The following is a 55,234-nucleotide window of genomic DNA, read 5'->3' on the forward strand; positions in this document are numbered from 1 at the left end:
CTCACTACTACCAGCTGATCTGAGCTGGTGCCGACCTGACCAACTGCGAAGCCAAGCCGCAGTTCTCGTTTCATCTGTCGCATCGCAGATCGCCGCTGATGGACTGCGGCAACTTCAGCGAGAGCCGACACGACGAGTCGACTCAGCCGCCCACGCCATCGAGTCCGTCCAGAAATGCAGAGTTACTGCGAACAGATCGACAGAGCACCGTTCGCAGTAACCATTCACCTGCCTGTTCGAGCAGGTCACGAGCTGCACGATCAACCTGAAATGGACATGAGGTCGCTGGCGGCGCGGAGCATGCTCGGGCGCGACGGGAACGCCAAGGTGTGGGCGTCGGGTCGCAACGCAGCAGGGCGGGACAGTCCGAGGAGGTCGGCGCGGGCGCGACGGCGGAGGGCGGTGTCAGTCTGCCGTCCAGACTGATCGGTGCCGTGCCGCTGCGGAACCAGGCGGGACTCTTTTGGTGCCGCGGTGCCGTCCATGGGCACGAGTTCGGTTCGGGCTCGCCGGGCGGCACGGCGGCGGGCGGCGGCGAGCCGTTTGGCCTCTTCCTTGGCGGCGGCACGAAACTCGGCGACCTGGTGATTTCGACAGGTGGTTTGGGTCGCGGTTGGGTGGAAAGTTTGGGACGCGTTCGGCCTTGGGAACTTGAAGGATTTATCTGTCATAGGCTTTGCGCCATGAGTTTTCAGGTCGGGCAGACGATCCTTCATCGGGACATCCATCACGATGGCCGCATCACATCAGCGGTGGCGGTTCGGGTCGTCGCCGACGACGCCCGCGGACTGCTGACCTGGACCGCGGAAGGATCGCAGGTCATGTGGCGGACCACTCTGCATGGCGAACGCGTCCGCAAGTTCAGTGTTGATGAACTGGCCGTGGTGCCGACGATGCTCTCCCCAGGACAGTGGGCCGGAACCAACGTGCTGAGGCTCACCCCGCCCGGCGCCTCGCATTCGATCTGGTGGTTCTTCGACGCCGATGGGGTCTTCTGCGGCTGGTATGTGAACCTGGAGACGCCCTCGCAGAGATGGTCGGGCGGCTTTGACATGACCGACCTGGTGCTCGACATCTGGGTGGAACCGGATCGATCCTGGAAATGGAAGGATGAGGACGAGTTCGCCGAGCGGACGGGGCATCCCGACTACTGGTCGGTGGAGGAAGCAGTCCCGGTCAGGGCCGAGGGCGAACGCGTGATCGCGTTGATCGAGGCCGGGGCGTATCCCTTCGACGGAACCTTGACCGACTTCAAGCCGGACTCGGAGTGGGAAGCGACGGTGCTACCTCCGCTTTGGGATCACCATGTCTCGGACCTCCCTCCCGCGATCGTCGTCTGACGAGCTGTTGTAACTTGCGGGGGTTCGCGAAGCCGGATGCGTTTCGATCGCGGAGGTCGGTGGTCGGGGTGGTTAGGATCGTGTCTGGTCGGGTCGCGTCGCGTTCGGCGAGGGTGGTCATGAGCCGGTAGGACTCCTGGCCGGTCTCGATGACATGGCCTTTGAAGGTGAGCCGGTCGACGATGGCGCCGCAGAGCCGCTCATCGGTGAAGGTCTTGGACCACTCTGAGAACGGCGCGTTGGAGGCCACCGCGATCGAGCGGCGCTCCTCGCGCTCGGTGAAGATCTGGAACAGCAGCTTCGCCCCGGTCTTGTCCAAGTTGAGATACCCGAACTCGTCCAGACACAGCAGGTCGTAGCGGCCGTATTTGTGGATGGTCTTGGTCAAGCGCTTCTCGTGCGCGGCCTCGATCAGCTCGTTAACCAGGGCCGCGGTGGTGGTGTAGCGGACCTTCAGGCCTGCTTCGGCGATGGCGGTACCGATGCCGATGAGCAGATGGGACTTGCCGGTCCCGGAGCCGCCGATGAGGCAGAGCGGCTGGCCTGATTGGACCCAGGACGGGTCGGCGAGCGAGTTGACCTGCTCGGGGGCGACGTTGTGGTTGGCGCCGTAGTCGAAGTCCTCGATGCGTTTGGGGCGGTGGAAGTTCGCGCCGCGGATCAGGCGTTCCTTGCGCCGCTCGTCGCGGTGCTCGCACTCATTTTTCAGCAGCTCGAGCAGGAAACCGCGATAGTTGGAGCGTTCGCGCAGGGCGTGCTCGGTGATCTCTGCGTAGTGGTCGCGGATACTGGGCAGGCGCAGGGCGATGCAGGCATCGATGATGGCCTCGTCGACCGGGTCAAGGCCACTGTCTGCGGCGGTGCGGGGATTGGGCACTCGGGTGGTGCCGGTGATCTGGGTCAAGGGGGTCTTGACCGTGCCCGGCTCGAACTCCTCGACCGGCGCCTGGCGAAGCAGCAGCGCCTCAACCGCGAATCGCTCGCCGACCGACTCCAGACTGCCGTGAACATGCCGGGAGTCCTCGGCCGCGTCGATGACGGCGAGGCGCTCGTTGAGCTCGGCGAGCGAGTCGACCATCGGCGGCGGGACCAGGTGATTGCGCCGGAACCGGCCGCCTTCGTGCTCGACCCCGCCCTTCTCATGCGCACCCTTCGCGCCAGGCTGGCAGTAGAACGCGTCGAAACCCATATGTGAGCGGAAGCCCAGCCATCGCTGGGTTTCCTTGCGGGACCGCCCCAGCAGCACCTTCGTCACCGCCGGCGAGAGGTTGTCGTAACGGACATGCCGGGTCGGAAGCCCACCGAGCACCCCGAAGGCCTCGATGTGGCCCTCGGTGAACGCCTCCTGGCCGCAGGACGCGTAGATGCTTCTCCGCACTACGATTTTGCCCTGGTTGATGGGTCAATCGACATGGCCCGATCAGGCCCCGCTCGGCATGCTGACGATGGCCGATGTGGAGACGCTGAGCTTCAGCGAGGTCCTCGTCAAGGGTGCCCGACTAAGATCGGCTAATGGAGTTTCCCCGCTCACGCCGGTACATCGATTCGGGAAGGTTCGACTCTGGATTGGTTGGCTCGCATGGCTTATGATGGCATTTGCTGCCGTGGTCCTTATTATGTGTATTCGGGCGTTGGTCATCAAGCCGTCAATCTCGCCGCTTCCCATGCTTGCGTTCGCCCTTTTCATCATGTTGAGCTGGAGGCGTGGGCTTCTTCTCGCCCCGGCAGTCACGACCGATCCTGAGGGCATCACCTTGCGTACTGAGTCCGGCCGGAGCGGCATCTTCGTCCGCTGGGAGCACGTTGAAGCCGTGGTGATCTGGTATGACAGCTATGGCGGACATAAAACGACCATGATCGGCATCAGAGTGCCGGACGGATACCGATTCGACAACGAGGGCAAGTTTCCGGTGGTTGAACCCCAGGACCGACCGTATCCGGATACGAGGGTGCCCGAGGCGATCCGCAAACGGTCAGTGCGTATCGCCGCTACCCGCAGCCGCAGGATCGCTCGGTTGATCAGGTCCAGCGGCATGGATGTGCCGGTTTTCGAGGTCCCTGATCGCTTCTTCGGCGTGGTACGCAGGCTCGCCGGTAGTGGAACGTGGGACCAGCATCGATAACCACTGTGGTGACTCCTCAGAACCGCGCGTGGCGGACTTCGTGAATCGCCTGGTGCCAAAATAGACGGTGACCGGCTCGCAACACCTGGCACACCATCGAACAGCTCGAGAATCGCCATGTTCGCGAGAGCAGGCATGGGTCAGCCTTCCTTCCGGCGGGGTTCTGGGGATTCGGGGGCGCGGCCCGTAAAGGCCACGAACGCGTCGTCGAGGCTGCGCTGGTCGACGCGGAGATCTTCCGCCACGACCTGCGCCCTGGCGAGAGCCCCCGCGACGCTGCTCAGCAGCTGCCCGCTGCCGGTGACCAGCCAGCGGCCTTCGGTGATCTCGCGGTCCAGATCGCCAAGTCGCTTGGCGCCCATGTCATCGACACTGCCAGCGCGGGCAAGCACGATTTCGTGCGGAGCCTGGGCGCTGACGAGATGATCGACTATGCGGCGGTCGATTTCACCGAAGTGGTGTCGGATGTGGATGTGGTCCTCAATACGCTGCCCGGTGACTATGCGGAGCGTTCGGTGTCGGTGCTGCGGGACGGCGGCGCGCTGGCCGAGTTGCACCTGTCGAATGCGGAGGCGGTGTTCCCCGAGGCGGCCCGGCGCGGCCGCCGTCGACTGACGCTCCCCGGCCGAGTCGTCGATTCTTCTGCCGGTGCGGATGGGCGCTGACACGATGTCGGTAGGTCAACGACTACAGGTCAAGGGAGATTGCGATGGTGTCGGTCCTCAATCCGTATCTCGTCTTCGACGGCAATGCGAGGGAGGCGATGGAGTACTACCGCGATGTGCTCGGCGGCGAGCTGAACATCAACACCTTCGGTGAGTTCGGCCAGTCCGGTGCGACCGCGGACAAGGTGATGCATGCTCGGCTGAAGTCCGACGCGGGCGTGATCATGGCTTCGGACACGGCTCCGGGCATGGCATACGAGCCCGGCCGGAACTTCTCGATCAGTCTCAGCGGCGAGAACGCCGACGAGTTGCGTGGGTACTGGAACGGACTGTCGAAGTCCGGGACGGTCACCATGCCTCTGGAGAAGCAGATATGGGGCGATGAGTTCGGTGCCTGCGTCGACCGGTTCGGCATCAGCTGGATGGTCAACATCAACTCCCGATAGCCGTACGCGGCGGGGTGCGGCCGCCAGAAGCGGCCGCACCCCGTTTCGCTGTGTCTGCGACGGGCCGGGGTACGCGTCTACAGGATGCCGATGAGGACCGACGGCAGGGCCGGCGTGCTGCCGAGTTCGATCCCTTGGAGGGTCCGGTTACGTCGAAGGTCGCCTCGCAACTTCCCAATGCACTCCTGGGGCGGCATGGCTTCCTCTGGCAGTCCTCCGCTTCGGTGACTTGCCGTCGCCGTCGTCCACGCCCGGGGCATGAAGTAAGCACGGCTCGGCACAGTTGGCGCTACCGGCGCTACCGGCGCTACCGGCGCTGGTTGCGGGGATGGCGCCGGGCTGTGCGTTCGTTGCCGATCTTGTAGGCGCCGGTCCAGCGGGCCATGACGAGCCCGGGGTCGCCTTCGTCGACTTCGGCGAGGAACTTGGCCGCCCGCCCACCTCTGAGCGTGGCCGCGGCCCGGCCGCGGTGGACGATGACGACGGTGCCGTCGCCGCGCTGGCTGTAGGAGAACCCGTTTGGTGCGCCCACCGGAGTCCTCCCCTACCCGAACTTCGGTGTCTCGGGCCCGGGTGTCGGTCGATTGCCTCGTCCGAGGGCGAATGCGGCCGCGAGGCCGCCGAGGAAACCGAACAGGTGTCCCTGCCAGGAGATTTGCGGCTGGCTGGGGAAGATGCCCCACACCATCGAGCCGTAGACGAGGATCAGCAGGACGCCGATGGCGATGTCCCCGAGGCTTCGCACGAAGACGCCTCGGCCGAGCAGGTAGCCGAAGAGTCCGAACACGATGCCGGAGGCGCCGACGGTCACCGATCCGGGGGGCGAGGTGAGCCAGACGCCGAGGTCGGACACGATCACGATGACGCCCATGGCGACCCAGAACGCGCGCCAGTCGCGCAGCGCCGCGACGGTGCCCAGGACTGCCAGCGGGACCATGTTGGAGATGAGGTGGCCCGTGCCGCCGTGGAGGAACGGCGCGGCGATGAAGCCTGGCAGTATGCCGTCGGCCTGGCGGGGCACGATCCCGTACTGCGTGAGTGCGACCGGAGTGACCAGGTCGGCGAGCAGGACCAGCCACATGGCGGCGATGACTGTGCCCCACAGTGTCAGCGCTCGCCTGAGCGGGTGGGCTGGTCGGGTCGTGGGCCCGGCGGTCATGGTGCTCCTTGGATCGCTGGGGTGCGTCGCTGGCTGATTGAAGCGTAGCGGCCCCATCGGTGTGGCGGCCACGTCGTTTCGCGCCCGGGTAGGCGGCGGCGACCGCGGTGAGATGCGGGGACGAGGAGGTACGGGCCGAGCCCGGTCAGGACGACGCCGGTGAACGCGGTGGCGCCTCCCGCGGTGACGCGTCCGCGCCTCGAATCGAGGGGTTTGACGGCGCTGGCGGCGGCGGTGAAGCTCGCGGCGGGGCGAGGCGAGCCGCTGCGTGCGTTCTTGGTGGACCGGCCGGCCACTCGTGGCGAGGCGACCCGTTTTCTCGCTTCGACGATCTTCCAGCGTGTGCACCATCCGGTGCTGAGGCACCTGCCCGAGACTTCCTGGATCTCGCGTTCGGGACAGGTGACGGGTCCGGTGCGGCGGGTGGTAGTTTCCTGCGGTGGCATTGAGCCGAGTTTGGAAGCCGCTGGCCGGGGCCGCTTTGTGCGCGGCGCTGTCGGCCGGTTGCGGCGCCGGTGACGATGAGAGCACCGGTGAGGGTAGTGGACAGGAGTCTGGTGTGGTGGAGATCAGCGCGGGCTGCGAGGTGTCGGTCTCGACCGATTCTTCGGCGAAGCCCGAGGTGAGCGTCCCTGACTGCGAGCCGCCGACCGAGTTGTTCTCGGTCGACGTGGTCGAGGGTTCGGGTCCCGAGGCGGCCGCGGGTGACGCGGTGTCGGTGCAGTACGCGGGCTTCAACTGGTCGACCGGTGAGCAGTTCGACGCTTCATGGGATCGGGGTGCGACGCCGTTCGATGTGACGCCGCTGGGGTCGGCGCCGGTCATCCAGGGCTGGAACGACGGGCTGCTGGGTGCGCAGGTCGGTGACCGGCGGCTGCTGGTGATCCCGCCGGATCTGGGCTACGGCGCGGCCGGTGCCGGTGGTGTGATCGGTCCGAACGAGACGCTGGTGTTCGTCGTTGACGTGGTCGCGATCAACGGCCAATCCTAGGCGGATACGGCGAGGGGCCCGACCGATCGGTCGGGCCCCTCGCCGTATCCCGGGGCTTCAGGTCGCGGTGACGTAGGCGGCGCAGGAGTCCAGGAGCATCTGGCTGCCTTCTTCGGCCTGGTCGTGGGCCTCCTGGGTGGTGCAGTCCTGGGAGATCTCCATGCGGGTGCGGTCGTCGCCCAGGTCGGTCAGGGTCAGGACCATGACCTCGGGTTCGTCGCCGGGGACGTCCATGCTCATGTCGAGGCGCTCGTGCTCGACGACGTCGCGGTAGGTGCCGGTGATCGGGACCTCCTGGCCGTCAGGGGAGGCGACGGTGGCCTGCCACTACCCGCCGGGCCCGACGTCGAGGGCGACCGAGCCGGGCACGGAGTAGCTCCAGGCTTCGTAATGGCGCTGGTCGGTCCAGGCCTGCCAGATCTTGTCGACGGGGGCGTCGGCGTCGGCGGTGACGGTGTAGCGGAAGTCGGTGGTCATGGTGGTGGCTCCTTGATGGCAGCGGTGTCGTCTTCTCCTGGTGTGGACGCGGCCGGGCTGCCCGATTCATCGCCGGGCGCCGAACTCTCTTCACGCTCCCGGTTCAGGCCCGCATGGGCCGCATGCGGGCCTGGCCGTTTCAGGCGCCCCCGGCGATCGAGGGCAGGATCTGGACGGTCTGACCTGGCGCGAGGGCGGTCTCGAGGCCTTTGAGACGCCGGCATTCCTCGTCACCGATGTAGACGTTGACGAAGCGGCGGACGTTCCCGGCCTCGTCGCGCAGGCGGCGCCCGAGCCTCGGGTGGTCGGCTTCGATGCGGTCGAGCAGGCCGGCGAGGTCGGCGCCGTCGTCGACGGCGACGCTGATGCGGCGGGCCCCGCCGCATTCGCTGGCGAGCGCGGCGGGGATCTTGACGTCGATGTCCATCATTCGCGGGTCTCCATGGCGCGGACGCTCAGCACGTCGGGCAGGTGCGCGGCGACCGGGTGCCATTGGCCGTCGGCGTCGACGGCGGTCCACACGTCGCCGCAGCGGGTGCCGAAGTACCAGGCTGGGTCGGACGCGTTGTCGTGGCAGGCGGCGTCGCGCAGGACGATCCCGAAGTACGCCTCGGTCGGCAGTCCGGTGCCCCACTGGTGCCAGGTCTCGCCGGCGTCGTCGGTGCGCCAGGCCGAGATGCGGTGGTCGGGCGGGAAGCGGTCCATGGCGTCGGAGACCGGGTAGGCCATGGCGACGCCGGCCTGGGTCGGGTGGGCGGTGACGTTGAAACCGAAGTTCGACGGCAGGTGCTCGGAGATGTTGGTCCAGCCGGCTTCGGGCTTGTCCGAGCGGTAGGCCGGTCCGTGGCTTTGGACGAGGAAGGTGCCTTCGGCGTCGCGGGCGACCTTGTGGATGCACTGGCCCGAGGCCGGTTCGGGGTCGGGCCCGTAGTCGACGGTGATGCCCTGGGTGACGCCGGTCCAGCTCTGGCCGTCGTCGTGGGTCTGGTAGATCCCGCCGGCGGACATGGCGATGGTGAGCGTGTCCGGCTCGTTCGGGTCGGGGACGATGGTGTGGACCGCCGCTCCCCCGCCGCCGGGCCCCCAGGTCTCGTGGTCGGGGTGCTCCCACAGGGCGCGGTTGAACGTGAAGGTCTGACCGCCGTCGTCGCTGCGCCACAGCGAGGTCGGTTCGACTCCGGCCCACACGCGGCCGTCTTGGAGGCCGAAGGTGAGCTGCCAGATGCGTTTGACGGTGTTCTTCTTGTCCGAGTCGGGCTGGTCGACGCCGGGGGCTTCGGAGAAGTCCAAGGGCCGGTAAGGCAGGTCCTGCGGGAAGGCGAGCGGCGCGGCCTCCGGCTCGTGCCAGGTGGCGGCGAGGTCGTCGCTTCGCCAGACGCTGGGCCCGAAGTGCGGTGACTCGGCGCCGACGAGGATCGTGCCGGTCTCGGGGTCGCAGGCGACGGCGTAGATCTCCGAGACGGCGGTGAAGCCGTCGGCGTCGAGGGAGTGCGGGCCTTTGAGCACCCATTCGCGCCGGTCGGCGCTGGTGGCGGTGAACAGGCCTTTCTTGGTGCCGATGAGGACGAGGTATCCCATGTCCGGGTCTCCTAGCCGGGTGTGCGGATGTTGTCGTCCTCATCGTCGCGCGTCGGTGTGACGTTTTGGGGATCTTGACCGATCGACCCGGGGTATTTCAGGCCCCGAGCTGCGCAAGGAGGTGCTTGACGGCCTCGTCGGGGGCCAGGCCGGTGGTGTCGACGACGGTGGTCTCGCGGGCCATCCAGTCGCTCAAGGCCCGCTCGTAGACCTCGCGGTGGTCCAGTCGCCAGGCCTTGGCGCCGGTCTCGACCGTGTCGGCTTCGACCCGTTCGGCCCACACCTCGCGCTCGGCGTGGAGCGTGAACGCCCGCATCGGGATGTTCGCCTCGGTGAAACCGTCGACCAGTTCGGTCCAGTACCGGTGCTGCAGGACGGTCTGCGGGATGACCAAGGTGCCGCCGGTGAAGTCGAGGACCTGCCGTGCGGGCTCGATCGTCAGGCCACGCCACGGATCCCAGTCTTTGAAGTCCTCGCAGGGGATGTCGCCGATGATGGGCCGCAGGAGGTATCCGATGTGCTCGGAGTCGAACAGGCGGGCCGGGAGGGCCTGTGCCAGGAGGTCCGCGAGGGTCGACTTGCCGGCACCGTAAGTGCCGTTGAGCCATACGATCATTCGAGCGATCCTTGCAGCGTTCGGGCGTGTCGTTCGGGTCGTGAATGTGCTACGTTGCCCTCGCTCCTTCCCAACGTCCCCGGTCAGACAGGATCCTCGCATGTCCACCCGTTCCCGCCTCGCCGCCGCCGTCGCCGCGGCGGCCTTGCTGCCCGCGCTGGCCTCCTGCGAAGCGGTCGACGACCTGCTCGCCGAGGCCACCGAGACGCCCGCGGACGCCCCGGCCGCTTCGGGCGACCAGTCCGAACTCATGCCGTTCACCGTCGAAGTGGACGCCGCCACTCTGAACGCGGCGATCGAGGCGCTCACCGTGGCCGAGGAAGCCGACGAAGGCTACGACCGGTCGCTGTTCCCGCACTGGAACGACCTGGACGGCAACGGCTGCAACGCACGCGAGGACACGCTCGTCGCCGAGGACCGGTCGGGGAACCTCAGCGACGCCGACTGCGGCGAGGCCATGACCGGCGAATGGGTCTCGATGTACGACGGCGAGACCGTGACCGCGTCGGGCGATCTCGACGTCGACCACTTCGTGCCGCTCAAGGAGGCGTGGGGCTCCGGTGCGCACGCCTGGTCGACCGAGGAGCGGGAGGCGTACGCGAACGGGCTCGACCAGCCGTGGCATCTCGTGGCCGTCACCGCCTCGTCGAACCGGTCGAAGTCCGACAAGGACCCCGCCGACTGGATGCCCGAGCTCGGCGAGGTCGCCTGCGCCTACATCTGGGCGTGGGTGCAGGTCAAGACCGAATGGGACCTGAGCGTGGACGCCGCCGAGGCCGAGGCGCTCCTCGGCTACGCCGCCGACTGCTAAGCCGAGCGCCAGCCAGGTGACGCCGAGCTGCGCGGCCCGAGCCTGCTCGGCCTCGCTCATCGCATCGCGCCCGGTGGCCTTGGCGATGAACGCGACCGGCTCCCAGCCCAGATCGTCGAGTCGTGCGGCATCCCCCAGGAGCAGCTCGGCGATGACGTCGGCGGCCTCAGGGGACGTCCAGCGGGCCCGGCCTGCGGCATCTGCCAAGTCGACACCGTGGACGGCGAGCTCGACGACGCGGGTGATCAAAAAGTCCTCCAAGGTCATCGGGTCGCCGTGGCGGGTCGTCACCAGGCGGCCGGGCGATGCGCCCGCGCACCGGGCGGCGATGCCGTTCCAGATGCGGTCGAATTCGGCGGCCAGCGCCGGTCCGCCGATCGTGGCCGCTGCGGCGGCGCCGTCGATCCGGGCGGCGTTGGCGGCGGCCGAAAAGCGCGCGTCGTCCCGGTAGTATCCGGCCGCGTCCACCGTCGCCACCGCAGGCGGCGACTCGTCGAGCATCGGGTCGAGGCGGGCGAGGGTCGTGTTGATGTGTGCCAGCAGCGCGGCGGCGTCCCACGGCACGCACCTGGTGGGCGCCGACCACTGTCGGGTCTCCAGTTCGGTGGCAGCCGCCGACAACCGCGCCGACTCGGCGCGCAAGGCGGTAAGTGCGACACTGTCGACCATGGGTGAATCCTATTCGCCCGCTTGACAGAAGTGAAGCCGCTGTGACTTTCGCGGGACTGATCCGCCGGGTCCTCGACCGGGTGTACCACCGGGCCGACGCGCACCGGGCCGCGTGGGCGCGGGGCGGGCTCAGCGCCACCGACATCGTCGAGATGCGGCCCGGACCCGAACGGCAGGCCATTGAGGACGATACCGACCGGCGTGACGAGCCGGTCTGCGGCGCCCTGAGCGGGCATGAGCGCCTGGAGCTGCTCGCTGGAATCGGGGCGCTCCCCGACTGCCTCCGCGCACCGGACCCGGTATAGGTTGCGGGCCATGACGACCGCAGATTGGGACCGGCGTGCCGCGGCGCTGTGGGAGACCTTCGACGACTACGCCCCGGACGCGTTCGTCGAGGCGATGGAGGCGCTCGCGGCCGAGTGCGCGGACGACCCGGTGGCGCTGTTCGAGATCGGCGGCGCCCACGATTCGACCGGCCGCACCCGGGAGGCGATCGGCTATTACCGCAGGGCGCTCGACGGCGGCCTGGACGCATCGCGGCGCCGGCAGGCGACGATCCAGATGGCCTCGTCGATGCGCGAGACCGGTCGGCCCGAGCAGGCACTGGAACTGCTCGACGCCGAGGCGGCGGCCGGGTCGGACGAGTACGACGGGGCGATCGCGATGTGCCGGGCGTTGACGCTCGCGAAGCTCGGCCGCGACCGCGAGGGCTTGTCGGTCGCGCTCATCGCGCTGGCCGGTCACCTGCCGCGCTATGGGCGTTCGACGGTGAACTATGCCAGGGGCCTGCTCGGCGAGGCTTAGGTGTTGGCGGCGAGGCGGCAGGCGGTGGCCACGACCGGTCTTTGGTGTTCGTCGAAGACCGCTTCGAGGCGGTCGGCGGCGATCAGGTAGAGCTTGAGGCCGGCGCGGCAGGAGGTGTCGAGGTCGGTCGGGGCGGTGCCGGTCGCGGCGTCCCATGCCTCGGTCCAGTCGGGGCCTTCGGTGTCGCACACGAGGTTCCACAGTTCGTTCTCGGTGCGGTAGAGGATGCGGTCGGCCGCGGCGATGAGGCCGGGCAGTTGCAGGGCGAGGATGGCCCGGTTGGCGGCGGCGGCACGGGGGTTGCCTCCGGCGAGCATGCCGGCGACTTTGTGGACTTCTTCGGCGAGGCCGACCAGGCCCTCGGCTGCCCATTGGTCGGCTTTGGCGGCGATGGCGTCCCATCGCCAGGCGCCGGCTTTGTACTTGGTGCGGGTGAGCAGGCCTTCGGGGTCGGTGAGGATGTGTGCGGCGCGCCAGGTGGGGACGGCGACGGGCGCTTCCGATGGCTGGTCGAAGGCGGCGTCGATCTGTTCGGGGGTTTTGCGGCCGATGGTGACCATGCGGCCGTCGATGTCGAAGACGTCGAGGTCGCCGGGGGTGTCGGTGACGGCGATGAGGTCGATGTCGGAGTCGGGGTGGTCGGTGCCGAAGGCGATCGATCCGGTCAGCGCTATGCCGCGGGTGGTCGCGGCGATCTGTGCGGCGACGGCTTCGGCGATGGCGCGTGCTTGTCGGGTGTGGTCCACGGTGACGAGTATGTGCTCGCCGTGCGCGGGCCGCCACGGGTTTTCAAGACACGGACTTGTAGTAGTCGATCTTGCCGATGATGTAGCGCCGTTTGGCCTCGAAGTCGGCGATGCGTTCGTCGACGGCGTGTTTGTGGTCTTCGAGGAGTCGGATGCGTTCGGCGACGGTGGCGTCTCCGGCGCGGACGAGTTCGGCGAAGCGGCACATCTGCTCGATGGGCATGCCGGTGTCGCGCAGGCATTTGAGGGTGCCGAGCCATTCGAGGTGGGCGTCGGTGAAGCGCCGCTGGCCGGTCTTGGTGCGGTCGACGTCGTCGATGAGGCCGACGCGTTCGTAGTAGCGCAGGGTGTCCATGGTGAAGCCCGATCGGCGGGCGCATTCGCCGATCGAGTAGCCGGGCGGGGAGGTCAGGTTGGCAACCACGGATCCCAAGGATAGCCGCTCGCCTCGGAGAGTGCGGCTCGCCGGTGTCTGCCTGCGGGTTTGCGCTGGAGTCCACTCCAGGTCCTAGCGTCGAGAGCGAATCGATGGGAAGGAGGGTCCGCGATGGAGCGGATTCGCATTGGAGACCGTGGTGTTGAGGTCTCGCGGATGTGTCTGGGCGCGATGGCGCTCGGCGGCGTCCAGGACAAGGAGACCTCGTACGCGATCCTCGACCGGTTCGTGGAGTTGGGAGGGAATTTCATAGACACCGCCAACTGCTACATGTTCTGGGTCGAGGGCGGCACCGGGGACGAGTCGGAGCTGATGCTGGGCTCGTGGCTAGCCGACCGAGGCGTGCGGGACGAGGTGGTGCTGGCGACGAAGGTGGGGCGGCGTCCGACGTTCCCCGGCGGCGGCATGGAGCACTCGGAGCCGCTGACGGCCGCGCGGATCGGTGAGTCGATCGACGAGTCGCTGCGGCGGCTGGGAACCGATCGCGTCGACCTGTACTGGACGCACCGCGACGACCGCCAGACGCCGCCCGAGGAGACCGTGGCGGGGCTGTCGGCGGTCGTGGCGGCGGGGAAGGCGCGGATCGTGGGCGCGTCGAACCACACCGCGTGGCGGGTCGAGCGGGCCAGGCACCTGGCTGAGGCGGCTGGCGCTCCGGCGTACACGGCGATGCAGAACCGGTATTCGTATCTGCGGCCGCGGCCGGCCACGGTGCTGCCCGAGGGCGGGCACGTGCATGCGGCGCCGGAGGACCTCGACTACGTGGGGTCGACGCCGGGGATGGCGATGCTGACGTATTCGGCGCTGCTGTCGGGCCGGTACACGCACAAGCCGCTGACCGAGCCGTACCGGCATCCGGGCACCGACGCGCGGCTGCGGGTGCTCGACGAGGTGTGCGCCGAGACCGGCGCGAGCCGCAACCAGGTCGTGTTGGCGTGGCTGGTGGCGCACGAGGCGCCGCTGGTGCCGCTGGTCGGGGTGTCGTCGGTGGCGCAGTTGGAGGAGGTCGTCTCGGGTATCGGGCTGCGGCTCGACGACGACCAGTGGCGGCGGATGTCCGAGGCGGCTTAGCGGCGGTGCTGGTTCAGGCCGGTGACGAATTCGACGTAGTCGCCGAAGGCCTGTTCGATCGTGGCGTGGTCGAGGCCGTAGCGGCCGAGGGTGTACTCGTGCAGGCGGCGGTCGATCGGCCGTGACAGGGCCGCTTCCAGGCGGCTCCTGTCGCGGCCGGTCCATGGCAGGTCGAGTTCGGCGAACAGTTCGGGCACGTACGTGTGCGGGTCGGACATCAGCCAGTGGTAGCCGACGTCGTGGATGGCGGCGCGGTCGATGGTGGTGCGCTGGTCGCGGGCGCCGGCGACGCCTTCGGACAGGATCCGCAGCCACATGCGGCCGATGTCGGCGAGGTCGACGGCGCCGGGTTTGATGTGGAGGCGGTGGAGGCTCTCGGCCATGGAGCACATCGATCCCATGACGGTGCTCGGGTCGCGGTGGGTCCACACGATGTCGGCGTCGGGGAAGACTTCGCGGATCGATGCGATGCTGAACAGGTTCCCGGGGTGTTTGATGACCCACCTGGCGCGGGGCCGCTCGTAGGAGAGGACCTGGAGGGCCTCTTTGAGGAGCCGGTAGTCGGCGCTGAAGTCGTGTTCGGTGAGGAAGTCGAGGTAGTCCCATATGGGGGCCACGGCGCAGTGCAGCGCGGTGTGGTCTTTGACGAAGTAGTCCTCTTCTTCGCCGTCGGCATCGACGGGGTGGATGATGTTCCAGTCGGGGCTGATCTGCAGGGTCATGTCGACGCGTTTTTGGGTCTGCTTGATCTGCCGGGCGCGGGTGGCGTCGTCGACGGCGAGGCCGAGGTTGTACATCTCCCACAGTTTCGGGCCGCGGCACCCGTCGGCGCGGGCGAGGATCTTGTGGGTGAGGGTGGTGGCGGTGCGCGGCAGGCCGACGACGAAGATCGGGCGGTTCACCGGCTCGTCGAGGATCTTGGGGTGCTTGGCTTGGAGGCCTCTGATCCGGTAGCGGTTCTCGATGCGGGATTTGACGAGGTCTTGGGCGCTTCTCCAACCGACGCCGGAGAGCCCTTCGATGGCGGCGAAGCAGCCCAGGAGGGTCTTCAGGTCGGCCAGGTCGGTCTGGTCGGCGTCGGTGAGGGCGACGCCGCCGTTCGCCGCTGCGGCCTTGCGCCGGATCGCTTCGAAGACGCGGTCGACGTCGCGTCTGGTGATCAGGCCCGGGGCGAGCATGGTGTTGTACAGGTGCAGGCGGGCGGTGGTGCGTCGCATGGTTTCCTCGTCGGGGTGTCGGGGTCGGCCGCGCTAGCCGAGGTAGGTGATGCGCACGGTCCGGTTCGGGTTGTCGCGGTTGGTGTCGACGATGACGATCGACTGCCATGTTCCCAGAGCGGGGCTGCCGGCGATGACAGGGATCGTGGCGTGCGGGGCGACCAGGCCGGGCAGGATGTGGTCCCTGCCGTGCCCGGTGGAGCCGTGCTGGTGGCGCCAGCGGTCTTCGCGCGGCAGCAGGTCGGCCAGCGCGTCGAGCAGGTCGTCGTCGGAGCCGGCGCCGGTCTCGATGATGGCGACGCCGGCGGTGGCGTGTGGGACGAACACGTTGAGCAGGCCGTCGCGGGCGCCGATCTCGCGCAGGAACGTCTTGCATTCGCCGGTGAGGTCGCGGACGGTCTCGCGGGGCCCGGTGGTGATGCGGATCGTGGTGGTGTGGAAGCTCTCGCCCATGGTGTCGATCCTGCCATGTTCTGTGCCGTCCCGTGTCGCACCGGGGGTCGGTTCTCGCCTCGGGGCTGTGCGGTCCGGTTGTCGGTGGTTTCGACTATGGTGGGGTGCATGTCGTCTGCTGAGATCGCCGAGTCCGGTTGGGAGGCGGGTGCGGTCGCCGCCTCGCCGGCCGCCGACCCGTATCGGGCCTATTTGGACTCGTTGGGGTCGGCCGAGTCGCGGCGGACGATGCGGGGGTGCCTGGACCGGATCGCGCAGTTGCTGGCCGGGGACGAGTCGGTCTCCGGGGAGGGGCAGCCGTGGCACCTGCTGCGCTATGAGCACACTTCACGCCTGCGGGCGGCGATGTTGGACCGTGGCTGGTCGGGCGCGTACGTCAACAAGCATCTGGCGGCGCTGCGGCGGGTGTTGAAGGAGGCGTGGCGGCTGGATCTGATGGCCGCAGAGGATTATCAGCGGGCCTGCGACCTCGCGCCGGTCAAGGCCGCACGGCTGCCGGTGGGTTCGCAAGTGGACGCCGAGGCGCTCGGCGCGGCCCTGTACGCGTGCGACATGGACTCCTCTCCTGCCGGGGCGCGGGACGCGGCGGTGCTGGCGACACTGTATTCGACCGGGTGCCGCCGCTCGGAGATCGCCGCGATGCGCCTGGTCGACTACGACGCGGCCGAGCGGTCGGTCCGGATCGTCGGCAAGGGCAACAAGGAGCGCCTGGTGTATCTCACCGAGGCGGCCCAGGAGCGCCTGGAACGGTGGATGGGCGTGCGCGGCGTCACGCCCGGGGCATTGTTCTGCCCGGTCAACAAGGCCGGGCGGCTGCGGCGGACCGGGAACCGCCTGTCGGGCATGACCGGGCAGGCGATCGCCGACCTGCTGACGAAGCGGCTGGTGGAGGCGGGTCAGCGCCGCCACACCCCGCACGATTTCCGCCGCACGTTCATCGGCGAGCTCCTCGACGCCGGGGTGGACCTGGCGATCACGCAGTCGCTGGTCGGGCACGCCTCGCCGGCGACGACGGCCCGCTACGACCGGCGTCCGGCGCGCCGCTCCCGCGAGGCGGTCGACCGGCTGCAGCTGCCCGAAACGTGATGTCGCATTCCGGCTAGCCGTTGTCGGTGCCGGCGGGCACGCTTAGTGGCATGGCCCTTTCTGCGATTCTCGGCAACGAGGAGCGGCTCGCCGCGGCCGTGGCCGGCCGCGACGCCCGGTTCGACGGATGGGTGTTCCTGGCGGTCACCTCCACGCGCATCTACTGCCGGCCCTCATGCCCGGCGGTGAAACCCAAGCGCGAACACATGCGGTTCTACGCATCGGCCGCGGCGGCCCAGGAGGCCGGATTCCGGGCGTGCAAACGCTGCCGCCCGGACGCGGCGCCGGGCTCGCCGGCGTGGGACTGGCGCTCGGACGTGGCCGCGCGGGCGATGCGGCTGATCGGTGAGGGCGTGGTCGACCGCGAGGGCGCGACCGGGCTCGCCGCCCGGCTCGGATACTCGCTGCGCCAACTCGAACGGCTCCTGATCGCCGAGGTCGGCGCGGGTCCGGCCGCTCTGGCGCGAGCGCAGCGCGCGCAGTGCGCCCGGGTGCTCATCGAGTCGACGAGCCTGGAGATGGGCCGGGTCGCGTTCGCTGCCGGGTTCGCTTCGATCCGGGCGTTCAACCGCACCGTCGCCGAGGTCTACGCCTGCTCCCCCACCGAACTGCGGCAGCGGGCCGCCGCCCGCGGCGACGGCTCCTCGGACGCGGGCGGGGTGATCGGTCTGCGTCTGGCCTACCGGGAGCCGTTCGAGGCGTCGAACCTGTTCGGGCACCTGGCCGCGGCCGCCGCACCCGGTGTCGAGGAGTGGCGGGCCGGCGCCTACCGGCGCACGCTGCGCCTGCCGCACGGCCCCGGTGTCGCCTCGCTGCGCCCGGGCCCGGGCTATGTCGAGTGCCGTCTGCGCCTGGCCGATGTGCGGGATGTGAGCGCCGCGGTCGCGCGGTGCCGGCGCGCGCTGGACCTGGACGCCGACCCGGTCGCCGCCGCCGAGGTCCTGGAGGCCGACCCGCTGCTGGGCCCGTCGGCGAAGCACACGCCCGGCAGGCGGGTGCCGCGCAAGGCCGACAGCGCCGAATACGCGCTGCGGGCGGTGATCGGCCAGCAGGTCTCGACCGCGGCCGCGGCGACGATCGCCGCTCGCCTGGCCGAGCAGTACGGGGAGGCGGTCGCCGACCCCGACGGGGGTCTCGGGCGGCTCTTCCCTTCGCCCGAGCGGATGGCCGAGGTCGACCCGGCCGACCTGCCGATGCCCGGGCGGCGCAAGCGGACGGTGCTGTCGCTGGCGGCGGCGCTGGCCGACGGGCGCGTCGATGTGGGCCCGGGCGCCGATTGGGCATCGGCCCGTGCGGCGCTGGCGCTCCTGCCGGGGGTCGGGCCGTGGACGATTGAGATGATCGCCATGCGTGCGTTGGGCGACCCGGACGCGTTCCCGGTCGGCGATCTGGGCCTGGTCAGGGGTGCCGAGCGCCTGGGGCTGCCTGCCTCGCCGAAGGCGTTGGCCGCCTCGGCCGAGGCGTGGCGTCCGTGGCGGGCGTATGCCACCCAGTATCTGTGGGCGACCAGCGACCATCCGACGAACAAGGTGCCGACCGGCCAGGAGGAGACCGCACGATGAGCGCGAACGTGAACGGCGCGAAGCATTTGACGATGGACTCGCCGCTGGGGCTGATCGCGGTCTCGGCGGTGGAGGAGGGCCTGACGCATGTCCACATGGGTGTCGAGGAGGTGAAGGGGGCGTGGGGGCCCGAGGAGCCGACGCCGGTGCTGGAGGCCGCGCTCGAGCAGTTGGAGGCGTATTTCGCCGGTGCGCTGACCGAGTTCGATCTGCCGCTGGCGGCCGGCGGCACTGATTTTCAGTGTCGCGTGTGGGCGGCGTTGCGGACCGTCCCCTACGGCGTCACCGTGTCCTATGGGGATATCGCGCGCGAGGTCGGGAATCCGGCGGCGGTGCGTGCGGTCGGTCTGGCGAACGGGTCGAACCCGATCGGGATCGTCGTCCCGTGCCACCGGGTGATCGGGGCGAACGGGAAGCTCACCGGCTACGCCGGCGGGGTGTGGCGCAAGGAGTGGCTGCTGGCGCTCGAACGCGGTGAGCAGTCCCTGTTCGCCGTCTAGATCAAGGTGATGCGCAAGTCGACGGTGACGGCGTCGTCGTCGACGATGAGGGTCGCCGAGTAGCAGATCTCGGTGGTGCAGCCGGAGGGGATGATGCCGGTGGCCGCCCCTGTCGGGGTCGTCCCCGACACCAGCGGCGCGTCCATGTCGTTGCCGGCGATGAAGTCGCCGAAGTCGCCGGCCGGGACCTCCACGGTGGCCTCGCCTCTCGATCCGGGCGTGGGGGTGTGCAGTTCGGCCAGGTCGGCGTCGAGGACGTCGGTCGAGTCCGGGTAGTGCAGGTGCGTGGCCTCGGCGACCGTCGCCAGGCTCGGCGGGCTGCCTCCCGACAGGGCCCAGCCGACCGCCCACGCGGCGGTGATGAGTCCGGTCAGGGCGACGGCGAGCCATACCGCCGCGGTGATCGCGCGGCGCCCGGTCGCCTCTGGCGGAGTGGTCATCGGTTCAGAGGGCGCTGACGTCGTCGCCGGCGCGTTCGGAGCGGGCCAGGGCCCGGATCACTGCGCTCTGTCCGTGGCGCCGGGCGGACAGCCGGGTGAGGATCCAGGTGGCGGTGTCGAACACGTCCGCGTCGAACTCGGGTGTGTCGATCCCGACCGAGCAGGCGAGGTCGTCGGCGTGGACGACGATCTCCATGATGCGGGTGATGAGGAAGTCGTCGAATCCGGTCGCGTACGGCCAGCGCACGGCCCCGCCGATCGCGTTGTCGCCGAGGGCGGGCAGGCGGTCGTGGAGGTCTTTCAGTGCGGTTTTGGCCTCGGTGAGGACGGTCTCGGGGCCCGAGGCGGCGTCGTGTTCGCCGCCGGTGCGGATGGCGGTGTTGTAGGCGTTGTCGGTTCGGGCGCCGAGCCAGGCGGCCCGGTCGAAGTGGTCGAGGACGCCGATGACCGCTTTGCCGGTGAAGTCGGTGTCGAGCGCTTCGGCGCCGGAGCGGATCTGGGCGGCCAGGTGCGCGGCGAGTCCGCCGACGGTGAACCCTTCGAGGGCCGAGCCGCTCTCCCACGCTCCGGCGACGTCGCCGTCGGCGAGGAGGTCGACGGCGGTCTGGGACGCGGTGAGGTACTGCTTCCTGATGGGTGTCAACGCGGTGCCTTTCTAGCGCACGGAGACGTGGACGTGGTTGGTGTGGTCGGCCGCGGGCGTGCCGTTGGCGCCGGAGTAGGACCGCCATCCGCTCGAGGGCGACCAGAACTGGCGGTACCAGATGACGTATTCGATGCCGAGTGTGCTGGCGTTGTTGACGTACCAGGCGGCGAGGCGGTCGCCGTAGTCCTTGTCGCCGCCGGTGGCCGCCTGGTTCTGGAAGCCGCTGGAGTTGGCCGAGAAGTCGCAGGCGCGGCCTTTGGGGTGCTCGCCGGATCCGGACGGCCGGTAGCACGAGACGTAGCGGGTGAAGCCAGCTTCGCGGGTCTCGTTGTAGACGTGGAGGGTCCGGGGGGTGAGGCACCCGTCGGTGGTGGGGTCGTCCTCGGTGCAGCCTTCGCTCGGCAAGGATCCGTCGGAGTTGCGTGCGACCGGGTCGGCGGCGGGTGCGCCGCCGTCGGAGCCGGGCCCGGCGGCCTTTTCGGCACGCAGGTCCTCCAGTTCCTCTTCGAGGTCGTCGGCGGCCTGTTCGGCGTCTTCGAGGGCCTGTTCGGCGGCTTCGATCTCGTCGGCGTGCGCCTCTTTCTCGGCTTCGAGCCGGGTGAGCAGGTCGCCGGCCTCTTGGACGAGGGCGGCGCGCTCGTCGGCGAGGTAGCCGGTGAAGGTCAAAGCGTCGACCATGCTGTCGGGGCTTTCGGCGGACAGGAGCGCGGCGGTGGTGCGCAGGTCGCCTTCGGTGTGGAGGTAGACGGCGTACTCGTTGAGGTCGTCGGCGAGTTCGGTCAGGTGCGTCTGGGTTTGTTCGATCTCGTCGGCGAGGTCGTCGGCCCGTTGCTCGGCGGCGGTGACCTCGTCTTCGGCGTCGGCGACGGCGGCGATGGCGTCGGCGAGGTCGGACTCGAGGGTCTCCTCGTCGGGGTCGGCCATCGCGGGAGCGGGCAGCAGCGCGCAGATCGCGGCGATGCACACCATGGGGAGGATTCTTCGGCGCACTTGGTGTCTCTTGCCTTCCAATGCTGGGGCAGCGGATCTACAGGTCGAGTTCGAGCACGACGGGGGCGTGGTCGGAGGCGCCTTTGCCTTTGCGTTCGTTGCGGTCGACCCAGGCGTCGGTGACCGCGTTCTTGCATGGCGCGTTGACCAGGGCGAGGTCGATGCGCAAGCCGCGGTTCTTGGGGAAGTCGAGGTTGCGGTAGTCCCAGAACGTGAACGGCCAGGCGTGTTTGAGGGCTCGGGGGAACACGTCGGTCAGGCCGGCTGATTCGATCTCGGCGAGGGCGGCCCGCTCGGCCTTGGTGACGTGGGTGGTGCCGGGCCATTCCTCGACGTCCCAGATGTCGTCGTCGCTCGGGCAGATGTTGAAGTCGCCGAGGACCGCGAACGGGGCCGGGCCGGCGGCCGGGCCCGCGGCGGTGGACTTCAGCGCTTCGAGGAACGCGAGCTTGTAGGGGAAGTGCGCATCGGTCACGTCGCGGCCGTTGGGGACGTACACCGACCACAGGCGCAGGCGCCCGCAGGTCGCGGCGATGACGCGGGCTTCGTCGGCTTCGGCGAACCGCGGCTGGCCCTCCAGTCCGCGCACGATGTCGTCGATGCCGACGCGCGAGAGGATGGCGACGCCGTTCCAGCGTCCGGTGCCGTGGGCGGCGATCTCGTAGCCTGCCGCTTCGATGGCGGCGACGGGGACCTCCTCGGCGGCGCATTTGAGTTCCTGGAGGCACACCACGTCGGGCTGTGCGGACTCGAGCCAGCCCAGGAGCCGGTCGAGGCGGGCTTTGACCGAGTTGATGTTCCACGTCGCGACGCGCATGGGCCTCACGATACCTCTCCGCTGTCGGGGGCGCGTCGCCGCTGGTCGCAGAGCCGCAACGGTCACGTTCGGTGACCGGTCCCGGTCCCTATTGTTCGCGTCCGGCGGACGCGGCGCGCTCTACTGTGGTCCCACCGGGCGAGCCCGGCGGCGCGTCCTCGGGCCTGGGCCCGACGGTGACGGCCAGCAGCCCGAACCCGATCGAGACGGCGAACCCGGGGACGGCCGTCCCCGAGTCGTTGACGCTGAAGCCGATGACGGCGATCGCGCTCAAACCGATCACGGCCGCGGCCGTCCGCGGCGTCGTCACCGGGCCCCTCTTGCGCCAGATCCACACCGCGCCGACCGCCGCGGCGAGCACGAGGTACGTCAACGGCCCGCCGACGGTGCCGATCGCCGCAGCCGCCTTGCGCAGCAGCACCTCCCCGGCGTCGCCGTCCAAGACGGTGCCGACGAACCGGCCCAGGTGCGTCTGGTCGGCCTCGGGCCGCAGGTAGTCGAGCGTCCCGGCCACCGCCAAGACCCCGGCGGCGATGCCGCCGGCGGCCACCAACGCCCCCACGTTGAGCCGACGCCCCCACAACCGCATACACGCCAGGACACAGGCGGCGACGAGGGTGAGGGTCCCACCCATGTTGCGCCCGAGCGTGGGCGCGCCCACGCACGCGATCGCCGCAGCCGACAGCACGACCGGGCCGACATACAACCCACGTCCCTTCCACGGGGTCAGGCAGATCAGCAAGATCACCGCGGCGGCGAACACGGCGAAGGCGTAATTGCCGAGCCCGGCGAACCGCGCACCGGCCTGCGCCGTATACCCCATAGGGGTGTGCAGGGGCCAGGTGGCGCCGGTGAACTGGTCGACGGCGATCAGCGCGGCCGTCACCGCGGCGACACCGATGGCGGGCCTGGCGCCCTCGCGCAGCCACGGCAACGACACCACGACCGTCACCGCGGCGACCACAGCGGCGATGATCGCCCAGAACGCCAACTCAGGGTTCTCCGCCCGCCACCACGGCGGGATGCCGGCGGCGACGCCGGCCACCGGAATCGACGAAACTGCCAGACACACCGTCTTCGCGGTCCTTCGCAGCCGGGCCGGGCCGGTGAGCAGCCAGACCGCCGCGGCGACCGCGAGGCTGCCGAGCGCGGCGAGCGCGCCGTAGAACTTCCAGCCGACCCCTGCGACGGCGCTGGCGGCCTCGGTCTCGTCTATGCCGGAGGCGACGGCTGCGGCGGAGGTGTGTTCGGGGTCGGCGTCGACGGCGGCCGGCCGCCCGGACATGGCCGGCGGCACGTCGGCGCCGATGATGTCCAGCGCGGTGGGCGCGAGGTCGACCAGCTGGACATAGCCGTCCCTGCCGGTGGTCGCGGAGGTGAGCTGCCCCGGCTCGACACCGTAGCCGGTGTAGATGACCGGGTGCAGCGAGGAAGGGGCGGCCTCGTCGGCGATGCCGGCGATCATGAGCCGCCACCGGTCGGGCAGGGCGGCGGCGACGTCAGTGATGGCCGCGTCCGCTTCGGAGGCGGCGGCGACGCGGATCGGGTCCGGTTCGGCCCCTTCGGCCGGGTCGTCGCCGGCGCTCACGTCGGTGTCGGTCTCGCCGATCGCGTCGTAGTCGGTGCTGGTGTCCGTGTCGGCCACGGCCTGGTCGCCGACGATGACACCGGGGTCGACGACGACGATGTCGCAGGTGTTCATCGCCTCGGCGAGGGATTCGAGGTCGGCGCCCCAGTAGGCGAGGCCGCCTTCGGGATCGGCCGCGGCCAGGGCGGCGCCCACGCCGATCGCGGCCACGCACAGCCCGTCGTCGACTTCGACCGGTTCCTCGCCCGACGCGGCGGCATCCTCGGCGGCCCGAGCCTGGTCGTCGGCCAGATCGACGACGGCGTCGGCGAGGGACCCGAGGCGGGCGCCGTAGTTGTAGCCGGCGTTGGCCTCCTCCAACTCGCCATACCACGGCAAGGTCCACTCGCCGCCGGAGGCGACCGGCGCGGGGATCCGCGACTGGGCCATGCAGGCGGCGTCGCGGGCGGCGAGCCCGCCGGCCCGCTCCCCGGCGCCCAAACTCACCCACCCGGCCTCGGCACACGTCCACGCGCCGATCGAGCGGACACTCATGGACGCGGTGGCGCCGGCCCCGGCCAGATCCCACAACGTCGGCGTCTCCGCGGCGTCGATGTCGTGCCAGGTCAAGCCGGGCACACCGACGATGACGACGCCGCCGGGCTCACCGACGGCCTCATCGCCCTCCTGGGCCACAGCGACCGCCGGCACCGCCAGAACACCGATGAGCGCCGCCGAGGCGCCGGCGAGGATCCGCCTCCACCAGTTACGGCCCGTACCCGAGCCCGCCGCCGAAGTCATGCCTCGTAGTGTATGGGGTCGCCGCCGCCGAGCGAGCCTATCCCTGCCGTGGCCCTCCTCTCGCCTGCATCGCATCCACCGCCCCGGACGCTAGGCTGGCCGCATGCGCACCATCGCCACCGCCAACGTCAACGGAATCCGGGCCGCCGCGAAGAAAGGCCTGGTCGAATGGCTCCAGAACACCGAAGCCGACATCGTCCTGCTCCAAGAAGTCCGCGCCACCGCCGACCAGGTGCCCACCGAGGTCACCGACAACGACCAATGGCACTGGCTGCTGGCCCCGGCCGAGAACCACGGCGCGAAGGGCCGCGCCGGCGTCGCCGTCCTCACCCGCGACCAGCCCCAGGCGACCCGCATCGGCTTCGGATCAGACGAGTTCGACACGTGCGGGCGCTACGCCGAGGTCGACCTGCCCGGCCTGACCGTCGGCAGCCTCTACCTGCCCTCCGGTGAGACCGACACACCCCGCCAGGAAGAGAAAGAGCGGTTCATGGACGCCTTCGCCGACTACCTCACCGCCGCCGCCGAACGCGCCCGCACCGAACACCGCCACCTCATCGTCGGCGGCGACTTCAACATCGCGCACACCGAAGCCGACCTGAAGAACTGGCGCGGCAACAAGAAGACCGCCGGATTCCTCCCGGGCGAACGCCAATGGCTCACCGACCTGTACGACAAGCACGGCTTCACCGACGTCGTCCGCACCCTCCACCCCGACGTCGAAGGCCCCTACTCATGGTGGTCCTACCGCGGCCGGGCATTCGACAACGACACCGGCTGGCGCATCGACCTCCAGGTCACCACCGCCGCGACCGCACCGAAGGCGCAACGAGCCTGGGTCGACCGCGCCCCCTCCCACGACACCCGCTGGTCCGACCACGCCCCGGTACTGGTGACCTACGACCTCTGACCCCACCTGGCGGTCCGGTCACACGCCAGGCACCATTGAACGTTGTGAGCCTCATCGACTTCCTGCCCGACACCGACCGACCCGAACCCGACGACGTCTACGAGGCGTTCACGGCATGGACCGAAGACGCCGGCATCGCCCTCTACGAACACCAAGAAGAGGCCCTGCTGGCGATCTGCTCGGGCTCCAACGTCATCGCGGGCACCCCCACCGGATCGGGCAAGACGCTCATCGCCGCCGCCGCGCACTTCAACGCACTCGCCCACCAACGCACCTCCTTCTACACCGCCCCGATCAAAGCCCTGGTCTCAGAGAAGTTCTTCGAACTGTGCGAGCAGTTCGGCACCGACAACGTCGGCATGCTCACCGGCGACGCCGCCGTCAACCCCGACGCGCCCCTGATCTGCTGCACCGCCGAGATCCTCGCCAACCTCACCCTCCGCGAAGGCGCCGCCCTCGACTGCGACTCGGTCGTCGCCGACGAGTTCCACTTCTACACCGAACCGGACCGCGGCTGGGCCTGGCAAGTCCCCCTGCTGGAACTGTCCCGCGCACAGTTCACCCTCATGTCCGCCACCCTCGGCGACACCGCGTTCTTCGAAACCGACCTCACCCGCCGCACCGGACGCGAGACCGTCCTGGTAGCCGGATCGACCCGCCCGGTCCCCCTCGACTACGAATACCGCAAAACCCCCCTGCACGAGACCGTCGAGAACCTCGTCAACCACGACCGGGCCCCCGCCTACATCGTCCACTTCACCCAAGCCGCCGCCCTGGAGACCGCCCAGGCCCTCGCCAGCCTCAAACTGGTCGACAAAGACGCCAAGACCGCGATCAGCACCGCACTCGGCGGCTTCCGCTTCACCACCAAGTTCGGCGCCACCCTCTCCAGACTCGTGCGAGCGGGCATCGGCGTCCACCACGCCGGCATGCTCCCCAAATACCGCCGCCTGGTCGAACGCCTCGCACAACAGGGCCTACTCAAGATCATCTGCGGCACCGACACCCTCGGCGTCGGCATCAACGTCCCCATCCGCACCGTCGTCTTCACCGGACTGGCCAAATACGACGGCCGCCGCACCCGCCGCCTGCGCGCCCGCGAATTCCACCAGATCGCCGGCCGAGCCGGCCGCGCCGGCTTCGACACCGAAGGCTTCGTCGTCTGCCAGGCCCCCGAACACGTCATCGAAAACGAGAAAGCCCTCGCCAAATTCGGCAACGACCCCAAAAAACGCAAGAAGATGGCCAAGAAGAAACCCCCCGAAGGCTTCGTCGGCTGGACCGAGGAAACCTACTTCAACCTCTCCGAAGCCCAACCCGAACCGCTCACCAGCCGCATGCACATGAGCCACGCGATGCTCATCAACATCCTCGCCCGCGGCGGCGACGCCTTCAGCCACGTCCGAGACCTCATCGAAGACTCCCACGCCGACCGGCCCGCCCAACTGCGCATGGCCCGCACCGCCCTCACCATCGCCCGAACCCTCCGCGACGCCGGCATCATCGTCATCGACGCGGAATCGGTGAAACTCACCGTCGACCTGCCCGACCACTTCGCACTCAACCAGCCGCTCGCCCCGTTCGCGCTGGCCGCCCTCGCCCTGCTCGACCCCGAGGGCGAGGAGTACGCCATGGAGGTCGTCTCGGTCGTCGAGGCCACACTCGAGGGCCCCGGCCAGATCCTGGCCGCGCAGCGCAGCAAGGCCAAAGGCGCCGCGATCGAGGCGATGAAAGCCGACGGCGTCGACTACTTCGACCGCATGAACCGCCTCGACGACGACCAGATCGACTACCCCAAGCCCCTCGCAGAGCTCCTCGACGAAGCCTTCGACGCCTACAAGACCAGCCACCCGTGGGCCGCGGACTACCAGCTCGAACCCAAGTCGATCCTCCGCGAGATCTGGGAACAGCACATGAGCTTCGGGGAGTACATCGGCGTCTACGGCCTGCCACGCGCCGAGGGCCTGCTCCTGCGCTACCTCTCCAGCGCCTACAAGGCCCTGATCCAGACGCTGCCCGAAGGCGCCGGCGGGCCCGAACTCGACGACCTGACCTCCTGGCTGGGCGAGACGATCCGCCAGACCGACTCCTCGCTCATCAACGAGTGGGAGCAGTTGACCAACCCCGCCGACCAAGGCGACGACATCGACGTCGGACGCCCGGCCCGGGCCTTCACCGACAACGAGCGGGCCTTCGCGATCGCGGTGCGCAACACGGTCTTCCGACACGTCGAGCTCGCCGCCAACGACAAGCCCGCCGCGCTGGCCGCGTTGGAGACCGGCTGGCCGGAGTCGAAATGGGACCGGGCCTTGGAGGCGTATTTCGACGCCCACGACGACATCGGCACCACCACCAGGGCCCGCAGCGACGACTTCCTCGACGTCCGCAAGGAAGGCCGCACCTGGACGGTGCGCCAGACCATCGACGACCCGGCCGGGGACCGCGACTGGGCCATGGTCTTCACCGTCGACCTCGACGCCAGCGACGAGGCCGGCGCCGTCGTCATGGGCATAGAGGACTTCACCGACTAGACGGTGAATCGAGGCCGAAACCGAAGGGAGCCGCCGACGTGGCGCTGAACGTCACCGATGACATCGTCATCCCCGAAAGCGAGCTGACCTGGCGGTTCTCCCGCTCCTCGGGGCCCGGCGGGCAGGGGGTCAACACGACCGACTCGCGCGTCGAGCTCGTCTTCGACCTGCGCGCGACCAAGGCGTTGCCGCCGGCGCTGGTCGAGCGTGCGCTGTCGCGTCTGTCGGGCCGGGTGGTGGACGGGACGGTGACGGTGACGGCCTCGCAGTTCCGTTCGCAGTTGCAAAACCGGCGCGCGGCGGCCGAGCGGCTCGCCGAGCTGCTGCGCAAGGCCATCGCGGCGCCGCCGCCGGCTCGGCGGGCGACCAAGCCGTCGAAAGGGGCGAAGCGGCGGCGGCTGGAGTCGAAGCGGCGCCGGTCGATCGTCAAGCGGTTGCGGCGCGACACCGACGACTAGGTCATGGTGATGACGATGTTGCCGCGGGCGTGGTGGCCGTACATGTGGGCGACCGCTTTCGGGGTGTCCTCGAGCGGGTAGGCGTGGTCGATGACGGCTTCGATCGCGCCGGTTTCGAGGAGTCCGGCGATGGCGGTGAGCCTGTCGCGGGTGAAGTCGCCGTGGATGAAGCGCACGTCGGCGCGGCGGAGCAGCCCCAGGAGGTAGGCGCGGCCCATACGCCCGAGGCCGGCGAGCATGCCGCCGGTGTTGCCGACGCTGTTGGGCATGAGGACCCCGCCGGGCGCCAGCGCGCGGGCGGCGCGGCCCGGCGGATGGTTGAGGACGTTGTCGAGGATGGCGTCGTAGCGTTCGGAGCCGGCGGTGAAGTCGGTCCGGGTGTAGTCGATGGCGTGGTCGGCGCCGAGGCGGCGGACGGTGTCGAGGTTGGCCGGGCCGCAGACGGCGGTGACCTCGGCGCCGAAGTGTTTGGCCATCTGGATCGCGAAGGTGCCGACGCCGCCGGAGGCTCCGTTGACCAGCAGGCGCGTGCCTTCGCGGACGGGTGCGGTATCGCGCACCGCCACAAGGGCTGTCAGGGCCGACATGACCGAGGCGGCCGCCGCCTCGAAGGTGACGCCGGCGGGTTTGGGGATGAGATTGGCGGCCGGGGCGACGGTGTACTGGGCGAAGGTGCCGGCGGTGGCCATCGTGCTGGTCCACAGGGTGCCGAAGACCTCGTCGCCGGCCTTGAGGTCGGTGACGCCCTCGCCTGCGATCTCGACGACGCCGGCGACGTCGGTGCCGCGCACGGCGCCGCCCCGGGGCGGGCGGGCATTGCCGCGCAGGAGGTAGGGGACGCCGGCGACGGCGATCCAGTCGGGGGTGTTGACGCTCGTGGCCCGCATGCGCACCAGCACTTCGCCCTCGCCGGGCGAGGGACGGTCGATGTCAGTCAGTCGCAGCACCTGCTCGGGTGCGCCGAAGCGTTCCTGGACGACGGCCTTCATGGCCCCTCCTCAGGTTTCCTTACGATGTAAGACTCACGGTAGTCTTACTGCGTAAGGCTGTCGAGCGCGGGCCCCGGACCGACACTTCAGGACGCGACCCGCAACCGCTCGAGACCGTCGAGGATCAAATCGAGCCCGAACTCGAACTCAGCCTGAAAATCGCACCAGCCCAACCGCCCGCTCACCCCATGACTCGCCTCGGCTGCCATCGCCGCCAAATGCGGGACCTCGACCGCCATCGCCGCCAGCGCCTCCTCCGCCCCCTCCCCCGGCGGCTCGAACAACTCCTGCGAGAACCCCAACGCCCGACTCCCCAGCGCATGCAAGGCCCGATGCCCCAGGTCGTAATCGAACCCCCCGCGGCGCATCAGACCGAGCACGCCGTCGTAGTAGCGCACCACCGCCAGACTCGTACCCCGGCGCGTCTCGAACACCCCCGGCGCCCACGGATGGCACAACAGCACCTCACGCGCGGCCAAGACCCGCATGCGCATCGCCCGCCGCCAGTCGTCCTCCGGCGCAGGCGATGCGAGACCGGCCACCGCCCGCTCGATCTCGGCCATGACGACCTCGACCAGACCGTCGAGAACCGCCTCCTTGTTCGCCACATGGTGGTACAGCGACATCGCCTCCACCCCCAGCGACTCGGCCAGACTCCGCATCGTCAGCGAACCGACCCCCCGCGCGTCAGCCAGCGCGACGGCCGCGCCGAGGACCCGCTCCCGGCTCAGACGGACCTGCCGATCGACCCTCGACTCCTCACGTGTCGCCACAGCGCACACCCCCTCCTAGCGACGCTACCGTACAGCGTAAGAACCGCCCGGCCCCGGCAGCGGAACGCGGCCAGACGACAGGATTCGAACAACCACCTTCAACAATGAGGCCTCAATCCACCGGCAACTCGACACGCAGCTCCCCCACCGCCTCAACCACCGCCGCACCAGCAGTCCGCCCCGCCAACCACGCACCCAACACACCCGCATCAACACACGCCAGATCGAACACCACCGCCGACCCGAACACCACATCGACCAGACGAACATCCCCCCGGGCCCGCAACTGCCCTTCAAGACTCCCCGCCCAAACATAATCGACCACCACACGCAACCGCGTCCACCAAGCCAACGCGACAGAACCGGCCCCATCCACCGCATCAGACACCGAAGCACCATACGCACGCACCAGACCACCAGCACCCAGCTTGACACCACCGAAATAACGCGTGACCACCGCGAGCGTATCGGTCAACTCCCGACCACGCAGCACCTCAAGCATCGGCGCCCCCGCCGTCCCAGCAGGCTCACCATCATCAGCCGACCGCTGAACCGCCCCTCCATCGAGGACGTACGCAGTGCAATTGTGCGTCGCATCCCAATTCGCCCTGCGATGCGCCGCGATCAACTCCCGCACCCGCACCTCATCGGCCACCCGATACAACGTGCACACGAACCGCGACCTGTTCACGACCGTCTCACCGACAAACCCGTCGACAGCGATAATGCGCACAGCCTCAGCCCACGACCCCGTGCTCCAACAAACGCACCGACACCGACGCCTCCCCGTCAGACGCCGCCCGCACCGCCTCCACCAGCAACGTCGGACCCGAATCCTTCAACAAGAACCCCGTCGCCCCCGACCGCAGAACCCCGTACACATACTCATCGGTATCCGGACCCGACCCGATCACCCCCGACAACAACGACCGAGCCGCCTCCAACCCGTCAAGACCCGGCAACCGAATATCGAACGAACACACATCCGGACGGTGGCACCGCGCCGCCGCAACGGCCTCCACGCCGTCGGCGGCAACGGCCACCACCTCCATGTCCGGTCGAGCGTCGATGATCGCCCGAAACCCGGCCCGCACCATCTCCTGATCATCGGCGATCAGCACTCGAATCGTCACATGTGAAGGCTATCGCCCACCCCGACCAATTCGAGCTCACCCGTGGTCGTCAGCATCGCGGTAGTGGCCGCGCTGGCGGCCGTCGCGGCCGCGACGGCTTCGCGGTGTCGGATGATGAGTGTCACGCTGACCATGATCAGCCACGACATCTCGAGGATGATGAGTCCCCAGTCGGCGCCCATGATGGCCGACGCGAGGAGGATGACGCCGCCGCAGGCGACGATGAGCAGCGATACGGGTTGAGTGGCCGTGATTCGCCGCGTCTGAATCAGCAGGTAGTTGGCGACGCAGAGCAGCGCACCGCTGATCTGCAGAACCATGCGCAGGTCAATGTCCGGCATCGGCAGGTTCTTTCTGTGTCATGGGTGGAAAGGAGGAAGCGAGGGCACACCGAAGCGGCGGCGCTGCCGCTTCGGGTGGAAGGGATTTTGGAACGAGGTTCCGAAGTTCTCGGCGCTAGGCGGTGGTTGCCTTCGCCACAGGTCGGCTCCGGGCCGTCACCACGGCCGTGGCTCCGCGCAGCACCCTGGTCTGGAGCGACCCGCAGGCGCAGCGCGTCCACATGGTGACGCCCGACGGCGTGGGATGGACTGACACGGTCGTTACCGGTTCATCATCGGGCCAACCGCAAAATGGGCAGCGCAGCATGGGCCATTCCTCCTCACAGGATGTCTTGAGAACATTGGGATCGTGCGGGTCGACGCCCGCTGGTACCAACGGTAAGGCCTCATTCGGGCGGGCCACAAGACGGCGACAGCCCGAGTTTGCGAAACTCATCGTGAAGCAATGGCTTAAGCGTCCAGGGAGCTGCTGAATTGATCGATCTGCGTCGTCTCCATGTGCTGCGCGCCATCGCCCACCACGGGACCGTCTCCGGTGCGGCGAAGTCGCTGCACATGTCGACCTCGGCCGCCTCGCAGCAGATCCGGCTGCTGTCCAAGGAACTCGGGGTCCCGCTCCTGGAACCGGTCGGGCGGCGCGTGCGCCTTTCGTCGGCCGCGCAGATCCTCCTGGCGCACATCGACGCCATCGAGGCGATGTGGCGCCTGGCCGAAGCCGAGCTCCAGGCCACCGAGGGCGAGCCGTCCGGGCTGCTGCGGCTGTGCGGCTTCCCCACCGCGATCGCGACGCTCCTGGCGCCGCTGGTCGACCGGGCCCGCGACCGCTACCCGGCGATGGAGCTGCGTCTGCGCGAGACCGAGGCCTCGGAGAGCTTCGACCTACTCTTCGCGGGTGAGGCTGATCTCGCACTCGTCGAGGCCACCCCCGAGAACCCGCCTCCCGAGGACATCCGATTCGACTCCCAGACGGTCTTCAACGACCCGTTCGACCTCGTCGTTCCCGGCGGACACCCGTACGCCGGGGCCGAGTCGGTCGACCTGCGGTCACTGGAGCGCGAGCCGTGGGTGATCGGCGTGCCGGGTTCGATCCACCGCCGGCATGTGCTCACCGCCTGCTCGAACGCCGGATTCCGGCCTACGGTGGTCGGCGAGGCGCGCGAATGGACGGTGATCGCGGTCATGGTCGCCCACCACCTCGGGGTCGCACTCATCCCCCGACTGGTCGACCTACCGCCCCACCTCGACCTCGTGCGCGTGCCCGTCAGCGGTCCGTTCACGCCTTTCCGCCATTTCCGGGCCGTCACCCTGCGCGGCGGCCAGCGCCGCCCGGCGGTCTCGGCGGTCATGGAGCTGCTGGACGAGCTGGTCCGTGAAGCCGAGGGCATCGGCCGCGCCGAGGAGCCCTTCCACGAGCTGCCCTGAACCACAACGGCCCCAAGCGCACCCCACTGGCACGCCGAGAGTGGCACAGGCAGTGGCGGTGATCACCGATGCTGGTGCCGCCCGTCCGCTAGTCTGACGCCATGATCGACACCGATATTGGCGTCCGGCCCGCGACTTCCCCGATCCATCTGCGGGTCCGCGGCGGCGTCAAGCTGTCGGGGTCCATCGACGTCAAGACGTCCAAGAACGCCGGGGTGGCGCTGCTATGCGCGAGCCTGCTGAACAAGGGCACCACGACACTACGGCGTGTCGCGCGCATCGAGGAGGTCATCCGAATCTTGCGCGTCCTGTCCAGCATGGGTGTGCAATACCGGTGGCTCGGCGCCGACGGGGACCTGGAGATCACCCCGCCCGAGCGGCTCGACCTGTCGCGCATCGACGTCGACGCGGCCCGGCGCACTCGGTCGATCATCATGTTCCTCGGTCCGCTCCTGCACGACTACACCGAGTTCGAGCTGCCGTTCGCCGGCGGCTGCGATCTGGGCGACCGGACCGTCGAGCCGCACATGGTCGCGCTGCGCCGATACGGCCTGTCGGTGGAGACTTCGCACGGGTGCTACCACGCCTCGGTCAAGGAAGATGTGGAACCGCCGCGGTCTATTGTGCTGACCGAACGCGGGGACACCGTCACCGAGAACGCGATCATGGCCGCCGCGCGGTGCCCGGAGTCGACGACGATCCGCAACGCCTCGTGCAACTACATGGTTCAGGACCTGTGCTTCTTCCTCGAACGGCTCGGGGTGCGCATCGAGGGGGTCGGGACGACCACGATCACCGTCCACGGCAGGGAGACGATCGACGTCGAGGTCGACTACGCCCCCTCGGAGGATCCGATCGAGGCGTGGAGCCTGATCGTGGCGGCGATCGTCACCGAATCGGAGATAACGGTCAACCGGGTGCCGATCGAATTCGTCGAGATCGAACTGGCGTGCGCAGAGGAGATGGGCCTGCGCTACTCCTGCAGTGAGGAGTATCTGGCCGCGAACGGCCGCACCCGACTGGTCGACCTGACCGTCTTCCCTTCGCAGCTGCGCGCGCCGATCGACAAGATCCACCCGATGCCCTTCCCTGGCTTGAACATCGACAATCTGCCGTTCTTCGCGCTCATCGGCTCCTGCGCAGAGGGGTCGACCATGATCCACGACTGGGTGTACGAGAACCGGGCGATCTACCTGACCGAGCTGAACCGGCTCGGTGCCCGCGTGCGACTCCTCGACCCGCATCGAATCTATGTGGATGGACCGGTGCGGTGGTCCGGCGCCGAGGTCGTTTGCCCGCCGGCCCTGCGCCCCGCGGTGGTGCTGCTGCTGGCGATGCTGCGTGCCAAAGGTACCTCCGTGCTCCGACACGTCAACGTGATCCACCGCGGATATGAGCAGCTCGCCGAGCGCCTCAAGAAACTCGGCGCCGAAATCGAGGTCTTCTGGGGCGACTGACGCGCCTCCGATGTGTGACACTGCTGCAATGGATATCGCGCCCAACGTTCCCCCGCACGCCTATGCGCTGCTGAGTCTCATGCGCAGCCATCTGCGTCACCTGGAGAAGGTCGACGCCGAGCCGCTGGCCACGCCGCAGTGGACGGCCGCGGCGGAGTCGGCGCGGACCGTCGCGGGCATAAAGTACCCCGGCGAGGCGGTCACGGCCCAGGACATCCCCATGATCGTCGGCACCGGAGCCCCCCAGCGCCGCCGCCACCTGTACTGCTCGATGCCCTGCACGCCGGCCGTCGCCGCCAAGGCCGACGAGTGCGAGGTCGCGATCTTCACCTACAACCGGCGCGGGCGCATCCAGCCTGCCAACCGGACGGCCGATGAGCGCCAGTCTCGCGCCTGGTACCCGCCGGCGAAGGCCATCGCCCCGATGCGCCTCATCGGCAATGAAGCGTGGGAGCCGGTCGTGGAGGCGACCGGTGAGTCCGGCCGCCCGGGAGTCTTCGAGGCCGCCTCGGGCTGGCTCGTCCTGCTCCTCCTCATCGCCTTCCTCGGCACCTCGGCCTACTTCGCACTCCGCTTCACAGGGATCATCTGACCCGGTCGAGCAGGCGGTCGCTGTGCGGTGAGGGCTGGGCACAGATCGACACGGGGATCACTTCGCCAAGGCCTGAACCGTGGCAGCGCCGTTCAACCCGGCGGGTTGAACGGCAGAACTTGAACGGACCCAGCCGTGTTCATTGCGCTACCCGTCGAAGCGGAGAGGTTTCTCTTGGTGAGCGCGTGGGCGCAGCCCACGCTCCTTTCTTCGGCGGACGGTGACCTCGGGATGCAGAGAGGTACTCTACCTCGGAGTCGATATATATTTCATTATGAATGCCAAGGCGTTACCGCATTTTCGTGCCGGCATCTCCGAAGATCTCTCTGAGAATAACCATTCGGCCAGTTCGGACGGACATTAGACCTTGCCCCTCCCCTCGAACCATCGTATGATCCCCACCATACGTACTCGCTTGAGCCGCGCATCCCCAGCGAGACGCCAAGACGCGACCCAGCGCTAGCAGCGTATTGCCCGATCCATTAGCCCCCGTCTTCGCACACGGAATCTCGCAAAGGAGCGACCCATGGAATTCAATGAACGGATTGCCGCGCTCATCACAAAAGTCCGGAATCAGCGCGACATGGTCCAGACCGAAGAGGGCGCCAAGAATGCCTTCATCATGCCGTTCATCTCCACCATTCTGGGATACGACGTCTTCGACCCGCTCGAGGTGGTCCCTGAATTCACCGCAGACGTCGGCTTGAAAAAGGGCGAGAAAGTCGATTATGCGATCCTTCACGGCGGTGAAGTGCAGATCCTCATCGAATGCAAGCGGTCGAACGGGCAACTGACGGCCGAGCACGCCTCCCAACTGTTCCGGTACTTCGCCGTGACCAACGCCCGCATTGCTATTCTCACCAACGGTGAGGTCTACCAGTTCTACACCGATCTCGACGCACCTAATCGCATGGACGCCAAGCCGTTCCTCGTACTCGACTTCCATGACATCGACGAGACCCTCCTTCCGGAGCTGCGCAAGCTGACCAAGGAGTCATTCGACCTCGAATCGATCATCAGCGCCGCCGAGGAGTTGAAGTACATCGGCCAGATCAAGCGAACGCTCGCAGCTCAATTCAAAGAGCCCGAATCCGAATGGGTCAAGTTTCTCACGACGCGCGTCTACGACGGTTCCTTCACGCAACGGGTGCGCGAACAGTTCACTCCACTCGTCGCGAAGGCGGCTACCCAATTCCTCAACGACCAGGTCAACAGCCGGCTCCAAACAGCGCTCGGATCAGGATTCGCCGCTCCGAGCGAGCCCGAGACAGCCGAGTCGTCCGCCGACGAGCCGAGCGACGATGAAGGCACCGATCGCGAATCCGACGTCGAGACCACCCTCGAAGAGATCGGCGGCTACCAGATCGTCAAGGCCATCGCCTGCAGCGAGGTCAAGCCCCACCGGATCATCCACCGAGATGCCAAGAGCTACTTCGCGATCCTGCTCGACGACAACAATCGCAAACCTATAGCCAGGCTCCACTTCAACGGCAAGAGCAAGAAGTACCTCGGCACCTTCGACGCCGACAAGAACGAGCGTCGCCATCTGATCGACTCGCTCGACGACATCTACCTGTATTCGGATTCCATCCGAGAGGCTGTACAGCGATACAAGGACTGAGCGTGCGCCACCGTACTGGTCACGCGACCTCTTGCGGGACGGGCAGGTTTTCTTGGTGAGCGCGTGGGCGTAGCCCACGCTCCTTTCTTCGGCGGACGGTGACCTCGGGATGCAGAGAGGTACTCTACCTCGGAGTCGATATATATTCTATGTAGAGTGATGAGGTGTGGTTGGGCGCCACGGCGGTGCTTGTCTTGGTGTCGATATATATTGTGGAATCTGCGATGATGTGGGCATGCTGAAGATGGCCATACTCGGATTCCTGCGGGACTTCCCGCTCCACGGCTACGACCTCAAGAACCGGGTCGCGGCGCTCGCCGGCCACGTCCGGCCCATCGCCGACGGCACCCTCTACCCCACCATCAAGAAGCTCGAAGACGCCGGCTGCCTCACCCGCCGGACCGCCCCCGGATCGGTCGCCGCGCCGCGCCACATGCTCGAGATCACCCAGGACGGCACCGACCAGCTGCGCCGGTGGCTGCGCAACCCCGAACCGGTCTTCATCACCGACGACAACAAGTGGTATGTCCTGCTCGCCTTCCTCCACCACCTGGAGAACGCGCGCGAGCAGTCCATCGTGCTCGCCCGCAGGCGCGAATTCCTCGACCAGCCCACGCAGTTGTTCTTCGACGAGCACGGCAGACCCATCCCCGCCGACCAGCTCGACTCGCCGTTCCGCAAGGGGCTCATGCAGATCCACCGCTCGTTCAACCTTGGCGAGATCGACTGGCTCGACAGCCAGATCGCCGAGCTCGACCGCCGCGCCGGCTACACCGTCCGCCAGCGCACCGGCGACTAGCCGTTGAGGATGTTGGCCAGCAGCACGAAGAAGACCACGAACAGAATCACCACGGTCGCGCCGGTCACCAGCACCGCCGGCTCCTGATGGAGCGGGCGGTGCGCCGGTGCCTGCTGGACCATCGGCTGCGGCGAGTGCTGCTGCGGTTGCATGATCGGGTTCTGGGGAGGCAGCATCTGCGGCGCCTGCACCGGCGGGCGCGGCGCCGAGGTCATGCCGCCGGGCGAGACGGGGCCGCCGGAGGTCGGGCCGGTCGGCGGCATCTCGTTCGGGATCGGGCCGGTCGAGGCGCGCACGGCGCCTTCGACGACGACGGTCTCGGGCTGCTCGAACGTGTGCGGCGGCACACCGAGCTTGGTGTGGATGAGCTGGGAGATCATGGGGATGCGCGACGAGCCGCCGACGAGGAAGATGCCGACGAGGTCGGCCGGGTTCAATCGCGCGGCGCTGATCGCTCGCTGGAGGCAGTCGACGGTGCGCTCCAGCGGCGGGCGGGCGATGTCCTCGAACTCCGCGCGTGTCAAGTGCGCGTCGACCTCCAGGGCCGGCAGGTGGATGTCGGCGCTCGCAGTGCGCGAGAGGGTCTCCTTGGCGCCGCGTACGTCCTCATAGAGCATGCGGCGGTAGCGGCGGTCGCGGTCGTCGGAGGGGCCCAGAAGGCGCCGCCAGTCGTCGGGGTGCGAGGCGCCGTAGGTCTTGCCGAGATGTTCGACGATCCCGTGGTCGAAGTCGAGGCCGCCGACGTCGCCGACGCCTTCCTCCGCGAGCACCTCGAACCCCGTCTGGGTCCGGCGCACCACGGTCGCGTCGAACGTGCCGCCGCCGAGGTCGTAGATGGCCAGGCTTCGCCCCGGGGGGACGGCGGTGCCGAGCACTGAGGTGAAATAAGACGCCGCGGCCACCGGCTCGGGGATGAGCTGGGGCGCGGGCAGTCCGGCGAGGCGGGCCGCGTCGACCAGGATGGAGCGGCGGCGCTCGCCCCAGCGCGCCGGGTGGGTCAGGCGGACCTGGCCGGGCATCTGGCCGGCCTGGCGCTGGGCTTCGAGAGCGACCTGCTGGAGCACGTAGGCGAACACCTGGGGCACCGGGATCTCGGAGGTCCCCAGGAACACCGAGCCGTCGTCGATGCGGCGCTTCGGGTTCGGTTCGAAGCGGGCGGGGTCCATGCGGGCGTTTCGTTCGGCGTCGCGTCCGACGAGCATGCGGCCGTCGGAGTTGTAGTAGACCGCCGAGGGCAGGATCGGCGCGCCGTCGAACAGCAGCGGGCGGACTCGGCCGTCGGCCGAGCGCAGCACGGCGACAGTGTTCGAGGTTCCGAAATCGATTCCAAGCACGTGCATGTGAGAACTCTCCCTCGGCGCTGCTTGCGAGCCGTAAATTAGCCAAGTCTGCACACACCATACTGGTCTCTCCTACTGCGGCTGAGACCCTGTCGGCCTCGCGAGGGGCGCCGGCGGCAGTTTGCCCGCTGGGCCGGCGGCGTTCTCCGCGCTAGGTTGGGGGGAGGCGTCGGTGCAGCCGCGTCCCCGTTGCGCCTCACCGTGGCGCAATCGTGACGGTGTTGTGTCACACTTCAAGGGGATGGCCGTGGCGGTCCGAGACTCGCCGCGCCACACTTGGGGGTCGATGTCGGGAAGCATCCGGCCAGGTCTCGGCGTTGAACAGTGCGAACTCCGGTGCTCCGCGTGACCAGAACAGCTCGACCGGAGCGGCAGACCTCTGCGGCGAAGCTTGCGAGCCGTGATTTTTCGAGGTCAGCAGCGTATTTCAGGGCAAGTGCTCAAGAAAGTGCAGGGGAACATGGGCGACAGAATGCTGAGGGGCTCACGTCTCGGCGCCGTCAGCTACGAATCAGACCGCAACACGGAGCTGGCCCCGCGCCAGACTCGCGATTACGTGTGCCCGCAGGGCCACCGTTTCGAGGTGCCCTTCGCCGTCGAGGCTGAGATCCCGCTGACGTGGGAGTGCCGGCTCGACGGGTCGACGGCCAAACTCGTCGACGGGGAGGAGCCCGAGACGAAGAAGACGAAGCCGCCGCGCACCCACTGGGACATGCTGCTGGAGCGTCGCTCCATGGAGGAGCTCGAGGACATCCTCGACGAGCGCCTCCAGGAGATGCGCGCCCGCCGCGGCGAGAGCTAGGGCGACAGGCTCGCGGGCTCCGGTCATTCGATGGACCGGGGCCCTTTTTCGTGCCCGTAGTCCGGTCCTCGGTCTGCGTCGCGCTCGTCGAGGACCTCCCCATCGACGACCTCGCCGCCACCGAAGCGCATCGGGGGCGTCCGGGCGGCGATGTGGCGGCCCAGGCCGCGGAACAGCAGCCGCGTCGGCGGGAACAGCAGCAGCAGGCCTATCAAGTCGGTGACGAACCCGGGGACGATGAGGCACACCGCTCCGCCCACCGCGTAGCCGTTCGGCGTCGCGCGCGAGGGGTCACCACCGGAGTTGAGGTAGTCGCGTGCGGCCCGGAAGGACTTCGCCCCCGCGTACGGGAGGAGCGCCACCCCGAGGAAGGTGGTGGCGATGAAGACCAGCAGCGTGTAACCGATCCCTATGAGGTAGATCAGTCCGAAGAACGCCGCGGCCTCGGCGACGATCCAGGCCGCCAGCGCGGCCCGGATGGGATAGGGCGCCCGTGCGGGCGCGTTCGGCTCTCGGCGTTGCGTCACCGTTCAATCCTGCCACGGCCGAGAGCGCCCCGCAGTTGCCGCAGGCGGTGGGCGATGCCCCAGCGGGTCACGTTGCGCAGCGCCTCGACGGTGATCGACCGGTTCATCTTGGAGGCCCCGGCACGCCGTTCGGTGAAGGTGATGGGGACTTCGGTGATCGCGAAGCCGGCCATGACCGCGCGCCAGGTCAGATCGATCTGGAAGCAGTAGCCGACGGAGGTGACGGTGTCGAGTTGGAGTTTGTGGAGGGCGTCGAGGCGGTAGGCGCGGTAACCGGCGGTGACGTCTCGGACATCGAGCCCGAGCATGAGCCGGGTGTACATGCCGGCGCCCCGGGAGAGTGCGAGGCGGTGGAGGGGCCAGTTGCGGACCTTGCCGCCCCGGATGTAGCGCGAGCCGATGGCCAGTTCGGCGCCGCCGAGGGCGTCGAGGAGGCGGGGCAGGTCGGTGGGGTCGTGGGAGCCGTCGGCGTCCATCTCGACGACGGCGCCGTAGCCGTGCCGGCCCGCCCAGGCGAACGCGGCGATGTAGGCGGCGCCGAGGCCGCGCTTCTCGGTGCGGTGGAGGACGTGGACCTGGTCGTCGTCGGCGGCGAGGGCGTCGGCGATGTCGCCGGTGCCGTCGGGTGAGGAGTCGTCGACGACGAGGACGTCGGCCGCGGGGCAGGAGCGGCGGGTGGCTGCCACGACGTGTTCGAGGTTGTCGCGTTCGTTGTAGGTGGGGATGACGACGAGCGCCGGTCCGGGCCAGTTCACGTCTGCGCGGGGTTCGCGACGGTCGGGTTGGTCTGGCCGGTCCGGTGTGGTGCTCATGTCGGTGCTTCCTAGTCTGGCGACCTGCGGTCGGCTCGGCGGTGCCGGAGGTTGAGCGCGGCCGCGGCGGCCAGGACGGCTACTGCGGCGCCGGTGAGGATTGCTTCGGGCAGGATACCGGCTTCGGTGGCCGGTGTGGTCCGCTCAGAGAGGGTCAGTTCTTTTTGGATCACGGCGGCGGTGTTGAACTCGGTTGCCTGTTCCAGGGTCCCGGTGTGGTCGGTGAAGGCCGAGACGCCGACGGTGGAGGCCATCAGGCCGTCCCTGCCGTGTTCGATGGAGCGCAGCTGGACCATCGCGAGCTGCTGCTGGGCCTCGTTGGTGTCGAAGGTGGCGTTGTTGGTCTGGACGGCCATGATCTGGGCGCCTTCGCGGATGGACTCGCGGGTCTCGTGGTCGAAGGCGACCTCGAAGCAGATCGATCCGGAGATGGTGAAGCCGGCGGCGGGGATGACGCCCGGCTCGGTGCCGGGAGCGAAGCCGGCGACCGAGTCGATGCCCGCGGCCATGCGCGGGTCGATCCAGCCGGCGACGGTCCGGAAGAAGCCCTTGTAGGGGACGTATTCGGCGAAGGGCACGGGGTGCTGCTTGGCGTACATGAAGACCGGGCCGTCCACCGGGTCCCAGACGATGCTCATGTTGTAGCGGTCGCCGCTGTCATCGGTGACCAGGCCGCCGAGGACGATCGGGGCGCCGATCGCGGCTGCGGCGTCGCTGATGAGCTCGTAGGCGTCAGCGTTGTTGATCGGGTCGATGTCGGAGGCGTTCTCGGGCCAGACGACGAGGTCGGGGCGGTCGGCACGGCCTGCGTTGACGGCTTCGGCAAGATCGAGGGTGGCGTTCACGTGGTTGTCGAGGACGGCGCGGCGCTGCTCGTTGAAGTCCAAGCCGAGACGCGGGACGTTGCCTTGGACGACGGCGATGTCGACGCTGTCGCCGTCGGGCGCGGTGGCGCCGATCGGGAGGGCGAGGGGCCCGAAGACGGCTACGGCGGCCGCGGCGGCGAACGCCGCGGTCTTGCGCCAGTCGGGGCTTCTCCACACGGCGGTGAGGATGAGTCCTGCGGCCAGGGCGACGAGGAAGGACACGAGCGTCGGGCCACCGAGCCAGGCGGCGGCCGCGGTGGGCGCCTCGGCCTGGCTGAAGGCGAGCCGGCCCCAGGGGAAGCCGTCGAACGGCTGGTGGGAGCGCAAACTCTCCTGCGCGACCCAGGCGAGCCCGGTCAGCGGCGCCCAGGCCCAGCGGTGGCGGTCGATCAGGCGTGAGCAGGCGGCCAGGCCGGCGCCGAGGATGCCGGTGCCCAGCGCTTCGAGCGCGCACAAGAAGACCCAGGGCCACTGGCCGACCTGCGTCGAGGACCAGGCCAGGAGCGGCAGGAAGAACGCCATGCCGTAGACGAAGCCGATGCCCAGGCCCGCGCGCGGGCGGCGGCGGTGGACGGCGGCGCCGAGGCCGGCGACCGACACGATCGCGAGCGGCCACCATCCGTAGGGCGGGAACGCGAGCACGGCCGCACCGCCCGAGGCGAGGGCGAGCATCAGCGCGGCGGGGAGGCCGAGCCTGCGCCCGTAAGCCGAGTCGACGGTCAACGCGAGGCGAGGCCTCCCGCTCGTGGGCGGTGCCGGCCGCTCCTGTGCGTCACGGTCGATGACGGTGCTCAAGTGCCGCTCCTTGTTCGCTTTCCAGGGGGTTGATCAAAGCCTACCTGCGGGTACGGCAAAGGGGCGTAGCTGTGTCTGCTACGCCCCTCGCACGGGTTTCTCCCAGTCCCTGTACGGCCGGTGTCCCCTGCGGCGTCGGCTGGTGATCTTCGGACCAACTCGCAACCATCTGGCTGATCGACTGCGAGTTGTTGTCTAGGGATCACCTACGTCTGCCGCGGGTCCACCACCGGCGACCGGCTCGCCTTCCTCCGCCGACCCCCGCGATCTGGACCTGGCCGCCGGTAGCGGTGCGGCCGCGCCGCCACCTTGTCCAGTCTGCGTGGGAGCAAAGCAAGTCGAGTCGCCCCCGACGTTCGGCGATCTTTCCGTTTCCGGTCGTTCGCCGAGGACCAGACCACCGTAAGCCAAACTGTGCCGCCAGCGTCAACCGGGTCGCGATATTGACCCAGCAATTTTTCTCGTGTCCGGGAGCGGCGCAGCGTCATCGCTGGTCAGCTCCGGCGGTGGATGACGTGCCCTTCTGCGACGGTGACAGCGCACTTCGGGTCGGGTGTGAGCGGATCACTCAAGTCGGGGAGGGCCCCGTCAGTGAGGTCCCACACGGTGAAGTCGGCGCGCATGCCGGGGCTCAGCGAACCGGAGTCGTCGACGCCGAGGGCCCTCCAGCCGCCTTTGGTTGCGGCGGTGAACGCGGCGCCGAGGGAGAGCCGCAGGGTCGGATTGTGGTGGCGCACTGCGGCTCTGACGCCGCCCCAGGGATCGAGGGGGGTGACCGGCGCATCGGAGCCGAATGCGAGGGGGACGCCGACGCCGGCCATGCGCGAGAACGGGTTCGCGTTCAGGGCCGCCTGAGTGCCGAGGCGGGCGGCGTACATACCGTCGGCGCCGCCCCAGGCTGCGTCGAAGGCGGGCTGGACGGAGGCGTGGATCCCGTAGTGGACCATGCGGGCGGTGAGGGCGGCGTCGAGCAGTTCGGCGTGCTCGATGCGGTGGCGGGCTTGCCGGATCGCCTCGATGCCGATGGCCTGTTCGGCGAGGTCGAGGCCGTCGAGGACGGTCGATATGGCGCCGTCGCCGATGGCGTGGAAGGCCGCGGGCAGGCCGTGGCGGTGGCAGTCGGCGAGGTGGTCCCTGACCTGGGACGAGGTGAAGTACTGGACACCGGTGGTGTCGTCGTCGCGGTAGGGCGTGCGCAGGTACGCGGTGCGGGCGCCGAGGGACCCGTCGATGGACAGGTCGCCGCCGCAGCCGTGGGCGCCGATGTCGCGGGCCTTGGCGGCGGCGCACAGCTCGCCCCACCAGCCGTGGACGGCCGGGTTGGTCCGTTCGGCCCCGAGTGCGATGAGGCCGGTGAACTCGGCTTCGGTGTGCGGGTCGCTCCGGGTGGGGATGGTGTGCTCGGCGAGCGCGGCGATGCCGAGGCTCGCGGCCCGCTCGAGCGCGGCCTGGGCGGTCGCGAGGCGCTGCGAGACGGGGATCTGTGCGTTCAGGTAGCCCCGGGCGGCCTTGTGCGCCATGCGTTTGAGCACGCCGGTGCCGACCGAGTGGTCGAGGGTGTACAGATCGGGGTGGGCGTCGAGGACGCGGGGACCGGCGATGCCGGTGTGCCCGCAGGTGCGGGAGAGGTAGGCCAGTCGGCCTCCGGCGGCGTTCTCGACTTCCTCGGGTGTCGGGAGGGTCGGGTCGTCCCAGGTGGTCTCGTCCCAGCCGTGGGCGAGGACGATCGCGTCGTCGGGCAGCGCGGCCGCGAAGCCCGCGACCTTGTCGAGCGTCGCCCGCGCCGAGGGCAGGCCCGCCAGGTGGAGGCCGATGAGGGAGGCGCCGGCGCCGGTGAGGTGGACGTGGGAGTCGACGAACGCCGGGGTCACCAGCGCCCGGTCGAGTTCGACGGTCTCGTCGGCGGCGGGGGCCTCGTCGTCGGGCCCGATCCAGGCGATCCTGTCGCCCTCGACGAGCATGGCGGTCGCGTCCGGGCTGGTGGGGCTCAGAACTCGGCCACCGCGCCACAGTGTCTTGAGGAGGCTCATGCCTCCAGTGTCTCAGCCTGCGGGGTGGAGCACGCGGTGGAGGAAGCTCTGGGCACGTTCGGTCTTGGGATCGGTGAGGACCTGAGCGGGCGGGCCCTGTTCGACGATGGCGCCGTCGTCGAGGAAGACCACGCGGTCGGCGACCTCGCGGGCGAAGCCCATCTCGTGGGTGACCACGAGCATCGTCATGCCCTCCGAGGCCAGGCCCTTCATGACCGACAGGACCTCGCCGACCAGTTCGGGGTCGAGCGCCGAGGTCGGCTCGTCGAACAGCATGAGCTTGGGGCCCATGGCCAGAGCGCGGGCGATCGCGACGCGCTGCTGCTGGCCGCCGGACAGCTGCAAGGGCCGGGCCTGCTCCTTGCCTTCGACGCCGACCTCGGCCAGGCGCCGGCGGGCCTCGGCGTAGGCGGCGTTCTTGGAGCGGCCGAGGACGCGGCGCTGGGCGATCGCGACGTTGTCGAGGATCGTCAGGTGGCTGAAGAGGTTGAAGTGCTGGAAGACCATGCCGATCTCGCGCCTGGCGGCGTCGAGGTCGACGTCGAGGTGGGTCATGTCGTGGCCGGCGGCCCCGACGGTGCCGGCGGTGGGCGTCTCCAAGAGGTTGACGCAGCGCAGGAGCGTCGACTTGCCCGATCCGGAGGGCCCGATGACGCAGACGACTTCGCCTTCGGCGACGTCGAGGTCGATGCCGCGGAGCACTTCGTTGTCGCCGAAGCGCTTGTGGAGTCCGCGGATGGTGACGATCGGCTCGCTCACTTGCGGCCCTCCTTGTCTTCGAGGCGGCGGGCCAGTGTCGAGAGCGGCACGGTCAGCAGCAGGTAGAGCAGGCCGCCGACGAGCAGCGGGGTGGCGTTGGCGGTGGATGTCAATTCGGAGCGGGCGAACCTGGTCAACTCCATCGTGCCGCTGGTGACGCCGAGGACGAACACCAATGACGAGTCCTTGGTGAGCAGCACCAGTTCGTTCGTCAGCGGCGGGATGACGATGCGGATCGCCTGCGGCAGCACCACGGTGATCATGGTGCGGGTATGGCTCATTCCCAAGGACCTGGCGGCCTCGACCTGGCCGCGCGGGACGGCCTGGATGCCGGCGCGGACCGACTCGGCGATGTACGCCGAGGAGGTCAGGCCGAGGCCGAGGGCGACCTGCCCGTAGACGCCGCCGGGGTACTGGATGCCCGGGAACGCCTGGGGGACGCCGAAACCGACCAGGAACAGCACCAGCAGTGCCGGCAGGCCGCGGAAGATCTCGACGTAGCCGGTCGCGAACCACCGGTATGGCGCGAACGTCGAGGTGCGCATGAGCGCGACGGGGACGCCGACGACCATGCCGAAGACGAATGCGAGGAGGGTGTAGGCGACGGTGTTGCCGAAGGCGACCCACACATCCGGGAACATGGCGGCGGCGATGTCGGTGCGGAGGAACGACTCGGCGATGCGTCCCCAGTCCGCGAACGCCGCGACCAGGGCGAGGACGGCTATCGCGACCAGGTACTGGATGGCGCGGGCGATGCGGCGGCGCTGGCGCACCGTCAGCCCGGTCTTGGCTTGGGCGGTCACTGGTCGATGCTGCCCTCGGTGTAGGGCTCGTGGAACCACTTCTCGTAGAGCTCGGCGTAGGTGCCGTCCTCGAAGGCCTCGTCGAGCATGGCGTCGACCTCGTCGAGCAGTTCGGTGTCGCCCGTCTCGACGGCGAAGGCGTAGTGCTCGTCGGTCGGGATGGTCTCGGCGAGCGTCAGGTCGCCGGACAGTTCGACCATCTGGGTCCAGGTGGGGAGGTCGGCGACGGAGGCGTCGGCGCTGCCGGAGCCGAGCGCCGAGACGATGTCGCCCATGCTCTCGAAGGAGACGATCTCGAAACCGTACTGGTCGGACACCGAGTCGGCGTAGGCCTCTCCGGTGCTGGCCGCTTGGACGGCGACTCTGGTGCCGTCGAGGTCGTCGAGAGAGGCGATGCCGGAGCCGGCAGCGGTGACCAGGGCCTGGTCGGCGCGGTAGTAGGCCTGTGACATGCCCATGGCCTCCTGGCGCTCTTCGGTGATGGAGATGCCGGCGGCGGCGATGTCGCAGGTGCCTGCATTGAGCGCGCTGCCGGACTGGATGGCGTCGAAGTCGATCTCGACGACTTCGACGGTCTGGTCGAGGCGATCGGCCAGCAGATGCATCAGGTCCATGTCGAAGCCGACGTATTCGCCGTCCTCGAGAGATTCGAACGGGACGAACGGGACGTTGGTGCAGACGGAGAGGGTCTCGTCGTCGCCGGAGTCGGACGAGCATGCCGTAGCGGCGAGCCCGGTCCCGATCATGGCGAGTGCGGCGACGGTGCGGCGGGCGTTGGTGTTCACCGGGATGCTCCTTAAGGCTTCGCGGTCGGTTGCGGATCTTCCAGGTCGTGCAACCTCCATCGTTGTGGCACCCGGCCGGGTTTGGGGCAGGTTTCGCATTCCGAGACGGCATTGTGCCTCGCGATCGTCGCCGGGACCGCTTGCGAGCGGCAGATCATCGCCCCTGCGTGAGACAGTGGTGTGCATGCTCATGCTCATCGACGCCGCGTCCCTTTGGTACCGGGCGTATTACGGCCTCCCCTCCTCGATCAAGGCGCCCGGCGGGGCGCGGTCGGGCGCGGTGCGGGGCTTCTTCGACGGCCTGGCCACGCTGTCCAGGCGCTTCTCCCCCACCGAAATGGTGTGCTGCCTGGAGGGCAATTGGCGGCCGGAGTGGCGCACGAACCTCATCGGCGAGTACAAGGCCGCCAGGGCCCTTGAAGACGGCTCGGAGGCGACCCCGGAGGGATTGGACGCCCAAGTGGCGGCGATCGAGGCGCTGCTGCCGGCGCTGGGGGTGGCGACGGCGACGCACCCGGATTTCGAGGCGGACGATGTGATCGCGACGCTGGCCGCGCGCACGGCGGAGCCGGTCTGCGTGGTCACCGGCGACCGGGACCTGTTCCAGCTGGTTGACGACGGACGGGACCGGAACGTCGTATACCTCGCCCGCGGGATATCCAAGGCTGAAGTGTTCGATGCGGAGGCCGTGGCGACGAAGTTCGGCGTCGCACCCGACCACTACGTCGACTTCGCGGTGCTGCGCGGCGACCCCTCCGACGGACTGCCGGGCGTCAAGGGCATCGGAGCGAAGACGGCGGTCAGCCTGGTGAACACCTACGGCGGCGTCAACGGCATCCGCGCGGCCGCGATGGAGGAGGGCTCGGAGATGCCGGCGCGGCAGCGGCAGGCGATCGCGGACGCCGCCGACTACCTCGACCGGGCACTGAAGGTCTCGACGGTGGTCGACGACGTGGAACTGCCGCTGATCGACTCCAGCCTGCCGACCGGGCCCGCCGACTCGGAGACGGTGGAGGCGCTGACCGAGCAGTGGGGCGTCGGATCGGCACTGCGCCGTTTCCGTGAGGCCGTCACCGCCGAATAGGTGAGGTGTCTTCGTGGATCAGACGTCGGCGACGACGCCGCGCCTGATGGCGTCGACCGCGTCGAACGCCTCGTCGGCCAGCGCGTTGGACGACCGGGTGCCGATCACCCGCGCGGCCGTGCCCATCTGGTGGAGCAGGTCGGCGGTGCGGCGGGCCCAGCGCACGAAGTCGCCGCCGGGCATCGGCCAGGGGCCGTCCGAGGCGGCCAGCGCCTTCGACAGCTCCTCGCCCCTGGCCCACCGGTACATCGGCCATGCCAAGCCCAGCTGCGGCTTCGACGTCAGCGACAGGCCCCGCTGGTTCTCGGCCCGGCGGATCGCCTCCCATCGCCTGCCGGTGGCGGCGACGGCATCGTTGATGGGGCCGGGCACCGCGACGAAGAACTCGTCCTCCTCGAAGCGGGACTCGTAGATGACCGTGGAGGCGACCGCGGCCAGTGAGGGCGCGTCCATCCCCTCCCAGACGCCGTCGCGCAGGCACTGGGCGACCAGCAGGTCGGTCTCGCAGAAGATATTGCGCAGCAACCGCCCCGAGTCGGTGACGGCCTCTCCTTCGAGGTAGCCGAATTCGGTGAGGACTTCGCGGACGGCAGTGAACTGGCGGGCCAGGGAGTGCTCCCTCCGGCCGGCGCGGCGCCGCAGGTTCTCCTCCTCCCGGTGCAGGCGTATCCAGCGGGAGGCGTGAACGGTGTGCTGGTGGGTGTCGGGGCACGAGCGGCACGGGTGGGCGCGGACCTCGTCGCGCAGTTTCGCGATCTCGGGCGTGTCAGCGGCTCCGCCGCGCCTGGTGGGTTTGCGGGCGTCGCGGGTGGCCTCGCGCAGGGACGCGGCCAGGTCCGCGCGTTCGCGCGGGTCCTTGCGGTTGAAGTGCTTGGGGATGCGGATGCGGGTGGCGACCTCGACGCCGCCGTCGAACGCGGAGGTGTCGAGGCTGCCGGTCCAGCCGTCGGCGGTGACGACGGCCCACCTCGGGTCGTGCCCGGCCTTGCGGTGGCTGGTGGGGCGCAGGAACACCGCCCATCCTGCGTGCTTGCCGCGGGCGATCCACACGACGTCGCCGCCGCGCAGTTCTCCCAGTGTCGAGCGGGCGGCGTCCTTGCGGGCGCCCTTGCGGCGCTTCTGGGCGCCTCGCTCGGCGTGCGCGAGCCGCTGGGTGAGCTCGTAGTACTCCAGGAAGTCGCCGAAGTCGCAGGCGGCGGCCTCGGCCGACTCGGCGGCCTTGCGGCCGACGGCGCGGGCCTGCTCGGCGATGTGGACGGCCTCGGTGTCGGACTGGAACTGCGCGAACGAGGAGGCCAGGACCTCCTGGGCGCGGTCGACACCGGCGGCGCCGATGAGGTTGACGGCCATGTTGTAGGACGGCGCGAACGACGAGTTCAGGGGGTAGGTGCGTTTGGAGGCGAGCCCGGCTACCTCCTTGGGGCGTATGTCCTGGGCCCAGATGGTGACGGCGTGGCCCTCGACGTCGATGCCGCGCCGCCCGGCCCGGCCGGTCAGCTGCGTGTACTGGCCGGGGGTGAGCATGACGTGGTCGGAGCCGTCGTACTTGATCAGCCGCTCCAGCACCACCGATCGGGCGGGCATGTTGATGCCCAGCGCGAGCGTCTCGGTGGCGAACACGGCCTTGAGCAGGCCGCGCTCGAACAGCTTCTCGACGACCCCCTTGAACACGGGCAGCAGCCCGGCGTGGTGAGCGGCGATGCCGGCGGCGAGCCCGTCGAGCCACCGTTCGAAGCCGACGGCTTCCAGGTCGCGGGCCTCGATGTGCGCGGTGGCGGCGGTGGCGTAGTCGATGATCTCGTCGCGCTCGGCGCCCCCGGTCAGTTGCAGCCCGGCGCGGACGCACTCGTCGACGGCGGCGTCGCAGCCGGCGCGGGAGAAGATGAAGTAGATCGCCGGGAGCAGCCCGGCCCCGTCGAGGCGCTCGACGACGCGGCCGCGCTCGACGTGCGGCCTGCCGCGGCGTCGCCCGCCGCCGTGGCGTTCGGAGCGCTCGCGGGCGCGGGCGTCCTTCTTGAGCAGTTCTTTGGAGACGTAGTCGCCATCGGGCTCGAACAGGTCGAGTAGGGATCCGCCGACCATCATGTGCTGCCACAGCGGCACCGGGCGGGTCTCGGAGACGACGACCTCCGTGGAACCGCGCACGCTCTTGAGCCAGTCGCCGAACTCCTCGGCGTTGGAGACCGTCGCCGACAGGCTCACCACGCGGACCTCTTGGGGCAGTTCGATGATGATCTCCTCCCACACCGCGCCCCGGAAGCGGTCGGCGAGGTAGTGGACCTCGTCCATGACCACGTAGCGCAGCCCGGAGAGGGTGGGAGAGCCGGCGTAGATCATGTTGCGCAGGACCTCGGTGGTCATGACCACGATCGGGGCCTCGCCGTTGATGACCGTGTCGCCGGTGAGCAGCCCGACGTTCTCGGCGCCGTGGACGGCGGTGAGATCGTTGAACTTCTGGTTCGACAGCGCCTTGATCGGGGTGGTGTAGAAGCACTTGGCGCCCTCGGCGAGTGCGAGGTGGACGGCGAACTCCCCCACCACGGTCTTGCCGGCGCCGGTGGGCGCGCATACGAGGACGCCGTGGCCGTCCTCCAGGATCCGGCAGGCTTGGATCTGGAAGTCGTCGAGTTCGAAGGAGTAGTCCCCGGCGAAGGCCGCCAGTTCCGGCCAGGTCCGCCGTGCTTTGGCGGCGGCCTGTCGCTGGGCGGGGGATCGGTCGTCTGCATAATGCATGTCGCCGGTGGAAGACACCATGCGCTCAAGCCTAATGGCTTGCTGTGACAACGACACAGGCGCGGCATACATGCTCACCCGGTTGTGACGACGCCTACACGGCCAGGTATCGTCCGGTTGTGCATCAGGATTCCTCACCAGGTGACGATGAGGGGGGCCGCGGCAATATCGACGCGGTCCTGTTCGATTTCCACGGCACGTTGGCGCAGCTCGAACCCTTGACACGATCGGTGTCACTCGCGGCCGAGGCGTGCGGGCGGAGCATGTCGCCGCTCTCGGTCACCGCGCTGGCGGACGCCATCGGCGCGCAGGGCTGGCTGGGCTCGGGGCTGGAGGCGCGCGTGCGTCCGCACTTCGCCGACGCCTGGGCCGACCGGGACCTCGACGAGGACGCCCACCGGGAGGCGTTCACCGCGCTGGCCGCGCAGGCCCACGGCGTCTTCGACGGCCTCGCCGATGCGCTGTACGACCGGCTCGCCTCCCCCGAGGGCTGGGTGGCCTACGCCGACACGCTCGCGACGCTGGTGTCGCTCAAGGCGCAGGGCTACCCCATCGCGCTGGTCAGCAACATCGGTTTCGACGCCCGCCCGGTGCTGCGCCACCTTGGCCTCGACCGGTTCATCGACGTATGGGTCCTGTCCTACGAGATCGGTTACTGCAAGCCCGACGAGAAGATCTTCTACGCCGCCTGCCACGCACTCGACGTCGAGCCGTCGCGGGTGCTCATGGTCGGCGACTCGATCGCCGACGCTGGGGCGAGCCGGATCGGAGCACGCACCTACCTGCTGCCGCACGCCGACGCCGGGCGCGTCGTCGGCTTGGAAGCGGTCCTGAGACTGGTGCGGGCCGGAGTCTGAGACTCCGGCCCGTTCACTCTCGCTTCATTCCTGTCGTGTCCTGCCCTGAGCGGGTCAGGTGATGTCGTCGTATCCGTCGACGCGTCGTCCGAGGCGGTTGCGTCGCACCGGGTCCTCGTCGTCCTCGTCGACCTCGGAGGAGCCGACCGGGTCGGCCGCGCCGACGCCGTCGGCCTCGCCGATGTCACCGGCCTCGTCGTCCGACCATTCGGGCTCGTCGTGGATCCCGCGCCGTTTGTCGTTGATCGTGGCGATGCCGACGGCGCCCATGTAGAGGATGAGCATGCAGATCGCCAGCGCCGTCATCCCGAACGGGTCGGGGGTGGGCGTGAAGATGGCGGTGAACAGGAAGCTCACGAACACCACGATCCGCCACCAGCTGAGCATCTTCCTGGCAGTGACGATGCCCATGACGTTGAGCATCAGCATGATCAGCGGGAATTCGAATCCGAGCCCGAACACCAGCATCACCGCGAGGTAGAAGTTGATGTAGTTCTCCAGGTTCAGGGCGATCTGCAGCCCTGTGTCCTGTTGGAGGAGCATGATGAATTCGAGGCCGTGGCTGACCACGAAGTAGGCCAGGACGGCGCCGGCCAGGAACAGCGGCGCGGCGATGCCGATGAACATGTAGGCGTACTTGCGCTCGTTGCGGTGCAGGCCGGGCGCGATGAAGGCCCACAGCTGGTACAGCCAGATCGGCGAGGTCGCGACCAGTGCCATGTACAGCGAGACCTTGAGGTACAGGCCGATGTGGGAGACCGGCGAGTTCAAGGTGAAGTTGCACAGGGCCTGTTCGCCGTCTTCGATCGGCGCGCCGGAGGCGCTGCAGTAGGGCTGGGCGAGGAACTCGATGACGCTCTTGGAGAAGACCATCGCCACCGCGGTCCCCACCAGGATCACGAGGATGGCGATGACCAGCCGGGTCCGCAGGTCCTGCAGGTGCTCCATGAGAGTCATGGAGCCGTCGGCGGCACGCTGGAACTTGGACTTGCGTCTGCCTTCGCGCCGGGGTTTGACAGCCATATTCGTTTAAGCGGCGTCCGGCCTAGCGGGTCTTCTTGCGGTCGGCTTCGACCGACTCACCGTCGATCACGGTCTCGTCGACCGACTGCGGTGCTTCGAGCGGCTCACGGGAGTGCTTGGGCTCTGCGCGGTTGTCCGTGTCGGCCTCGGGGTTCGACGAGTCTGCCTTCATCGCTTCGGTCTCGGACTTGAGGATGCGCATCGAGCGGCCCAGACCCCTGGCCATGTCCGGAAGCTTCTTGGAGCCGAACAGCAGCAAGATCACAATGACGAGAATGATGATGTGCCAGGGTTTCAATGCGCCCATTGTTCGATCCCTCCGGATATATGTCAGTGACGTTAACCATCGTATGCCCCCCGATCGCATCCGGCCACAGAGCCTTGCGGGCTGCGATCGGTCGGCGGGCCCAGAAGAGCGTGCGAGCCGCCTGCCTCGATAGTCGGCGAGCCGGACAAGCATGACCGACGGTTGACAGTTCCGTCAACACAGGAGCCTCAGAGATCTCCGATCTTTATCAGAATGTGGCTCCGATTACGGGACCGTGTCACTTCTGCGGCATTGAGCCCGCTACGCGCTCGGCGTCGGCCATGGTCGCGTTCAGGCGTTCGGAGAGTTCCTGCGCCTGTTCGGCGCGTTCCTTGAGTCGGTCGAGCCCGGCGTTGAGTTCACGGAGGGGGCCCAGGAGCTTGAGGGCGGCGACCCCCAGCAGCACGAGCCCGGCGAGCGCCAGTGCGCCCGATATCGCCCAGATCATTGCGACAGTCTAGCGGCGTCCGCGTACCGGGCGAGGGCGGCCCTCGCGGAGTCCTTGACCGATTCGCGCAGCTCGGCAGGGGCGATGACCTGTGCCTCCCCGCCGAGACCGAGGACGAGGCGGCGAGCCCAGTCGAGGTCGCGGACGCGCATGGTGACCCTGCGGTGGCCGTCGGCCTCGCCGACGACCTCCTCGCACGGGTAGGAGTCGGTGATCGACTTCGCGCCCGGACCGACGCGCAGTTCGATGCGAGGCAGCTCGGCCTCCAGGAACGCGGTCGGGGCCGGTTCGGCGCTGTCCGCGGCTCCCGCAGGTCCGCGGCTCGCCAGTCCGGCCGAGGACGCGGCGGGCTCGTCGATGACGGTGCAGGCGTCGATGCGGTCGAGGCGGAACTGGCGGACCTCTTCGGCGGAGCGGCACCAGGCCCGCAGGTAGGCGTGGCCTTCTGCGGCGACGACCTCGATGGGGTCGATGATGCGTTCGGAGGTGGTGTCGCGGCTGGCCGAGTAGTAGGTGATGCGGGCGGCATTCCCGGATTCGACCAGGGCCGCGTAGCGTTCGACGTCGGCCTCGGCGACGGTGTCACGGACGGGCACCTCGGTGGCCTCGACGCCTGCGGCCGCGGCGAGCTTGTCGAGTGCCGAGGCGATCGCGGCCCGGTCGCCGACGCCGGGCGTGTCCGCCAGGACCCGCAGTGCCACCGACAGGGCGAGGGCCTCGTGGCCGGCGAGGCGCACGGGCCTGTCCATGCCGGCCGCGAAGATGACGCGGACGGTGTCGGCGTCGAAGGCGATGTCGATGAGGTCGCCGGGGCCGTAGCCGGGCAGGCCGCACATCCACAGCAGCGTCAGGTCGGCCCGGATCTGGACGACCGGGACGCCGAAGTCGTCGGCGAGTTCGCTGATCGGCACCCCTTCGGGGCGGGCGACCAGGTACGGGACCAGGTTCAGCAGCCTGGCGACCCTCGTGTTGGTCATGCCGGGTCCTCCGCGAGGTTCTGCAGGCACGTGACGGTCTCCTTGACCAGGTCCGGCGGTTCCAGTACGAGCACGTCGGAGCCGAACGAGGCGAGCCAGGAGGCGGTGTGGGGCGTGTCGGTGTAGGAGAAGCACACCTCGTCGCCCTCCTCGCGCCTGGGCCCGATCTGGTCGGCGCGGCGGCGCACGCCCCAGGCGGTGCGGGGCCGCACCACGACCCTCGCTCGCGAGGGGATGTGCTGCTCCTCGGCCTCGGAGGCGAAGGCGAGCACGTCGACGTCGTCGGGGATCGTGTAGGCGTCTTCGGGGCCGGTCAGCCGGACGTTCCCGTTGATGCGGGTGAGCCTGAAGACGCGCTGGGCGGCGCGATCGAGGTCGTAGCCGGCGACGTACCAGCGGCCGCGCCAGGCGGCGCAGCCCCACGGTTGAAGGCGGCGGTGCTGCGGAGTCCCGTCGCGGGGGCCCATGTAGTCGAAGGCGACGGCGCGGCGCGAGGCGATGGCCTCCAGCAGTGGCGAGAGCGCGGCCTCGGTGCCGGGCAGTGCCTTGACCGGGCTGGAGGCGGCGTGGGACTCGACGTCGATGCCGGCGGCGCGGAGCTTTCGCAGGGCCTGGGCGGTCCCGGACTGGAGTTCGGGCTGGTGCCAGAGCCTGGCGGCGGCTGCGACGGCGGCGGCCTCGGCGTCGGTGAATTCGATCTGCGGCAGCTCGAAGTCGCCGCGGGCGATGCGGTAGCCCGGTTCGGTGTCGAAGTAGGGGTCGACCCCGGATTGGAGGGGGACTCCGATGCGGCGCAGCTCGGCCTTGTCGCGTTCGAACTTGCGCTGGAACGCTTCGTGGGCGCGCTTGTCTTCTGGGTCGTGCTCGTAGCCGGGGACGGTCCTGGCGATCTTGCTCGCCGTTTGGAAGCGCCGCGACGACAGCAGGCACAACACCAGGTTCACCAGCCGTTCAGTGCGATCGTTCGACACCTGCCCAGATTATGCCCTCGGGCAGGTGCTCGCCATCCAGGTCGCCCCTCGGCGAGCCGCGCGAGCCGTGCACCGGCCCCGCCCGGCCCCTTGATAGTGTCCGGTCGTGATCAGATGGCGATACGGCACCGTTCGCGCAGTTCGCGGCGGCTGGCGGGGCTGCACCGAGCTGGAGGTCGACGTCGAGGCCCGCGAGAGCGAGGGGGCGTTCTCGTGCCGGGGCCTGGCATATGACGAGCTCGTCGGCGCGCCCGAGGCCGGGGACCGGGTCCTGCTCA

59 protein-coding genes and 3 pseudogenes (1 of these 62 cut by a window edge) are annotated in these 55,234 nt (G+C 69.0%); 26 read left to right on the forward strand and 36 right to left on the reverse strand.

All coding sequences use genetic code 11. From position 1 onward, the window contains the following. Positions 1-329: 329 nt before the first annotated feature. Positions 330-1,340: a DUF402 domain-containing protein gene (locus tag L0U85_RS21315; RefSeq protein WP_241377916.1), complete on the forward strand. Its 1,011-nt coding sequence runs from the start codon at positions 330-332 to the stop codon at positions 1,338-1,340. Here L0U85_RS21315 and istB read toward each other — a convergent pair. Beyond that, on the reverse strand, positions 1,252-2,718 hold the full coding sequence (gene istB / locus L0U85_RS11565) for an IS21-like element helper ATPase IstB (protein ID WP_241377917.1): 1,467 nt from the start codon (positions 2,716-2,718) through the stop codon (positions 1,252-1,254). The two genes, L0U85_RS21315 and istB, sit on opposite strands and share 89 nt — an antisense overlap. Between istB and L0U85_RS11570 the strand changes: the two genes are divergently transcribed. Then, positions 2,705-3,463, forward strand: a complete 759-nt coding sequence (locus L0U85_RS11570; RefSeq protein WP_241377918.1) for a hypothetical protein — start codon at positions 2,705-2,707, stop codon at positions 3,461-3,463. The two genes, istB and L0U85_RS11570, sit on opposite strands and share 14 nt — an antisense overlap. Positions 3,464-3,603: 140 nt before the next feature. On the opposite strand, the gene L0U85_RS11575 is transcribed toward L0U85_RS11570, so the two are convergent. Beyond that, positions 3,604-3,825, reverse strand: coding sequence for a hypothetical protein (locus L0U85_RS11575; RefSeq protein WP_241377919.1), 222 nt, complete (start codon positions 3,823-3,825; stop codon positions 3,604-3,606). Here L0U85_RS11575 and L0U85_RS11580 point away from each other — a divergent pair. Next, positions 3,784-4,128, forward strand: a pseudogene (locus L0U85_RS11580) (zinc-binding dehydrogenase); the annotation flags it as partial. The gene L0U85_RS11575 and the pseudogene L0U85_RS11580 sit on opposite strands and share 42 nt — an antisense overlap. 44 nt (positions 4,129-4,172) lie before the next feature. After that, positions 4,173-4,574 carry a VOC family protein gene (locus tag L0U85_RS11585; RefSeq protein WP_241377920.1) on the forward strand — a complete coding sequence of 134 codons (402 nt, stop codon included), beginning with the start codon at positions 4,173-4,175 and terminating at the stop codon, positions 4,572-4,574. A gap of 307 nt (positions 4,575-4,881) precedes the next feature. On the opposite strand, the gene L0U85_RS11590 is transcribed toward L0U85_RS11585, so the two are convergent. Together L0U85_RS11590 and L0U85_RS11595 are read right to left on the reverse strand one after the other, a co-directional pair. After that, positions 4,882-5,106: a hypothetical protein gene (locus tag L0U85_RS11590; protein WP_241377921.1), complete on the reverse strand. Its 225-nt coding sequence runs from the start codon at positions 5,104-5,106 to the stop codon at positions 4,882-4,884. A 12-nt stretch (positions 5,107-5,118) separates the two neighbouring features. After that, a complete protein-coding gene (locus L0U85_RS11595; protein ID WP_241377922.1) occupies positions 5,119-5,733 on the reverse strand; it encodes a rhomboid family intramembrane serine protease in 615 nt (204 codons plus the stop codon). 159 nt (positions 5,734-5,892) lie between these two features. Here L0U85_RS11595 and L0U85_RS11600 point away from each other — a divergent pair, with 159 nt between their 5' ends. Both L0U85_RS11600 and L0U85_RS11605 read left to right on the forward strand, forming a co-directional pair. Next, a complete protein-coding gene (locus tag L0U85_RS11600) occupies positions 5,893-6,252 on the forward strand; it encodes a hypothetical protein (protein WP_241377923.1) in 360 nt (119 codons plus the stop codon). A gap of 40 nt (positions 6,253-6,292) precedes the next feature. Then, complete coding sequence (locus tag L0U85_RS11605; RefSeq protein WP_241377924.1) at positions 6,293-6,724, forward strand: FKBP-type peptidyl-prolyl cis-trans isomerase; 432 nt, start codon at positions 6,293-6,295, stop codon at positions 6,722-6,724. Between the two features lie 57 nt (positions 6,725-6,781). Here L0U85_RS11605 and L0U85_RS11610 read toward each other — a convergent pair. From L0U85_RS11610 to L0U85_RS11625, 4 genes and pseudogenes are all read right to left on the reverse strand, one after another. Further along, positions 6,782-7,201, reverse strand: a pseudogene (locus tag L0U85_RS11610) (SRPBCC domain-containing protein). Between the two features lie 139 nt (positions 7,202-7,340). Beyond that, positions 7,341-7,631, reverse strand: a complete 291-nt coding sequence (locus tag L0U85_RS11615) for a MoaD/ThiS family protein (protein WP_241377925.1) — start codon at positions 7,629-7,631, stop codon at positions 7,341-7,343. Next, the gene (locus tag L0U85_RS11620; RefSeq protein ID WP_241377926.1) at positions 7,628-8,779 is read right to left on the reverse strand and encodes an exo-alpha-sialidase; all 1,152 of its coding nucleotides are present in this window, start codon (positions 8,777-8,779) and stop codon (positions 7,628-7,630) included. The genes L0U85_RS11615 and L0U85_RS11620 overlap by 4 nt, the downstream gene beginning before the upstream one ends. Positions 8,780-8,876: 97 nt before the next feature. After that, a complete protein-coding gene (locus tag L0U85_RS11625; RefSeq protein WP_241377927.1) occupies positions 8,877-9,395 on the reverse strand; it encodes an AAA family ATPase in 519 nt (172 codons plus the stop codon). 100 nt (positions 9,396-9,495) lie between these two features. Here L0U85_RS11625 and L0U85_RS11630 point away from each other — a divergent pair, with 100 nt between their 5' ends. The 4 genes from L0U85_RS11630 to L0U85_RS11645 all read left to right on the forward strand — a co-directional run bounded on the left by L0U85_RS11630 (position 9,496) and on the right by L0U85_RS11645 (position 11,679). Next, a complete protein-coding gene (locus L0U85_RS11630; protein ID WP_241377928.1) occupies positions 9,496-10,206 on the forward strand; it encodes an HNH endonuclease family protein in 711 nt (236 codons plus the stop codon). 151 nt (positions 10,207-10,357) lie between these two features. Further along, positions 10,358-10,657 (forward strand): hypothetical protein, encoded by a 300-nt coding sequence (locus L0U85_RS11635; protein ID WP_241377929.1) that lies wholly within the window; start codon positions 10,358-10,360, stop codon positions 10,655-10,657. Positions 10,658-10,916: 259 nt separating this feature from the next. Next, a complete protein-coding gene (locus L0U85_RS11640) occupies positions 10,917-11,180 on the forward strand; it encodes a hypothetical protein (RefSeq protein WP_241377930.1) in 264 nt (87 codons plus the stop codon). A 10-nt stretch (positions 11,181-11,190) separates the two neighbouring features. Continuing rightward, entirely contained in the window at positions 11,191-11,679 is a 489-nt protein-coding gene (locus L0U85_RS11645; protein WP_241377931.1) for a tetratricopeptide repeat protein, read from the forward strand. On the opposite strand, the gene L0U85_RS11650 is transcribed toward L0U85_RS11645, so the two are convergent. Together L0U85_RS11650 and L0U85_RS11655 are read right to left on the reverse strand one after the other, a co-directional pair. Beyond that, positions 11,676-12,425, reverse strand: a complete 750-nt coding sequence (locus tag L0U85_RS11650; RefSeq protein WP_241377932.1) for a nucleotidyltransferase domain-containing protein — start codon at positions 12,423-12,425, stop codon at positions 11,676-11,678. The genes L0U85_RS11645 and L0U85_RS11650 overlap by 4 nt on opposite strands. A gap of 43 nt (positions 12,426-12,468) precedes the next feature. Continuing rightward, on the reverse strand, positions 12,469-12,849 hold the full coding sequence (locus L0U85_RS11655; RefSeq protein ID WP_241377933.1) for a MerR family transcriptional regulator: 381 nt from the start codon (positions 12,847-12,849) through the stop codon (positions 12,469-12,471). Between the two features lie 123 nt (positions 12,850-12,972). Between L0U85_RS11655 and L0U85_RS11660 the strand changes: the two genes are divergently transcribed. Beyond that, complete coding sequence (locus L0U85_RS11660) at positions 12,973-13,932, forward strand: aldo/keto reductase (protein WP_241377934.1); 960 nt, start codon at positions 12,973-12,975, stop codon at positions 13,930-13,932. On the opposite strand, the gene L0U85_RS11665 is transcribed toward L0U85_RS11660, so the two are convergent. Further along, positions 13,929-15,149 carry a sulfotransferase gene (locus tag L0U85_RS11665; protein ID WP_241377935.1) on the reverse strand — a complete coding sequence of 407 codons (1,221 nt, stop codon included), beginning with the start codon at positions 15,147-15,149 and terminating at the stop codon, positions 13,929-13,931. The two genes, L0U85_RS11660 and L0U85_RS11665, sit on opposite strands and share 4 nt — an antisense overlap. Before the next feature lie 33 nt (positions 15,150-15,182). Next, positions 15,183-15,602 carry a secondary thiamine-phosphate synthase enzyme YjbQ gene (locus tag L0U85_RS11670; protein WP_241377936.1) on the reverse strand — a complete coding sequence of 140 codons (420 nt, stop codon included), beginning with the start codon at positions 15,600-15,602 and terminating at the stop codon, positions 15,183-15,185. Between the two features lie 108 nt (positions 15,603-15,710). Here L0U85_RS11670 and L0U85_RS11675 point away from each other — a divergent pair, with 108 nt between their 5' ends. From L0U85_RS11675 to L0U85_RS11685, 3 genes are read left to right on the forward strand one after another with little or no spacing between them, the layout of a single operon-like run. Further along, complete coding sequence (locus L0U85_RS11675; protein ID WP_241377937.1) at positions 15,711-16,688, forward strand: tyrosine-type recombinase/integrase; 978 nt, start codon at positions 15,711-15,713, stop codon at positions 16,686-16,688. A gap of 50 nt (positions 16,689-16,738) precedes the next feature. Continuing rightward, positions 16,739-18,250 carry an AlkA N-terminal domain-containing protein gene (locus tag L0U85_RS11680; RefSeq protein ID WP_241377938.1) on the forward strand — a complete coding sequence of 504 codons (1,512 nt, stop codon included), beginning with the start codon at positions 16,739-16,741 and terminating at the stop codon, positions 18,248-18,250. After that, a complete protein-coding gene (locus L0U85_RS11685; protein WP_241377939.1) occupies positions 18,247-18,750 on the forward strand; it encodes a methylated-DNA--[protein]-cysteine S-methyltransferase in 504 nt (167 codons plus the stop codon). Before L0U85_RS11680 ends, L0U85_RS11685 begins: the two co-directional genes overlap by 4 nt. Here the strand turns inward: L0U85_RS11685 and L0U85_RS11690 are convergent. From L0U85_RS11690 to L0U85_RS11710, 5 genes are all read right to left on the reverse strand, one after another. Further along, positions 18,747-19,190: a hypothetical protein gene (locus L0U85_RS11690; protein WP_241377940.1), complete on the reverse strand. Its 444-nt coding sequence runs from the start codon at positions 19,188-19,190 to the stop codon at positions 18,747-18,749. The genes L0U85_RS11685 and L0U85_RS11690 overlap by 4 nt on opposite strands. A gap of 4 nt (positions 19,191-19,194) precedes the next feature. After that, the gene (locus tag L0U85_RS11695) at positions 19,195-19,833 is read right to left on the reverse strand and encodes a maleylpyruvate isomerase N-terminal domain-containing protein (RefSeq protein WP_241377941.1); all 639 of its coding nucleotides are present in this window, start codon (positions 19,831-19,833) and stop codon (positions 19,195-19,197) included. A 12-nt stretch (positions 19,834-19,845) separates the two neighbouring features. Beyond that, positions 19,846-20,826 (reverse strand): hypothetical protein, encoded by a 981-nt coding sequence (locus L0U85_RS11700; protein WP_241377942.1) that lies wholly within the window; start codon positions 20,824-20,826, stop codon positions 19,846-19,848. Between the two features lie 37 nt (positions 20,827-20,863). Then, positions 20,864-21,643 (reverse strand): exodeoxyribonuclease III, encoded by a 780-nt coding sequence (locus tag L0U85_RS11705; RefSeq protein ID WP_241377943.1) that lies wholly within the window; start codon positions 21,641-21,643, stop codon positions 20,864-20,866. An 88-nt stretch (positions 21,644-21,731) separates the two neighbouring features. Further along, positions 21,732-24,011 carry a hypothetical protein gene (locus L0U85_RS11710; protein ID WP_241377944.1) on the reverse strand — a complete coding sequence of 760 codons (2,280 nt, stop codon included), beginning with the start codon at positions 24,009-24,011 and terminating at the stop codon, positions 21,732-21,734. Positions 24,012-24,114: 103 nt separating this feature from the next. On the opposite strand from L0U85_RS11710, the gene L0U85_RS11715 reads away from it, so the two are divergent. Genes L0U85_RS11715 through arfB form a run of 3 tightly spaced genes read left to right on the forward strand, consistent with a single transcriptional unit; the run spans position 24,115 to position 27,910 of the window. Continuing rightward, a complete protein-coding gene (locus tag L0U85_RS11715) occupies positions 24,115-24,921 on the forward strand; it encodes an exodeoxyribonuclease III (RefSeq protein WP_241377945.1) in 807 nt (268 codons plus the stop codon). Between the two features lie 35 nt (positions 24,922-24,956). After that, positions 24,957-27,452: a DUF3516 domain-containing protein gene (locus L0U85_RS11720; RefSeq protein WP_347177425.1), complete on the forward strand. Its 2,496-nt coding sequence runs from the start codon at positions 24,957-24,959 to the stop codon at positions 27,450-27,452. Between the two features lie 38 nt (positions 27,453-27,490). Continuing rightward, the gene (gene arfB, locus L0U85_RS11725; protein WP_347177426.1) at positions 27,491-27,910 is read left to right on the forward strand and encodes an alternative ribosome rescue aminoacyl-tRNA hydrolase ArfB; all 420 of its coding nucleotides are present in this window, start codon (positions 27,491-27,493) and stop codon (positions 27,908-27,910) included. Here arfB and L0U85_RS11730 read toward each other — a convergent pair. From L0U85_RS11730 to L0U85_RS11750, 5 genes and pseudogenes are all read right to left on the reverse strand, one after another. After that, positions 27,907-28,899: an NAD(P)-dependent alcohol dehydrogenase gene (locus L0U85_RS11730; protein ID WP_241377947.1), complete on the reverse strand. Its 993-nt coding sequence runs from the start codon at positions 28,897-28,899 to the stop codon at positions 27,907-27,909. The genes arfB and L0U85_RS11730 overlap by 4 nt on opposite strands. An 86-nt stretch (positions 28,900-28,985) precedes the next feature. Then, positions 28,986-29,672, reverse strand: a complete 687-nt coding sequence (locus L0U85_RS11735; RefSeq protein ID WP_241377948.1) for a TetR/AcrR family transcriptional regulator C-terminal domain-containing protein — start codon at positions 29,670-29,672, stop codon at positions 28,986-28,988. 112 nt (positions 29,673-29,784) lie between these two features. Then, positions 29,785-30,405, reverse strand: coding sequence for a YigZ family protein (locus L0U85_RS11740; RefSeq protein WP_241377949.1), 621 nt, complete (start codon positions 30,403-30,405; stop codon positions 29,785-29,787). A 19-nt stretch (positions 30,406-30,424) separates the two neighbouring features. Next, positions 30,425-30,805, reverse strand: a pseudogene (locus L0U85_RS11745) (response regulator transcription factor); the annotation flags it as partial. After that, complete coding sequence (locus tag L0U85_RS11750) at positions 30,802-31,146, reverse strand: hypothetical protein (RefSeq protein ID WP_241377951.1); 345 nt, start codon at positions 31,144-31,146, stop codon at positions 30,802-30,804. The pseudogene L0U85_RS11745 and the gene L0U85_RS11750, both read right to left, overlap by 4 nt. 474 nt (positions 31,147-31,620) lie before the next feature. Between L0U85_RS11750 and L0U85_RS11755 the strand changes: the two genes are divergently transcribed. The 5 genes from L0U85_RS11755 to L0U85_RS11775 all read left to right on the forward strand — a co-directional run bounded on the left by L0U85_RS11755 (position 31,621) and on the right by L0U85_RS11775 (position 37,037). Continuing rightward, positions 31,621-32,568, forward strand: coding sequence for a LysR family transcriptional regulator (locus L0U85_RS11755; RefSeq protein WP_241377952.1), 948 nt, complete (start codon positions 31,621-31,623; stop codon positions 32,566-32,568). A 101-nt stretch (positions 32,569-32,669) separates the two neighbouring features. Further along, positions 32,670-34,025, forward strand: coding sequence for a UDP-N-acetylglucosamine 1-carboxyvinyltransferase (locus L0U85_RS11760; RefSeq protein ID WP_241377953.1), 1,356 nt, complete (start codon positions 32,670-32,672; stop codon positions 34,023-34,025). Between the two features lie 28 nt (positions 34,026-34,053). Beyond that, on the forward strand, positions 34,054-34,617 hold the full coding sequence (locus L0U85_RS11765; protein WP_241377954.1) for a hypothetical protein: 564 nt from the start codon (positions 34,054-34,056) through the stop codon (positions 34,615-34,617). 526 nt (positions 34,618-35,143) lie between these two features. Beyond that, positions 35,144-36,238, forward strand: coding sequence for a type I restriction endonuclease (locus L0U85_RS11770; protein ID WP_241377955.1), 1,095 nt, complete (start codon positions 35,144-35,146; stop codon positions 36,236-36,238). Positions 36,239-36,473: 235 nt separating this feature from the next. Next, positions 36,474-37,037 (forward strand): PadR family transcriptional regulator, encoded by a 564-nt coding sequence (locus L0U85_RS11775; RefSeq protein WP_241377956.1) that lies wholly within the window; start codon positions 36,474-36,476, stop codon positions 37,035-37,037. On the opposite strand, the gene L0U85_RS11780 is transcribed toward L0U85_RS11775, so the two are convergent. Then, the gene (locus L0U85_RS11780; protein WP_277605693.1) at positions 37,034-38,377 is read right to left on the reverse strand and encodes an Hsp70 family protein; all 1,344 of its coding nucleotides are present in this window, start codon (positions 38,375-38,377) and stop codon (positions 37,034-37,036) included. The genes L0U85_RS11775 and L0U85_RS11780 overlap by 4 nt on opposite strands. Before the next feature lie 460 nt (positions 38,378-38,837). Here L0U85_RS11780 and L0U85_RS11785 point away from each other — a divergent pair, with 460 nt between their 5' ends. Next, positions 38,838-39,179 carry an RNA polymerase-binding protein RbpA gene (locus L0U85_RS11785; protein WP_026931681.1) on the forward strand — a complete coding sequence of 114 codons (342 nt, stop codon included), beginning with the start codon at positions 38,838-38,840 and terminating at the stop codon, positions 39,177-39,179. A gap of 23 nt (positions 39,180-39,202) precedes the next feature. On the opposite strand, the gene L0U85_RS11790 is transcribed toward L0U85_RS11785, so the two are convergent. The 7 genes from L0U85_RS11790 to L0U85_RS11820 form a co-directional block, all read right to left on the reverse strand. Further along, positions 39,203-39,706: an FxsA family protein gene (locus L0U85_RS11790; protein ID WP_241377957.1), complete on the reverse strand. Its 504-nt coding sequence runs from the start codon at positions 39,704-39,706 to the stop codon at positions 39,203-39,205. Beyond that, complete coding sequence (locus L0U85_RS11795; RefSeq protein WP_241377958.1) at positions 39,703-40,518, reverse strand: polyprenol monophosphomannose synthase; 816 nt, start codon at positions 40,516-40,518, stop codon at positions 39,703-39,705. Before L0U85_RS11795 ends, L0U85_RS11790 begins: the two co-directional genes overlap by 4 nt. 11 nt (positions 40,519-40,529) lie before the next feature. Continuing rightward, positions 40,530-42,179, reverse strand: a complete 1,650-nt coding sequence (gene lnt / locus L0U85_RS11800; RefSeq protein WP_241377959.1) for an apolipoprotein N-acyltransferase — start codon at positions 42,177-42,179, stop codon at positions 40,530-40,532. A gap of 494 nt (positions 42,180-42,673) precedes the next feature. After that, positions 42,674-44,209 carry an amidohydrolase family protein gene (locus tag L0U85_RS11805; protein ID WP_241377960.1) on the reverse strand — a complete coding sequence of 512 codons (1,536 nt, stop codon included), beginning with the start codon at positions 44,207-44,209 and terminating at the stop codon, positions 42,674-42,676. A 12-nt stretch (positions 44,210-44,221) separates the two neighbouring features. Then, positions 44,222-44,968: an amino acid ABC transporter ATP-binding protein gene (locus L0U85_RS11810; protein WP_347177427.1), complete on the reverse strand. Its 747-nt coding sequence runs from the start codon at positions 44,966-44,968 to the stop codon at positions 44,222-44,224. Continuing rightward, the gene (locus L0U85_RS11815; RefSeq protein WP_241377961.1) at positions 44,965-45,771 is read right to left on the reverse strand and encodes an amino acid ABC transporter permease; all 807 of its coding nucleotides are present in this window, start codon (positions 45,769-45,771) and stop codon (positions 44,965-44,967) included. The genes L0U85_RS11810 and L0U85_RS11815 overlap by 4 nt, the downstream gene beginning before the upstream one ends. After that, positions 45,768-46,556 (reverse strand): transporter substrate-binding domain-containing protein, encoded by a 789-nt coding sequence (locus tag L0U85_RS11820; RefSeq protein WP_241377962.1) that lies wholly within the window; start codon positions 46,554-46,556, stop codon positions 45,768-45,770. The genes L0U85_RS11815 and L0U85_RS11820 overlap by 4 nt, the downstream gene beginning before the upstream one ends. Before the next feature lie 184 nt (positions 46,557-46,740). On the opposite strand from L0U85_RS11820, the gene L0U85_RS11825 reads away from it, so the two are divergent. Next, entirely contained in the window at positions 46,741-47,640 is a 900-nt protein-coding gene (locus L0U85_RS11825; RefSeq protein ID WP_241377963.1) for a 5'-3' exonuclease, read from the forward strand. 18 nt (positions 47,641-47,658) lie between these two features. Here L0U85_RS11825 and L0U85_RS11830 read toward each other — a convergent pair whose 3' ends face one another. Beyond that, complete coding sequence (locus tag L0U85_RS11830; RefSeq protein WP_241377964.1) at positions 47,659-50,394, reverse strand: DEAD/DEAH box helicase; 2,736 nt, start codon at positions 50,392-50,394, stop codon at positions 47,659-47,661. A 98-nt stretch (positions 50,395-50,492) separates the two neighbouring features. Between L0U85_RS11830 and L0U85_RS11835 the strand changes: the two genes are divergently transcribed. Next, the gene (locus tag L0U85_RS11835; protein WP_241377965.1) at positions 50,493-51,230 is read left to right on the forward strand and encodes an HAD family hydrolase; all 738 of its coding nucleotides are present in this window, start codon (positions 50,493-50,495) and stop codon (positions 51,228-51,230) included. A gap of 54 nt (positions 51,231-51,284) precedes the next feature. Here the strand turns inward: L0U85_RS11835 and tatC are convergent, their stop codons facing one another. From tatC to L0U85_RS11860, 5 genes are all read right to left on the reverse strand, one after another. Beyond that, complete coding sequence (gene tatC, locus L0U85_RS11840; protein ID WP_241377966.1) at positions 51,285-52,253, reverse strand: twin-arginine translocase subunit TatC; 969 nt, start codon at positions 52,251-52,253, stop codon at positions 51,285-51,287. A gap of 22 nt (positions 52,254-52,275) precedes the next feature. Continuing rightward, complete coding sequence (tatA, locus tag L0U85_RS11845; protein ID WP_241377967.1) at positions 52,276-52,560, reverse strand: Sec-independent protein translocase subunit TatA; 285 nt, start codon at positions 52,558-52,560, stop codon at positions 52,276-52,278. Positions 52,561-52,798: 238 nt separating this feature from the next. Continuing rightward, positions 52,799-53,008: a hypothetical protein gene (locus L0U85_RS11850; RefSeq protein WP_241377968.1), complete on the reverse strand. Its 210-nt coding sequence runs from the start codon at positions 53,006-53,008 to the stop codon at positions 52,799-52,801. Beyond that, on the reverse strand, positions 53,005-53,985 hold the full coding sequence (locus tag L0U85_RS11855) for a WYL domain-containing protein (RefSeq protein ID WP_241377969.1): 981 nt from the start codon (positions 53,983-53,985) through the stop codon (positions 53,005-53,007). Before L0U85_RS11855 ends, L0U85_RS11850 begins: the two co-directional genes overlap by 4 nt. Next, entirely contained in the window at positions 53,982-54,956 is a 975-nt protein-coding gene (locus tag L0U85_RS11860; RefSeq protein ID WP_241377970.1) for a WYL domain-containing protein, read from the reverse strand. Before L0U85_RS11860 ends, L0U85_RS11855 begins: the two co-directional genes overlap by 4 nt. A 106-nt stretch (positions 54,957-55,062) precedes the next feature. Here L0U85_RS11860 and L0U85_RS11865 point away from each other — a divergent pair, with 106 nt between their 5' ends. Continuing rightward, positions 55,063-55,234, forward strand: partial view of a DUF3866 family protein gene (locus L0U85_RS11865; RefSeq protein WP_241377971.1) — the start only. Its footprint extends 920 nt past the window's final position; 172 of the gene's 1,092 nt are visible here — the first part of the coding sequence; it begins with the start codon at positions 55,063-55,065; its stop codon lies beyond the right edge, outside the window.

It is taken from the genome of Glycomyces sp. L485 (assembly GCF_022548875.1).
In the GTDB taxonomy this organism is placed as follows: Bacteria; Actinomycetota; Actinomycetes; order Mycobacteriales; family Micromonosporaceae; genus Glycomyces.

Bases quoted from the DNA above. Each gene is read 5' to 3' on its own strand.
- L0U85_RS11670 (WP_241377936.1), bottom strand. From the start codon at position 15,602: ATGGGCGAGAGCTTCCACACCACCACGATCCGCATCACCACCGGGCCC.
- L0U85_RS11615 (WP_241377925.1), bottom strand. From the start codon at position 7,631: ATGATGGACATCGACGTCAAGATCCCCGCCGCGCTCGCCAGCGAATGC.
- L0U85_RS11675 (WP_241377937.1), top strand. From the start codon at position 15,711: ATGTCGTCTGCTGAGATCGCCGAGTCCGGTTGGGAGGCGGGTGCGGTC.
- L0U85_RS11630 (WP_241377928.1), top strand. From the start codon at position 9,496: ATGTCCACCCGTTCCCGCCTCGCCGCCGCCGTCGCCGCGGCGGCCTTG.
- L0U85_RS11660 (WP_241377934.1), top strand. From the start codon at position 12,973: ATGGAGCGGATTCGCATTGGAGACCGTGGTGTTGAGGTCTCGCGGATG.
- L0U85_RS11575 (WP_241377919.1), bottom strand. From the start codon at position 3,825: ATGGGCGCCAAGCGACTTGGCGATCTGGACCGCGAGATCACCGAAGGC.
- L0U85_RS11705 (WP_241377943.1), bottom strand. From the start codon at position 21,643: ATGCGCGTCGCGACGTGGAACATCAACTCGGTCAAAGCCCGCCTCGAC.
- L0U85_RS11625 (WP_241377927.1), bottom strand. From the start codon at position 9,395: ATGATCGTATGGCTCAACGGCACTTACGGTGCCGGCAAGTCGACCCTC.
- L0U85_RS11680 (WP_241377938.1), top strand. From the start codon at position 16,739: ATGGCCCTTTCTGCGATTCTCGGCAACGAGGAGCGGCTCGCCGCGGCC.
- L0U85_RS11850 (WP_241377968.1), bottom strand. From the start codon at position 53,008: ATGATCTGGGCGATATCGGGCGCACTGGCGCTCGCCGGGCTCGTGCTG.
- L0U85_RS11585 (WP_241377920.1), top strand. From the start codon at position 4,173: ATGGTGTCGGTCCTCAATCCGTATCTCGTCTTCGACGGCAATGCGAGG.
- L0U85_RS11750 (WP_241377951.1), bottom strand. From the start codon at position 31,146: ATGCCGGACATTGACCTGCGCATGGTTCTGCAGATCAGCGGTGCGCTG.
- L0U85_RS11795 (WP_241377958.1), bottom strand. From the start codon at position 40,518: ATGAGCACCACACCGGACCGGCCAGACCAACCCGACCGTCGCGAACCC.
- L0U85_RS11715 (WP_241377945.1), top strand. From the start codon at position 24,115: ATGCGCACCATCGCCACCGCCAACGTCAACGGAATCCGGGCCGCCGCG.
- L0U85_RS11855 (WP_241377969.1), bottom strand. From the start codon at position 53,985: ATGACCAACACGAGGGTCGCCAGGCTGCTGAACCTGGTCCCGTACCTG.
- L0U85_RS11775 (WP_241377956.1), top strand. From the start codon at position 36,474: ATGCTGAAGATGGCCATACTCGGATTCCTGCGGGACTTCCCGCTCCAC.
- L0U85_RS11785 (WP_026931681.1), top strand. From the start codon at position 38,838: ATGGGCGACAGAATGCTGAGGGGCTCACGTCTCGGCGCCGTCAGCTAC.
- L0U85_RS11780 (WP_277605693.1), bottom strand. From the start codon at position 38,377: ATGCACGTGCTTGGAATCGATTTCGGAACCTCGAACACTGTCGCCGTG.
- L0U85_RS11825 (WP_241377963.1), top strand. From the start codon at position 46,741: ATGCTCATGCTCATCGACGCCGCGTCCCTTTGGTACCGGGCGTATTAC.
- L0U85_RS11595 (WP_241377922.1), bottom strand. From the start codon at position 5,733: ATGACCGCCGGGCCCACGACCCGACCAGCCCACCCGCTCAGGCGAGCG.
- L0U85_RS11645 (WP_241377931.1), top strand. From the start codon at position 11,191: ATGACGACCGCAGATTGGGACCGGCGTGCCGCGGCGCTGTGGGAGACC.
- L0U85_RS11665 (WP_241377935.1), bottom strand. From the start codon at position 15,149: ATGCGACGCACCACCGCCCGCCTGCACCTGTACAACACCATGCTCGCC.
- L0U85_RS11620 (WP_241377926.1), bottom strand. From the start codon at position 8,779: ATGGGATACCTCGTCCTCATCGGCACCAAGAAAGGCCTGTTCACCGCC.
- L0U85_RS11685 (WP_241377939.1), top strand. From the start codon at position 18,247: ATGAGCGCGAACGTGAACGGCGCGAAGCATTTGACGATGGACTCGCCG.
- tatA (WP_241377967.1), bottom strand. From the start codon at position 52,560: ATGGGCGCATTGAAACCCTGGCACATCATCATTCTCGTCATTGTGATC.
- L0U85_RS11690 (WP_241377940.1), bottom strand. From the start codon at position 19,190: ATGACCACTCCGCCAGAGGCGACCGGGCGCCGCGCGATCACCGCGGCG.
- L0U85_RS11730 (WP_241377947.1), bottom strand. From the start codon at position 28,899: ATGAAGGCCGTCGTCCAGGAACGCTTCGGCGCACCCGAGCAGGTGCTG.
- L0U85_RS11570 (WP_241377918.1), top strand. From the start codon at position 2,705: ATGCTTCTCCGCACTACGATTTTGCCCTGGTTGATGGGTCAATCGACA.
- L0U85_RS11760 (WP_241377953.1), top strand. From the start codon at position 32,670: ATGATCGACACCGATATTGGCGTCCGGCCCGCGACTTCCCCGATCCAT.
- tatC (WP_241377966.1), bottom strand. From the start codon at position 52,253: ATGGCTGTCAAACCCCGGCGCGAAGGCAGACGCAAGTCCAAGTTCCAG.
- L0U85_RS11710 (WP_241377944.1), bottom strand. From the start codon at position 24,011: ATGACTTCGGCGGCGGGCTCGGGTACGGGCCGTAACTGGTGGAGGCGG.
- L0U85_RS11805 (WP_241377960.1), bottom strand. From the start codon at position 44,209: ATGAGCCTCCTCAAGACACTGTGGCGCGGTGGCCGAGTTCTGAGCCCC.
- L0U85_RS11635 (WP_241377929.1), top strand. From the start codon at position 10,358: ATGACGTCGGCGGCCTCAGGGGACGTCCAGCGGGCCCGGCCTGCGGCA.
- L0U85_RS11770 (WP_241377955.1), top strand. From the start codon at position 35,144: ATGGAATTCAATGAACGGATTGCCGCGCTCATCACAAAAGTCCGGAAT.
- L0U85_RS11830 (WP_241377964.1), bottom strand. From the start codon at position 50,394: ATGGTGTCTTCCACCGGCGACATGCATTATGCAGACGACCGATCCCCC.
- L0U85_RS11765 (WP_241377954.1), top strand. From the start codon at position 34,054: ATGGATATCGCGCCCAACGTTCCCCCGCACGCCTATGCGCTGCTGAGT.